51 protein-coding genes and 1 pseudogene (1 of these 52 running past the window's edge) are annotated in these 57671 nt (G+C 69.4%); 9 read left to right on the forward strand and 43 right to left on the reverse strand.

The features are described 5' to 3' along the window. Positions 1-160: 160 nt before the first annotated feature. From casA to cas6e, 5 genes are all read left to right on the forward strand, one after another. Positions 161-1771, forward strand: coding sequence for a type I-E CRISPR-associated protein Cse1/CasA (gene casA / locus ACZ56V_RS37050; RefSeq protein ID WP_468948008.1), 1611 nt, complete (start codon positions 161-163; stop codon positions 1769-1771). A 28-nt stretch (positions 1772-1799) separates the two neighbouring features. Next, on the forward strand, positions 1800-2474 hold the full coding sequence (casB, locus tag ACZ56V_RS37055) for a type I-E CRISPR-associated protein Cse2/CasB (RefSeq protein WP_468948010.1): 675 nt from the start codon (positions 1800-1802) through the stop codon (positions 2472-2474). A gap of 26 nt (positions 2475-2500) precedes the next feature. Next, positions 2501-3676, forward strand: coding sequence for a type I-E CRISPR-associated protein Cas7/Cse4/CasC (gene cas7e, locus ACZ56V_RS37060; protein ID WP_468948012.1), 1176 nt, complete (start codon positions 2501-2503; stop codon positions 3674-3676). Next, entirely contained in the window at positions 3673-4497 is an 825-nt protein-coding gene (cas5e, locus tag ACZ56V_RS37065) for a type I-E CRISPR-associated protein Cas5/CasD (protein WP_468948013.1), read from the forward strand. The genes cas7e and cas5e overlap by 4 nt, the downstream gene beginning before the upstream one ends. Positions 4498-5137: 640 nt before the next feature. Next, the gene (gene cas6e / locus ACZ56V_RS37070; RefSeq protein ID WP_468948015.1) at positions 5138-5785 is read left to right on the forward strand and encodes a type I-E CRISPR-associated protein Cas6/Cse3/CasE; all 648 of its coding nucleotides are present in this window, start codon (positions 5138-5140) and stop codon (positions 5783-5785) included. A 418-nt stretch (positions 5786-6203) separates the two neighbouring features. Here the strand turns inward: cas6e and fxlM are convergent, their stop codons facing one another. The 17 genes from fxlM to ACZ56V_RS37155 form a co-directional block, all read right to left on the reverse strand. Then, the gene (fxlM, locus tag ACZ56V_RS37075) at positions 6204-7400 is read right to left on the reverse strand and encodes a methyltransferase, FxLD system (RefSeq protein ID WP_468948016.1); all 1197 of its coding nucleotides are present in this window, start codon (positions 7398-7400) and stop codon (positions 6204-6206) included. 13 nt (positions 7401-7413) lie between these two features. Next, a complete protein-coding gene (locus ACZ56V_RS37080; RefSeq protein WP_468948018.1) occupies positions 7414-7551 on the reverse strand; it encodes a hypothetical protein in 138 nt (45 codons plus the stop codon). 156 nt (positions 7552-7707) lie between these two features. Continuing rightward, positions 7708-8220, reverse strand: a complete 513-nt coding sequence (locus ACZ56V_RS37085; protein WP_468948020.1) for a hypothetical protein — start codon at positions 8218-8220, stop codon at positions 7708-7710. Continuing rightward, positions 8220-8993, reverse strand: a complete 774-nt coding sequence (locus ACZ56V_RS37090; RefSeq protein WP_468948022.1) for an aldo/keto reductase — start codon at positions 8991-8993, stop codon at positions 8220-8222. The genes ACZ56V_RS37085 and ACZ56V_RS37090 overlap by 1 nt, the downstream gene beginning before the upstream one ends. Next, positions 8990-9586 (reverse strand): AAA family ATPase, encoded by a 597-nt coding sequence (locus ACZ56V_RS37095; protein ID WP_468948024.1) that lies wholly within the window; start codon positions 9584-9586, stop codon positions 8990-8992. The genes ACZ56V_RS37090 and ACZ56V_RS37095 overlap by 4 nt, the downstream gene beginning before the upstream one ends. Continuing rightward, positions 9583-10185, reverse strand: coding sequence for a 3'-5' exonuclease (locus ACZ56V_RS37100; RefSeq protein ID WP_468948025.1), 603 nt, complete (start codon positions 10183-10185; stop codon positions 9583-9585). Before ACZ56V_RS37100 ends, ACZ56V_RS37095 begins: the two co-directional genes overlap by 4 nt. After that, on the reverse strand, positions 10182-11375 hold the full coding sequence (locus ACZ56V_RS37105; protein WP_468948027.1) for a radical SAM protein: 1194 nt from the start codon (positions 11373-11375) through the stop codon (positions 10182-10184). The genes ACZ56V_RS37100 and ACZ56V_RS37105 overlap by 4 nt, the downstream gene beginning before the upstream one ends. Before the next feature lie 24 nt (positions 11376-11399). Continuing rightward, a complete protein-coding gene (locus ACZ56V_RS37110; RefSeq protein WP_468948029.1) occupies positions 11400-12452 on the reverse strand; it encodes a nucleoside-diphosphate kinase in 1053 nt (350 codons plus the stop codon). Next, positions 12449-13471 carry a thymidylate synthase gene (locus tag ACZ56V_RS37115; protein ID WP_468948031.1) on the reverse strand — a complete coding sequence of 341 codons (1023 nt, stop codon included), beginning with the start codon at positions 13469-13471 and terminating at the stop codon, positions 12449-12451. The genes ACZ56V_RS37110 and ACZ56V_RS37115 overlap by 4 nt, the downstream gene beginning before the upstream one ends. 89 nt (positions 13472-13560) lie before the next feature. After that, positions 13561-14025, reverse strand: a complete 465-nt coding sequence (locus ACZ56V_RS37120; RefSeq protein ID WP_468948033.1) for a DUF6082 family protein — start codon at positions 14023-14025, stop codon at positions 13561-13563. A 737-nt stretch (positions 14026-14762) separates the two neighbouring features. Beyond that, positions 14763-14957: a DUF5999 family protein gene (locus ACZ56V_RS37125; protein ID WP_468948035.1), complete on the reverse strand. Its 195-nt coding sequence runs from the start codon at positions 14955-14957 to the stop codon at positions 14763-14765. Positions 14958-15011: 54 nt separating this feature from the next. Further along, positions 15012-15440: a DUF6302 family protein gene (locus ACZ56V_RS37130; protein WP_468948036.1), complete on the reverse strand. Its 429-nt coding sequence runs from the start codon at positions 15438-15440 to the stop codon at positions 15012-15014. Next, complete coding sequence (locus ACZ56V_RS37135) at positions 15428-15898, reverse strand: DUF6415 family natural product biosynthesis protein (protein WP_468948038.1); 471 nt, start codon at positions 15896-15898, stop codon at positions 15428-15430. The genes ACZ56V_RS37130 and ACZ56V_RS37135 overlap by 13 nt, the downstream gene beginning before the upstream one ends. A 32-nt stretch (positions 15899-15930) precedes the next feature. After that, positions 15931-16458, reverse strand: coding sequence for a hypothetical protein (locus ACZ56V_RS37140; RefSeq protein WP_468948040.1), 528 nt, complete (start codon positions 16456-16458; stop codon positions 15931-15933). Then, complete coding sequence (locus tag ACZ56V_RS37145; protein ID WP_468948042.1) at positions 16455-16634, reverse strand: hypothetical protein; 180 nt, start codon at positions 16632-16634, stop codon at positions 16455-16457. The genes ACZ56V_RS37140 and ACZ56V_RS37145 overlap by 4 nt, the downstream gene beginning before the upstream one ends. Beyond that, the gene (locus tag ACZ56V_RS37150; RefSeq protein ID WP_468948043.1) at positions 16631-16771 is read right to left on the reverse strand and encodes a hypothetical protein; all 141 of its coding nucleotides are present in this window, start codon (positions 16769-16771) and stop codon (positions 16631-16633) included. Before ACZ56V_RS37150 ends, ACZ56V_RS37145 begins: the two co-directional genes overlap by 4 nt. A gap of 216 nt (positions 16772-16987) precedes the next feature. Beyond that, complete coding sequence (locus tag ACZ56V_RS37155; protein ID WP_468948045.1) at positions 16988-18193, reverse strand: XRE family transcriptional regulator; 1206 nt, start codon at positions 18191-18193, stop codon at positions 16988-16990. Positions 18194-18378: 185 nt separating this feature from the next. Between ACZ56V_RS37155 and ACZ56V_RS37160 the strand changes: the two genes are divergently transcribed. After that, positions 18379-19011, forward strand: a complete 633-nt coding sequence (locus ACZ56V_RS37160) for an HAD-IA family hydrolase (RefSeq protein WP_468948046.1) — start codon at positions 18379-18381, stop codon at positions 19009-19011. A gap of 598 nt (positions 19012-19609) precedes the next feature. Here ACZ56V_RS37160 and ACZ56V_RS37165 read toward each other — a convergent pair. The 8 genes from ACZ56V_RS37165 to ACZ56V_RS37200 all read right to left on the reverse strand — a co-directional run bounded on the left by ACZ56V_RS37165 (position 19610) and on the right by ACZ56V_RS37200 (position 25597). Beyond that, positions 19610-20518, reverse strand: coding sequence for a replication-relaxation family protein (locus ACZ56V_RS37165; RefSeq protein WP_468948048.1), 909 nt, complete (start codon positions 20516-20518; stop codon positions 19610-19612). 419 nt (positions 20519-20937) lie between these two features. Continuing rightward, positions 20938-21636 (reverse strand): hypothetical protein, encoded by a 699-nt coding sequence (locus ACZ56V_RS37170; RefSeq protein ID WP_468948050.1) that lies wholly within the window; start codon positions 21634-21636, stop codon positions 20938-20940. 122 nt (positions 21637-21758) lie between these two features. Then, positions 21759-22097 (reverse strand): hypothetical protein, encoded by a 339-nt coding sequence (locus ACZ56V_RS37175; RefSeq protein WP_468948052.1) that lies wholly within the window; start codon positions 22095-22097, stop codon positions 21759-21761. Between the two features lie 18 nt (positions 22098-22115). Beyond that, a complete protein-coding gene (locus tag ACZ56V_RS37180; RefSeq protein ID WP_468948054.1) occupies positions 22116-22535 on the reverse strand; it encodes a hypothetical protein in 420 nt (139 codons plus the stop codon). Positions 22536-22592: 57 nt separating this feature from the next. Then, a complete protein-coding gene (locus ACZ56V_RS37185) occupies positions 22593-23171 on the reverse strand; it encodes a hypothetical protein (RefSeq protein ID WP_468948056.1) in 579 nt (192 codons plus the stop codon). A gap of 53 nt (positions 23172-23224) precedes the next feature. Then, positions 23225-23542 (reverse strand): hypothetical protein, encoded by a 318-nt coding sequence (locus ACZ56V_RS37190; RefSeq protein WP_468948058.1) that lies wholly within the window; start codon positions 23540-23542, stop codon positions 23225-23227. Further along, the gene (locus ACZ56V_RS37195) at positions 23539-23904 is read right to left on the reverse strand and encodes a Mom family adenine methylcarbamoylation protein (RefSeq protein WP_468948060.1); all 366 of its coding nucleotides are present in this window, start codon (positions 23902-23904) and stop codon (positions 23539-23541) included. The genes ACZ56V_RS37190 and ACZ56V_RS37195 overlap by 4 nt, the downstream gene beginning before the upstream one ends. 937 nt (positions 23905-24841) lie before the next feature. Continuing rightward, positions 24842-25597: a transposase family protein gene (locus ACZ56V_RS37200; protein WP_468948125.1), complete on the reverse strand. Its 756-nt coding sequence runs from the start codon at positions 25595-25597 to the stop codon at positions 24842-24844. A 491-nt stretch (positions 25598-26088) separates the two neighbouring features. On the opposite strand from ACZ56V_RS37200, the gene ACZ56V_RS37205 reads away from it, so the two are divergent. Genes ACZ56V_RS37205 through ACZ56V_RS37215 form a run of 3 tightly spaced genes read left to right on the forward strand, consistent with a single transcriptional unit; the run spans position 26089 to position 44069 of the window. Further along, positions 26089-33822: a SpvB/TcaC N-terminal domain-containing protein gene (locus ACZ56V_RS37205; RefSeq protein WP_468948062.1), complete on the forward strand. Its 7734-nt coding sequence runs from the start codon at positions 26089-26091 to the stop codon at positions 33820-33822. An 18-nt stretch (positions 33823-33840) separates the two neighbouring features. Further along, on the forward strand, positions 33841-40608 hold the full coding sequence (locus ACZ56V_RS37210) for a neuraminidase-like domain-containing protein (protein WP_468948063.1): 6768 nt from the start codon (positions 33841-33843) through the stop codon (positions 40606-40608). Continuing rightward, entirely contained in the window at positions 40608-44069 is a 3462-nt protein-coding gene (locus ACZ56V_RS37215; protein WP_468948065.1) for a Tc toxin subunit A-related protein, read from the forward strand. The genes ACZ56V_RS37210 and ACZ56V_RS37215 overlap by 1 nt, the downstream gene beginning before the upstream one ends. A 148-nt stretch (positions 44070-44217) precedes the next feature. Here the strand turns inward: ACZ56V_RS37215 and ACZ56V_RS37220 are convergent. From ACZ56V_RS37220 to ACZ56V_RS37305, 18 genes and pseudogenes are all read right to left on the reverse strand, one after another. Beyond that, a pseudogene (locus tag ACZ56V_RS37220) lies at positions 44218-44505 on the reverse strand (transposase); the annotation flags it as partial. 75 nt (positions 44506-44580) lie between these two features. Continuing rightward, positions 44581-45165 carry a DUF6262 family protein gene (locus ACZ56V_RS37225; RefSeq protein WP_468948067.1) on the reverse strand — a complete coding sequence of 195 codons (585 nt, stop codon included), beginning with the start codon at positions 45163-45165 and terminating at the stop codon, positions 44581-44583. Next, complete coding sequence (locus ACZ56V_RS37230) at positions 45158-46924, reverse strand: tyrosine-type recombinase/integrase (protein ID WP_468948069.1); 1767 nt, start codon at positions 46922-46924, stop codon at positions 45158-45160. The genes ACZ56V_RS37225 and ACZ56V_RS37230 overlap by 8 nt, the downstream gene beginning before the upstream one ends. 111 nt (positions 46925-47035) lie before the next feature. Further along, complete coding sequence (locus tag ACZ56V_RS37235; RefSeq protein WP_468948071.1) at positions 47036-47695, reverse strand: hypothetical protein; 660 nt, start codon at positions 47693-47695, stop codon at positions 47036-47038. After that, positions 47692-48789 (reverse strand): tyrosine-type recombinase/integrase, encoded by a 1098-nt coding sequence (locus tag ACZ56V_RS37240; RefSeq protein ID WP_468948073.1) that lies wholly within the window; start codon positions 48787-48789, stop codon positions 47692-47694. The genes ACZ56V_RS37235 and ACZ56V_RS37240 overlap by 4 nt, the downstream gene beginning before the upstream one ends. Before the next feature lie 366 nt (positions 48790-49155). Beyond that, positions 49156-49959 carry a hypothetical protein gene (locus tag ACZ56V_RS37245; protein ID WP_468948075.1) on the reverse strand — a complete coding sequence of 268 codons (804 nt, stop codon included), beginning with the start codon at positions 49957-49959 and terminating at the stop codon, positions 49156-49158. A 42-nt stretch (positions 49960-50001) separates the two neighbouring features. Further along, the gene (locus ACZ56V_RS37250; protein WP_468948077.1) at positions 50002-50448 is read right to left on the reverse strand and encodes a hypothetical protein; all 447 of its coding nucleotides are present in this window, start codon (positions 50446-50448) and stop codon (positions 50002-50004) included. 8 nt (positions 50449-50456) lie between these two features. Next, positions 50457-50828 carry a hypothetical protein gene (locus ACZ56V_RS37255; protein ID WP_468948078.1) on the reverse strand — a complete coding sequence of 124 codons (372 nt, stop codon included), beginning with the start codon at positions 50826-50828 and terminating at the stop codon, positions 50457-50459. A 220-nt stretch (positions 50829-51048) separates the two neighbouring features. After that, positions 51049-51573 carry a single-stranded DNA-binding protein gene (locus tag ACZ56V_RS37260; RefSeq protein WP_468948080.1) on the reverse strand — a complete coding sequence of 175 codons (525 nt, stop codon included), beginning with the start codon at positions 51571-51573 and terminating at the stop codon, positions 51049-51051. Positions 51574-51619: 46 nt separating this feature from the next. Continuing rightward, entirely contained in the window at positions 51620-52270 is a 651-nt protein-coding gene (locus ACZ56V_RS37265) for a hypothetical protein (RefSeq protein ID WP_468948082.1), read from the reverse strand. Positions 52271-52318: 48 nt separating this feature from the next. Further along, the gene (locus ACZ56V_RS37270; protein ID WP_468948084.1) at positions 52319-52489 is read right to left on the reverse strand and encodes a hypothetical protein; all 171 of its coding nucleotides are present in this window, start codon (positions 52487-52489) and stop codon (positions 52319-52321) included. Next, positions 52486-52872: a hypothetical protein gene (locus ACZ56V_RS37275; RefSeq protein ID WP_468948086.1), complete on the reverse strand. Its 387-nt coding sequence runs from the start codon at positions 52870-52872 to the stop codon at positions 52486-52488. The genes ACZ56V_RS37270 and ACZ56V_RS37275 overlap by 4 nt, the downstream gene beginning before the upstream one ends. Positions 52873-52967: 95 nt before the next feature. Continuing rightward, positions 52968-53270, reverse strand: a complete 303-nt coding sequence (locus tag ACZ56V_RS37280; protein ID WP_468948088.1) for a hypothetical protein — start codon at positions 53268-53270, stop codon at positions 52968-52970. Between the two features lie 232 nt (positions 53271-53502). Then, a complete protein-coding gene (locus tag ACZ56V_RS37285) occupies positions 53503-54501 on the reverse strand; it encodes a hypothetical protein (RefSeq protein WP_468948090.1) in 999 nt (332 codons plus the stop codon). Between the two features lie 153 nt (positions 54502-54654). Further along, positions 54655-56124 carry a ParB/RepB/Spo0J family partition protein gene (locus ACZ56V_RS37290; protein WP_468948092.1) on the reverse strand — a complete coding sequence of 490 codons (1470 nt, stop codon included), beginning with the start codon at positions 56122-56124 and terminating at the stop codon, positions 54655-54657. A 268-nt stretch (positions 56125-56392) separates the two neighbouring features. Beyond that, positions 56393-56839 carry a hypothetical protein gene (locus ACZ56V_RS37295; RefSeq protein WP_468948094.1) on the reverse strand — a complete coding sequence of 149 codons (447 nt, stop codon included), beginning with the start codon at positions 56837-56839 and terminating at the stop codon, positions 56393-56395. Between the two features lie 335 nt (positions 56840-57174). Next, complete coding sequence (locus tag ACZ56V_RS37300) at positions 57175-57498, reverse strand: hypothetical protein (protein ID WP_468948096.1); 324 nt, start codon at positions 57496-57498, stop codon at positions 57175-57177. Positions 57499-57571: 73 nt separating this feature from the next. Then, positions 57572-57671 carry the final stretch of a hypothetical protein gene (locus ACZ56V_RS37305; RefSeq protein WP_468948098.1) on the reverse strand. Its footprint extends 236 nt past the window's final position, so the window shows 100 of its 336 coding nt (coding positions 237-336); its start codon lies beyond the right edge, outside the window; the stop codon is at positions 57572-57574.

The raw sequence follows: 57671 nt of genomic DNA on the forward strand, positions 1-57671 counted from the left end.
ATCCACGGCCGCGACTGACGGTTTCCCATACCCAGACATACGAGCAGAGAGGCCAACAGCCTCATGATCAGCAGCTTTTGTTAGAGCCAGTTAACCCCCCACACTCTCCCCGGGTGTCCTTTTAGTATTCGGTGACGCGCAACGATGGGGGGAGGGGCGCGTGACCACGTCTGCGTCCAATCTGGTCGACCAGCCATGGATCCCGGTCGCATGGGCGGAGGGGCGATCGGGCCCGCCCGTAGTGGGGCTCAGGGACCTGTTCGTACACGCCCGGCAGATCCGCACTCTGCTGGTTGCGGAAGCTCCGGCTCACTCGGCGCTGCTGCGCTTGCTGTATGCGCTGACCGCCCGGATCACCGCTCTGGACGAGGCAGGACCCGGAAGCTGGGGCGACCGGCGCGAACGAATCCTCGAACAGGGGCTTGTCGAGCAGAGCATCGACCTGCCTGACGGCCGCAAAGCCGGCATCGACGGCTACTTCGGTCAGTGGAGGCACCGCTTCGACCTGTTCGACAGCGATCGTCCGTGGCTGCAGGACCCCCGTCTCCCGGACCAGTGCGACCGGAATAACACGGCCGGCGTCCACAAGCTGGTCATGAGCCGGGCAGCGGGCAACAACCACTCCTGGTTCGAGCACTGGAGCCACGACAGTCCCGTGCCTCCCGATCTCTCGCAGACGGCATTATCGCTGCTCACCTGGCATTACTGGGGAGACCCCGGCGGCCTTTCCAGGCGTGCGGTCGGACAGGTGAAAAGTCACTACGCGAAAGCCTCGCCCCTGCGGGCCGCACTGTCGTACCACCCTCAGTGCGACAACCTGCTCCTGACGCTCCTGGCCGGCCTCACACCACCGGACAGCGACGTCAGCCGGCACACTGACCTGTGCCCGTGGGAACGCGACGACCTCCCGGACCCGCTCAAGCCGATGCCCGAGCCGCAGGGCCCCTGCTCACGGCTCACCGCCTGTTCACAGCACGCGCTCTGTCTCGTCCCCGCCCCAGACGCCGCGCACACCGCCGACGCGTACATCACCTGGGCTTATGACGCCGAGCGGATCCGGCCGGAAGACGACTACCTGATCTGGGACATCACCAAGGACGGGAAGACGTCCCCCCGGACCGCCAGCTCCTCCCGCTCCCTGTGGCGGGACATCGACGCCCTTCTGCTCAAGCAGCTCGACGACTCGAGCCCCGTCCAGCCGAAGGTTATGGACCATGCCTTCGACGTCAGCGAGTACTTGCGGGTCCGCGCGCTCGGCTTCGAGCAGGACGCCAGCCAGGCAGCCAACCACCAGTACGTCGACTCCGTCACCCCGGTGCTCCTGTCCCGAGTGGAAGAAGATGCGGCGCACACCGAGCGGCCCGTACGCCAGCTCCGTGAACTAGGCGAGCTCTTCGGGAACCGGTTGGAGCAGGCCACGAAGGAAGCCTGGCTGAAGTACACGGATGACAAGAAGAACGATCCCAGGGCCTGGCAGGATGCGGCCGCGGCCCGCTACTGGCCGTCGGCAGAGGACGAGTTCTGGTCGCGGTTCCGGAAGCTGACACGCTTCAGCGGCGCCATGGACACCGGATTCGACTTCGAGGCCGCCTGCCGGGCTTTCGGCCGGCACGCGCTCGACGCCTACGAGGCAGTCACCAACTCCGTGACGCGCACCCCGCGGGGCGCGAAAGCCGTCACCCGGGCGAAGGCCGTCATCCTCGCCGCCCTGAAAGACCCGCACAAGGCGATGGAACAACCGGTGACGAAAAGAGCGGCCAAGAAGTCGTGACCGTCGCCCGCCGACCCGAGGACAAGCTGTGACCTTCCACGCTCCCGAAGTAAGCAAGCGGCAGAACAATCGCGCCACGTATGCCGCATTCACCACGCACATCGAACGTCTGTGCCGCACAGACCCCGGTGCCCGTGCGGCGCTGCGCGCGGGCCTGCGCCGTGACCTGGACCACCCGCGCACACGCCCCATGCACCGCCTGCTGACACCGCGGCTGCCGGACGGGTGCGACGACACGACAGCCCAGGCCCATTACACGGTGGCCTCGCTGATCGCGGCCCAGCCCCGGCACGCCTTCGCGCCCGACCAGATAGACGACGAAGACACCGCAGACGAACACGCAACGGCAGAGAACCGGGCTCCGAACGAGGAGGGGGAACCCGCCGAGTTGGCTGCTCCGCCCGGGCCGACCCCGTATGGCACCTCCTTCGGAGCCACCCTGGGCAAAGCCGTCACCGCAAAGGGCAAGCCGATGCGGATGAGCGCCGCAGAAAGCCGCATCAACCTCCTGACGCGGCAGAGCCTGCGCGGTATCCACCTGCACCTGCCTGCCGCGGTGAATCAGGTACGCACCACCGACGTCGTTATCGACTGGGGACAACTGCTGGCAGACCTCGTCGACTGGCAGTACCAGTCGGGGCGTATCAGCCGCCGCTGGCTGCAGGACTTCTACCGGATCACGGCCGGCGCCGACCAGGACTGACCTTTCTCACCCACAGGAGATCCCCGATGACCCTCGAGCCACGCTTCATCGACATTCACGTCGTCCAGCCAGTTCCCTACGCGAACCTGAACCGGGACGACACCAACTCGGTGAAGAGCATGCTCTACGGCGACGTCCTGCGTACCCGCATCTCCAGCCAGTCCTGGAAACGGGCCGTCCGCGAGCACTTCCAGGACACACTCGGCCACAACGCGCTGCGCACACGCCGTATCGGCGAGCGGGTCACCGAGGTGCTGCGAGGGCGTGGATGGGAGCAAGCGCTTGCCGAACGTGCGGGTGCACACGTTGCGGCGGGCAGCAGCATCAAGTGGGAGGTGGCCAAGGGAAAGGACCGGCAGCCCATTACGAACAAGGTCCTGACCAACGCGCTCGTCTATCTTCCCGACGACGCTGTCGAGGAACTGGCCGACATCGCCGAAGCCCACAAGGAAGAGCTCACGACCGACTTCACCGGAAAAGGAAAAAGCAAGCCCGAAAGCGTCCTGAAAGGAAAGATCGACAAAATTCTCGTCAAAAAGAACGGGGTCATCAACCTCTTCGGCCGCATGCTCACCGAGGTCGACCAGGCCAACGTCGACGGTGCCGTCCAGGTAGCACACGCCTTCACCACGCACACCACCGAGGTCGAACTCGACTATTTCGCAGCCGTCGACGATGTCACCGCTGCGAAAGGCGACGAAACAGGCAGCGGCCACATGGGCACGGCCGAATTCAGCACCGGCACCTTCTACCGCTTCGCCACCGTCGACCTCAAGGAACTCATCAAGAACCTGAGCGACGACAGCGACATCGCACTCGACGCCGCCCGCGAACTCGCCGGCCAGTTCCTGCGCTCCTTCATCGAGTCTCTGCCCCAGGCGAAGAAGAACTCCACCGCCCCGCACACCATCCCGCACCTGGTCCACGTGGCCGTCCGCTCCGACCGGCCGCTGTCGTTCGCCGCAGCCTTCGAAGAACCCGTACGGTCAGCCGGACACGGCGGCTTCGTCGGGCGCTCTGTAGAAGGCATCGACGCCTACGCCAAGGCCGCGAACACCCTCCTGGGCCCCGACCGCGTGCTGCATGCGTCACACGCTTCCCTCCAGTTCGACAAACTCGAGCACCTCGGCGAGCGCCACGCCTCCTTCGACGCTCTCGTCACCGCCGCCGTCGACGTCGCTCTCCCCGAGGCCCCGCAGTGACCGACCGCCCCTCCCGAGGGCTGCTGTTGCGTCTGGCGGGCCCACTCCAGTCCTGGGGCACCCACAGCAAATACACGCGACGTGACACAGCCCGATTCCCCACCCGGTCCGGCATCGTGGGCATGCTCGCCGCAGCACTCGGACGAGCGCGCCAGGCGCCCGTGGACGACCTCACAGAGCTGTCGATGACCGTACGTGTCGACCGGCCCGGCATCGTGCTGTCCGACTTCCACACCGTCGGCGGTGGACGGCCCGCCGATGAAACAGTGATCACCGTCGACGGCAAACACCGCCCCGAAGGTAAAGGCACCCTGGTATCCAAACGCCAGTACCTGGCCGACGCCGCTTTCACCCTCGCGCTGACCTCTGACGACCAAGCGCTCCTGCACACATGCGCCGCTGCCCTGCGCGACCCGCACTGGCCCCTCTTCCTCGGCCGCCGGTCCTGCCCGCCGGAAGGCCCGATCCTGCTGGGAAGCGTCGAAGATCCGCTGCGCCACCTGGTCCAGCTGCCCTTGGCGGCCAAGAAGCCGCGCAGAGGCCCTCAGCCGATCGACTTCTACGGCGACAGACCGCTCGGTACGCTCCCCGTGCACTCTGATGCCCCGGATAGGGACGACGGAGACCATCACAGCGGCGAAGTCACCGACGAGCCGGTGTCGTTCGCACCACTGGCACGCCAGTACCGGCCCCGGCCGCTGTACCGGCGCGCCGTGCACCTGCCGGACGCCGCCTACGAAGGCTTCGGCACCCGCCACCTGAAGACGCTCCAGAGCTACATCGACAACCACTTCGAGACGGCTGAGAGGAGCGCCCGGTGACTCTGTGCCCGACCCTGCTCGCGCCCAGAGTCCGCGAGACTCGCCGAACCGAGTGGCCATATGTACGGCATCCGACGGTGCCACCGCATGATGCAGATGCTCCCCGACACGCTCGAAGCCGCGTACGACTACTCCTGCTGCACCCTCATCGACGCAGCCTGCTCCACCAAGACGCGGGCGTGAACATGCCCGCGCTCCGGCTGGCCGACCCGATGCCCTCCCGGGGCGCACACCCGGCGTTCACCCCCGACGGGGACACCGCCCCGGCCCCCACGCGCCACACACTGCTCGGCTTGCGTGCCGCGACGCAGGACCTCACCCGCCAGGACCCAGGCACTCTCAACCCCTACATAGCCTTGGAGGTCACCGTCCGAGTAGACCGGTCCGGCGGCCGCCTCGCCGACCACCACACTGCTGGGAGCGGCCAGCTCAACAATCAAAACGCCGCCACTCACGGCAGCCTGCGAAGCAGACGCGCTCGCCGCGTACGACATGCCCCTCTGCTCCGCCCTACACGGCCGCAACCACGGCCGACGTCACCTACACCGCACCCGGGAACGCTACTCCGTGCACCCGGTTACCGACGGCACCACACCCTGTCCACGAAATCGATCAACCACGCCAACAAGGAGGCCGCCGCATGAGCCCCCGCGCGGCCCTCGCCCGCATCCGCCTCAACCCCCACAGCCGCGCCGTCCAACGCGACCTACGCAACGCCACCGACATGCACCGCACCCTGATGCGACTGGTCCCCGACGGCCTGGGCGACAGCCCTCGACAGGCGGCCGGGCTCCTGTACCGCCTCGACGTAGCCGACACCTTCAACACGCTCCTGGTCCAAGCCGCCACCCTCGACCCCACACGCCTGCCCGACAACTACGGCCACACCGACGTCAAAGACCTCACCCCGGTGTTCAACGCCCTGCAAAAGGGCCTCGCCGTCCGCTACCGCATCGTCGTCAACCCCGTGAAAACCGAACGCCTGCCACTGGAGAACAAGGGCCAGCGCGGCAAACGCATCGCCCTCACCGGACCGGATGCCGACCGGTGGTGGGCACGCCGAGCCCACGAGGCCGGCCTGCACCTGACCACAGCGCAGCCCACCCCGGCCGCTGCCGTGCATGGCCGTGGCGACAACGCCGCCGCCGTGCGACATCACCTGGTGCGCTACGACGGAACCGCCACCGTCACCGACCCTGACGCCCTCGCCGAGGCCGTACTGGTCGGCGTCGGACGGGCTAAGTCTTACGGCGCCGGCCTGCTCAGCCTTGCCCGCGCAGCCACATGAGCCCGCCTTTCGACGGCGGCCAGGCCCACCAGCTCCTGGTCGCCGATGTGGAGTGCTCCGTACCGCAAGAACGTGGCCGATCGCCGACACGGGGATGCTCCGACGACCAGGCCCACGACGAATGCGGGCTACTCGTGCTCTCCGCCGACGCGGGGGTGCTCCGAGCGCGGTGTAGTCGTTCGTGACGAACTTCGTGCCCTTTCCGCCGATGCGGGGTGCTCCGCACTAAGCCCGCAAGCACGAGGTCCGCGCCAAGTTTTCCCCGCGGACGTCGGGTACTCCGGCGCAGAAGGAGCACTCCCGCGTCGGCTGGGGAGAAAGGCGTCGCTCGCCGTGTCTGTGGCGATTTGGCCGCATTACGGCCCATTCGGGCGTCGTCCCCACCCGTGCAGGTGGGGACGACGTCGGGAGGACGGGCTCAGTAGGTGAGGGTGATCCGGCTTTCCGGCTTGGTGATCATGTGGCCGGGCGCGGCCGCGGTCGTGGAGGGGGTGACGGTCATCTGGGGCACCGCCCAGCGGGCGGCGCCCCACGCGTCGATGTGGGCGATGAGATCGGAGGCGAGTTCCTCGCCGCGCGGCCCGTATGCGGCTGCACCGAGCCGGAACGGGCGTTCGGGGTTGATGCCTTCGCGAGTCACGGTCAGGTAGGCGAGCGAGTCGTCCTTGACCAGGGCGGGGCTGCGGCCCGGTGCGGCGGGCCTGGGGATCAGGACCTGCTCCACGGCCTCCGGGGTGACTTCGAGGCGGCACACGCGGTCGTCGCCGGCTGTGGCGCGGAGCCAGACTCCGTCGAAGGACTCCTCGCCGCCGATTCGCTGCGCGGACAGGAAGTGTCCGACCGGTTCGTCAGCCGCCAGGGTGCCAGCAAGAGCCTTGGTGCCGACGGCCTGGTCCTGGTCGAAGTGGACGCGGATGGTGTCGGCGCCGTTGAGGGACGCCGTCTTCTCGCCGTTCTGTCCGATGATCGGAACGAAGCCGCACAGTTCCATGCCGTCGGAGACCAGCTCGTCCCCGCGGAGGGTCAGGTCGACCGATCGAGTCTGTCCGCGCCAGCGCAGCGGCAGTACGAGGCGCCCGCCGTCCACCAGCTGGTCCCACCAGGTGGCCGGGATGTCCCAGACGCCCACCGTGGCGATGATCCGGTCGTACGGCGCGTTCTCGTGGACGCCGAGCAGGCCGTTGCGCTCGATGACCGTGACGCTCTCGTAGCCGGCCGTGTTGAGGGTCGTCCGGGCGTGCAGGGCGACGTCGGAGTCGATGTCGACCGTGGTGACCTTGTCGCCGCCGACGAGCTGCGCCAGGAGAGCGGCGTTGTACCCAGTGCCGGCCCCAACCTCGAGGACGTTGTCGCCGGGACGGGCGCCGAGTCGGTCGAGCATCATCGCCACGACGGACGGCACCGACGCGCACGACAGCGGGAGCGGCTTGCCGGGGTTGTCCTTGATGGTCACAGCCTGGTCCGTGTACGCGTTCTCCAGCTCGATGCCCGGCAGGAACACGTCCCGGGGCACGGTCCGCATGGCTCGCTCCACGTCGGAGGGCACAGCGCGTTCGCCGAGGATGGCGTCGACGAGCCGGTTGCGGAGCTGGTCAGCCGTGGGGGTCTGGCTCACAGTCGTTTCACTTTCAGTTGAGGAGGTGACACGTCTCCCACCCCAGGCCGAGGGGGCGGGAGACGTCGAGGGTGTGCTTGGAGAGGAGGACGCTGGCATGGCCGGTGAGCAGACCGGCGTCCTCGGACGTCGGCGTCTCTGCCCGCGCCATGGCGGAGGCGAGGCGGGCGTGCAGTGCCGGCAGTGCGCGGGTGAGGTGGGGGAGTACGGCGTCGGAGGCGATCCGGCCGGTGGCCTGGAGCAGCCCCGCCCATCCGTGCCCCCTGGGCCCGGCCGCCCCTGCTGAGGTTGGCCGCGCCTGGGAGCGTTACGCGGCGAGGGCCGGTGGGACCGTGGTGTGGACGATGCCGTCCTCGATGGAGGCTGTTCCTCCGGTCGCCAGGGCCTGCAGGCTGACGAGGAGCCTTTTCCTGCTTGACGGCCGCGCCTGGTCGAGGAACTGCAGGGTCGGTATGACGCGCATGGTCGCTCGGGGGTCGCGATACACCAGCCCTGTCACTGCCTCGCAGGTCGTGGGCGCGGAGGCTATGACGTGGGTGATCACCTTCCGGCGGCGCGTCTGCACGCAGTCGATGGTGACGCGTCGCAGGAGCCGTAGCTTGCCGGCCGGGCCGGTGAGCGTTCGGTAGCCGGCTTCCTCCGCTGTCTGCCCGTCGTACACGGCGCCGATAGGGAGCATCAGCATGCCGCGGAGGTCAGCGACGGTGATGCAGTCGGCCCCGACCGGGATCAGCAAGGACACACCGATCACTGGCGTTCGATAGTTCTCGTAGGGAGCGCGATGGCGAGGAGCGGACACGGTGACTGCTGCGGTGGGCATCAGGCCGTGCCGTCCTGCATGGCCGCCACGATCTCGTCCAGGTGCCGGGGCTGGCTGATGCTGGGGATGGGCGCGACGTGCGAGCCCTGGGAGAGGAGCCAGTGCAACGCGGCGGCGGGCCCGTGGGCCAGGGCCCCGGCGCCCAGCGGCCGGTAGACTACGTAGGGGATGTTGAGGTCACGGCACACTTCCACGGCTGGGTCGTCGCGGCAGGTGGTGTTCAGCGCGTTCTGCACCGCGGCGACGGGTCGGTACTTGAGGACGTACCGGATGTCCTCGGGCGTGACATTCGACAGACCGATGTGCCCGATCTTCCCCTCGTCCTGCAGGGCGTGCAGTACGGCGATCTGGTCGTCTCGGGAGACTTCGGGATCGATGCGGTGCAGGTAGCACAGCTCCAGCTGCTCCACCTTCAGCCGGCGGAGGCTCGCTTCGACACAGGCCCGCAGGTAGAACGGGTTGCCGAGCGGCTTCCACTGTCCGGGCGCGGGCCGGACCATGCCGACCTTCGTGGCGATCAGCACGTGGTCGGGGTACGGGTAGAGCGCGTCGCGGATGAGGTGTTCGACGGTGTGGGGGCCGTAGGCGTCGGCGGTGTCGATGTGGCTGATGCCGTGAGTGTGCACGGCCTGACGCAGCACGCTGAGTGCGGTGTCGCGGTCGTCCGGGTCGCCCCACGTGCCGGGGCTGGTCAGGCGCATGGTGCCGAAGCCGAGCCGGGAGACGACTTTCCCGGCGATGGTGATGGGGCCGGCGGGCGGAGCGGGGGTCATACGGGCTCCTCCTTCAGGCAAAGCTGGACGGCGATGTCGACAGCGTGGGCCTGGCTGTCGGGGTCGCTGGTGACCCGCTGGTGGGGGATGACGTCGTTGGCGAGGACGCGGTGAGCCCGTTCGTCGACGAGCCGCCGGAACTCGGCGTCGTAGTCGTGGCTGGTGTCGACGGGCACAGTCTCGTCGAGCACGGTCGCGAAGAGCAGGTCGTACTTGGGAAGTTGGGTGGAGGCGAGAAGGCGGAGGCGTTCGCGTTCGAGCCGGGTCGGGGTCTCGGCGCGGAACGCCATCGCGGCCTCGAAGTAGGCGACGGCGTCGAGAGCGGCGCGGTCGATGAGGACGACTTCGGCGCCCTGCGTGGCAGCGGTGATCTCGTCCAGGATGCCCTGCGCCATGATCCACTCGGTGGATTGGGCGGTGTGGTACTGCATCTTCGGCAGGCCGGCCGCGGCGGCACGCTTGCCGAGCCGGCCGGTGCGCGCGACGGTGAGGCCGTGGCCGCGCAGCTCCATCTCTACGCGCTTCAGGAGTGTCGTCTTGCCCGTGGAGTGGGTGCCGAGCACCGCGATCCGCAGGGGCTTGGAGGGGGTCACCACAGGGTGGGGTCCCTTTCTGGTTCGAGGGCTCCGGGCAGGCCGGGCGGCACGGCCGTGGCGACCAGCTGGTCCCAGGTGTCGTAGCGGGCGGCCATGGCGATCAGGAGCTGCGCCGTGGCGAAGGCGTCGAAGGTGGCCCGGTGCCGGGAGCCGGGCGCTTCACGCAGGTCGGGCTGTACGTGCTCGATGAGCTTGTCCAGGCTGTACTTGCCGAGGTCGGGGAAGGTCGCCTTGGCCAGGCGGAGGGTGTCCAGGACGCCGGCGGGCTCCCAGTCAGGCAGATGGGCGCTGAGGACGCGGTAGTCGGTGTGGGCGTTGTGCGCGCAGATCCACGTGCCGCTCAGGAACGAGTGCACCTGGTCGGCGATTTCGGACCACGCGGGCTTGTCGGTCAGGTCGGTATCGGTCAGGCCGTGCACGCGGGTGGCGAACGGGGTGACCGGACGTTGCGGACGGGTCAGCCACCAGCCCGCGGTGCCTTTGTCGGGCCGCCCGCTCCGGATGGGTAGCGCGGCGACTTCGACGAGGTCGGGCGGGTTGGTGCCGTTGCCTTCGACGTCGACGACGAGCAGCGCGGGCCAGGTGGCGAAGTTCATGCTGTTGTGGGTCCGTCCTCCGCCTCCCAGCCGATGGGGGCCCGGCCGTGTTGGCGGTAGTGGTGGGGTTTGCTCCGGTCGTGGCACTGGTAGCCGAAGCCGTGCTGCAGGTAGTAGCGAGGCGGCTCGTCCAGTCCCTCCACGACGATGGCACGGTCGCTGACCACGATGTCGCCAACGGCCCCGAGGGCACGCGCTTCATGAACGACGGCGTTCAGGGGCGGCCTCACCCACGCCTTCTTGCACAGGGTGATCTGTTCGGGCGGGCAGATGTCGCACAGCTCCCTGACGCCGTAGTGGCCGTTGTAGTCGGCCTCTCCCCAGGCGTAGGCCACGCCGCAGCTCGTCTTGCGGAACAGCCTTCCCCACTCGGTCCCGCCGGCCGCCTTGTGCAGGTCGAAGGCGTCCAGGATCCGCTGCTCTGCCTGCTCCGGCATGATCTTGCGCCGGGCGGTGTCCTCGTACGGCATCGGCATGCCGTGGTCGTCGTAGTACGCCTTGATCTCGTCGCGGAAGAACAGGCCCGTGAAGACGGTCGCGTGCGCGTGGAGGGACAGTTCGCGGGTCCGCTCGATGTGCTCGTCGGAGTCGTTGAGGCCGGGCACGATCGGACGCCAGTACAGGATGGTGCGGTAGTTCTCGGCGTGCTCGTGCAGCATGCGCAGACTGTCGGCCGCGTACGTGGAGTTGACGGGCTCGATGTCCGGATGGTCGATGCCGGAGTGGGTGACCAGGACCGTCAGGCGCAGGTTCTTGAAGGAGTTGAGGACGGTGCAGTCCTCCGCGTTCACCCGCCAGCGGGTGATGACGAGGACGTGGTTGGTCAGCCCCTGCTCGTCGAGCTGCCGCAGAACCTCGAACGTGTGAGGCTTGACCACCGGGAGCATGGGGTCGGTGGCCCGGTTGAGGATCTGGATGGGCGTCTTGTTCGGCCGGAAGTAGGGGTGGCCGAGCAGCTGGGCGACGGCGGCTTCGTCGCTCATTAGCGCCCGCGGCGTCTTCATCTCGAAGTTGCCGAACAGGTGCCGGACGCAGTAGCCGCAGTCCAGCGGGCAGCCGACGATGTGGTTGAGCGACAGGCCCGACTTGCGGTACTCGATCACGTCGGCGAGGCCGGGATTGAGGCCGCTGATCTGCTCGTCGTTCAGCAGAGGCAGCGGGCGGCGGCGCGGTATCGACGGAGCAGTCACGGAGGCCTCCGGAGGTAGAAGCGGTCAACGGTGGGTGGGCGCGGGCTGGACGGGCACGCCAGGCGACGGGGCGGCGAGCAGCCCGCGGCGGCCGGCGCCGTACCAGGTGCCGAAGTCGCGGCGGGCTGCGTCCGCGTCGTCGGAGGTGTGCACCAGGTTGTGCACGAGGCGCTTCTGGTCGAGCGCCGCCTGCAGGCTGTCGTTGCCGAGGTCGCCGCGGATGGTGCCGACGGCCGCGCGGGTGGGGTCGAAGTGCCCGAGGAGCTGGCGCAGCCGACCGTGGATGCCTGGCTCACCGTGCGCGAGGGCGATGGTGACCTGCTTGCCCGCGTAGGCGTCGTCCAGGCAAGCGGGGAAGTCCCGGTCGGGGAACCAGTCGGCATCCACCAGCAGGTCCCAGTAGTGCACGTGGGCCTGCCAGGGCTGCACCGTGACGTCGATGCGGTTGGCGATCGTGGCTCCGGCGGCGGCGATCCGGTCCAGCACCGCGTCGACCAGGTCGCGCGTCACGGCGTCTGGCTTGCACAGGACGACCGAGCAGCGGTCGAAATCGCTGATCTGCAGGCGGCGGCCCGGCCCGTACCAGGTGCCGTACTCGCGGCGGGCCCCTTCCGGGTCGTCCGAGGTGTGCACCAGGTTCCGCACGAGGCGCATCTCCCCGCGCGCGACGGCCAGGCTGTCGCCACCCAGGTCGCCGCGGATCGTCCCGGGCACGGCTCGGGACGGGTCGGTGTGGCCGATGAGCTGCCGCAGCCGGGGATGGATGCCGGGCTCACCGTGCGCCAGGGCTAGCGTGACGGGCTTGCCCACGTAGGCGGCGTCGATGTACGCGGGCAGGTCGCGCATGTCGCTGCGCCCGGTGTCGGCGAGCATGTCGCGGTAGGTGACGTGTGCCTGCCAGGGCTCGGCGATGACGTCCATGCGGTCGGTGACGGTGAACCCGGCTGACGAGATCATCTCCAGGATGCGCGAGGTCAGCCCACGCGTTACGGCGTCCGGCTTGCACAGGATGACGGCCCACCGGTCGAAGTCGACACCGTCCACGACGGCACCGCTCATCGGCTTGCCCGCGCTCACAGCGCACCGCCGTCGACCGCCGCGGCGCAGGCCGGCCACTTGCGGACCATCAGCCAGCGCAGGCCCGGCTCCAGAGCGTGCAGGAGCGTCGCATCGACGGCGTCGGTCTGGTCGTGCTGGATCTGCCGGTACAGCTCGAACAGCATCACGACCTGCTGCCAGTACGGATGCAGGTTGAGGCGGTCCCGGATGTGCGAGGCGTTGTAGCGCAGCTCGTTGGTGCGCAGCACCTCTTCGTGGACCAGGAGGTGTTCGAGCGTCGCCGCGGTGGTGTCGGCGGGCATGGCCGGGAACGCGAAGGTGACCGCGGGGCCGGCGGCGGCCTCCTCCAGCACGCGGCGGACTCGGTCAGCGTTGTGGTCGTTGACGTGGGCGGAGCCGATCGTGTGCGTGTAGCCGCCCAGTCGCAGGCCGAGTTGGATGGCCGCGTACTCCTGGATCATCGTGAAGGAGAACACGTCGGACAACAGGCCACAGTCGAGGTCGTTCGCCCGCATGTTGCAGACCATGTGCAGTTGGCCGTCGCGGGGCAGCAGGTGGAGGCCGGCGAGGCAGGCGACGTCTGGGTTGGCGCGGTCGGCGAGCTCGCCCGCAGAGAACACCGGGAGGTAGCCGCGCTTGCTGTCCGGCTCGGTCAGCAGCAGCTCACTGACGAGCTCGAACGGGGACTGGCCACCGTCGGCCGGATGGAACAGGGTGTAGCCGTACGCGGATCCACCGAGGTGGGTGCCGTTTGCGCTGCTGGCGCGCATGGACGGTGCGTAGTAGCCGATCATTTCCAGGTCACGGCGCCCGGCGAGGTACCAGAGGGCTTCGGCGAACTGGAAGACCGGGTTGGTCTTGCGTTGTGCCAGGTACGGCAGGCGCTGTCGGGGCTCGGGTAGGCGGAAGCTGACGCCGAGGACTTCGCGGGCCGCGTTGCCGCGCGCGTCAATTCGGTGTTCGGGTTCCTTCGTGGCCAGCTGCAGTAAGGCGACGTACGCGCCTTCCACGCTGGGAAAGGCCGGTGCGGTGAGCAAGACACCCTCCTGATCGGGGAACGGTGGTGCGGCGAGAAGTTGGAGCGCCGACGGTCCGGGCCGCGAGGGCGCCGGGCCGCCGACGGGTCTTAGGCGGCGACCGTGTCCGCGGGAGCCACAGCCATGTACTCGTCGGCCAGGACGCGGTTGAATGCCCGGTCGAGGCGGTCCTTTGCCTCGGACTCTCGAAAGGCGCCAAACTCGCGCCAGTACCTGCGGCCCAGCTCGCGTTCCATCAGCCATCGGGCCTGAACGCGCAGGGTGTGCCGGTCCAGCAGCCCGGTGCGGAACTTTGCCGCCAGCAAGGAGACCTGCCGGTTGCAGTGCACCAGCAGGGCGTACTCCTCGGAGGACAGCTCTTCGTCCGGCGGCGCCCAGGCGGAGCGCAGCGTCTCGTCCGATGCGACCTCCGACAGCCACGCCTGATGCATCTCGGCAGCGTGCAGGGTCAGCGTCCGCTGCTGGTGCCGCTCGGCCTGGACCACTCGTGCGATCGCGATCCCCACCGCGGCGGCGACGAGAACGGCGCACGAGATCTTCGAAGCTGTAAACAAGGCGTTCTCCTGGTTTGGAAGGGGCGGGTGGGAGGTCGGCGGTGCGGGCGTAGGGGGAGGCTCCGGGCCGCTGGCGGTCTATGCCGTGAGCGCCTGGAGAGCGTCTAGGTTCACGGACGCACAGCCGCGCAGAGAGACCACGTCCAGGTGAGCCACCGTCCACAGCAGCTTCGGAGACGTGTACGGCAGAAAGGTCAGCCCTCCCCGGAGGGCGGACGGGCGGGGCGCGAGGGTCACCGGATCGTGCGACATTCCGGCGACGCCCCACGGCTTGGGGCGTTCCACTCGGGCGGCGACCGCACCTTCGCGCAGCTGGGGGCACTCCCGCAGGGCCTCCACCGCACAGGTTTCGTGAATCGGCGGGGAGCCGTCTGCTCGCCCTCGGCGATGGGCCTGCCCTGCCGTTCGGCGAGGAGGTATAGGTGCGTTCCATCAGCGTGGCCGTACGTCGTAGCTCCGCAGCCTTGGCAGAGCTGCCGATCCATGGCCTGCCGTTGGCGTGGCGAGTTCACCCCGGCGAGCATCGGTGTGCCGACGCCTCGCACGGCGCCCATCCGCAGCCACAGGATTCCGGCATGGCGGTCGTGCAGCCGGTGCTCGTCGACGTAGGCGATGCCGCCGCTCCTGTTGAGCGGGGCGGCGCTCAAGCCGGGGCTGTTCGCGGATCTCACCGGTCCAGGGTGCGATGTACGGGACCGTCATACCGTTCCATATGAACCGGGCCGGGGCGGAGGTGCTCATGCGCTCACGCCCACGGGGACAGGCCGGTGCGGAGGGAGTGCACGACCGTCGGGCAGAACCTCGCCGGAGTCGTCGAACCGGACGATGCCGTTGCACAGGGGCGCCCAGCCCTGTTCGTCGTGGCGGGCCAGTATGGCGGCCGCATCACGATCGGCCGCGTTCGCGGTGAGACAGGGCGTTTGTGCCGACACATGAAGGTTTTCCTTCCGGGGCGAGCGAGACGGTTGGGGCCCTCTTCGGCCGCCCTACGGAGCTGCGGGGGAACAGCCGAGGGCGGCCGAAGAGGGGGCACAGGAGTGGCCCGGGACCAGGCCGTAGAAGGCCAGGCGCTCGCGCTCGTCCGGCCATGTGGCCAGCGGGCGGTCGCCCCATTCGACGACGTACGAACTCTGTGGTGAGCTGCGCCAGGTGACGCGCACGTCGGGGAACCCGCCGAAGGGCGCCAGGACGTCACGGACAGCGAGCGCGATGGCCAGGTTGTCAGCGCCGAACCATCCGCCGCGCCTGGTCCGGCCCGTCGGCATGGCGAGTAGAGGTATGCGGAACACGCGGATGGCGATGCTCTGCGACAGCAGCTCGGCGTCGACGCGGGCACGAAAGTAGTCGAAGTCGTAGGCCTCGGTCGGCGGCATGAGCGTGACGGCTGGCTCAGCCGCCCCCGTCACGAGAAACACGGGAGTGCCTCCCCCTCATCGTTGGGGAGCAGGATCTCCAGCAGGCCCTCTGCGGCCGAGGCCAAGCGGCGAAGATGGCCGAGCGGAGATCCCGTCGCCCCGGGCACCGGCTGCGCCCTGATCTGCCGCGCCCAGTAGATGAGGCGTTCTCGCTTCTCAGGGTCGTCACCGGGCTGCTTCCTCTCGACGGCGTCGACCAGGACGGTGAGATGCCCGGGAGAGGTGGCACTGCCGCGGAACCGTTCGATGAGCGCCGGAATCGTCTCCTCGTCGGGAGCGAAGCCGTCCCCGACCACCGTTGCGACGTCGTCGAAAGCCTCGTCGACGGGAAGTCCTGCGCGGAGCAGTTCGGCAATGCGTTCAAGAGCCTCGTTGCGCTGCGTCCAGGAGGGTCGGTGCCAGCCCGAACCGGGTTCCCGGATGGCGATGGGCTCTGTGGCAGTTGCGGCTGGTGGCACGGGGTCGATTCCTTCGGGGGGTGGTGGAGAGGTCATCGCGCTACCGCCGACGTGCAAGGGCGGTGCGTAGCGTGCGCGATGAAACTGAAATGGTCGGAGAGCCAGCGCAGGGTTTCTTCGTACGGCTCATCAGCCGGCGACACCGCGGATCGGTCGGCGGTCACCACGCCTTGCGCGAAGCCTCCGCGAAGCATGCGGAGGATCTTGAGCCACTCTGTGCGTTCCCACGGCTGTACGTTCGTGGTGACGTCGACGAAGCGGCCGACCACGTGCCATCCGTGGTCCCGCGCGTAGGTTTCTGCGGCCGTGATGGCGCGGGAGGGGTCCCCCGCCATCGTGTTGGCGTAGAGCAAGACCTTGTAGGGCGTCTTGGGGACAGTGATGGCCGTGTCGAGCGTTGAGCGGCAGAGCTGGGAGAGCCGGGCGTGTCGGTTCGCCGGGATCCACGGCTGCGGGGCGAAGTCCCACCACGAGTCGTTGAGGCTGTTGCCCGGGACGGCTGGCCAGCTGGGGGAGGGGACGGCGTCCAGGAAGGCGGCGATCTGCTCGGCGAGGCTCATCTGTGCGGCCTCCCGGTCTCCGGCTCGGCGAGGGAGGCGAAGAGCTGGGAGCGGCGACTGCGCTGCAGGGGGAGATGGTGCAGCGGCGGAGCTGCCGGAAGTCCGAAGGCTGCAGCCGCGTCGGCGAGGGCGAGACGCCGGAGGCGGTCGCCGGCGGTACGGCGCGGGCTGGTCATGACGCGGCCTCCGCCGCGGGGGCCGGGCCGGGGATACGGCGCGGGTAGAGGATCGCGCCGATCTCCTCGTAGAAGGCTTCCATCTGCTCGGCCGTGAGGACGAGCGCCAGGTCGTCGACTCGCTGCGTGCCACGCATCAGGGTGAGCGGGACGGCGATTCGGCCAGCCTGGGTGTGGTGGAGCGGAGTGCCCTCCGCGCGCTCTACCCGTAAGGCGGGTAAGGACGCGACGGAGGCCTCTTCCGCAGAGTTACCCTTCGTCATGGCTCAACAACGTAGGGCCATTTACGCAGGTCGACCCTGAATCCAATTCAGGGCTGATTGGGATTCAGGGTCGGCGCGGCTTGTTCAGGGTCAGGCCGCGATACCCATGTGGGTGGCCACCTTGCGCAGGTCGTCGCGGAACAAGGGGCGCTCCCGCTTAAGCAGGTCGGTCACAGCCTCCCTGACCAGCGGTGAAAAGACGATCTCCTCAGGCGACTGCTCCAGCAGCTTGGTGAGCACGTGCACGGTGGCGTAGTCGTCGCGCTGGATCCGGTTGCAGTTCATGACCTCGATCAGGTACCGCGTCCTCCGCTCCAGCGGCAGCTCGGGGTTGATCTCCACCGTGTCCGCCAAGCGGAGTGCCTCGCTCGCGTTGCCCTCCTCGGCGGTGAGGTGCACCTCGTGCATGGCCACGTTGGTGGGCCCGAAGCAGGTGTGCCAGTCGTTGCGGTCCGAGCCGACGCGCTCGGCCGCCGACTTCGCTCCCCGATAAAGGTCCCAGGCTGCAGGCCCCTTCGTGGCGCGCACCGCGGCGACGGCTGCCTGCAGGTGCAGCGCCCCGTAGGCGGACCAGTGCGCGGCGTGCGAGTCGTCGTCCGGTGCGCAGTTGGCGATCGTGGCGCGCGCGAGTTCGACGCTGTCGTGGACTTCGCCGGCGGAGGTCAGGACGCACGACAGGTTCCAGGCAGCGGCCGCGATGAGGGCGGGATCGCCGGAGTTGTCAGCGAGCGACAGGCCACGGTCGGCGGCGATACGGGCGAGGGTCGGTTCCCCGACGCGGCGAAGCCAGATCTGATGGAGCCCGTACAGGCTGACAAGCTGGCGCAGTGCCACGCGCTCGTCGGACCCTGACGCGTCGCGCAGTGCCGCGTGACCCTGACGCAGGAGTGCGGGGAGGCGGGCGCCGACGTCTTGATACCGGCCCTTGGACTGGGTTTCGTACACCTTCCACGCGTCGGAGACGTCCTTCTTAAAGTCGTCGACGGCGACCGAGCCGACAGCCGCGGGAAGTAGCGACGACGGCAGCGACAGGGCGCTGCGAATCTCCGGGACGTGTTCGTGCTCGGTGTCCAGGCCGGTCCCGACTCCAGACAGGAAGCCGCCTGTGAGGTCTTCGAGGGAGCAGCGCAGGACCCTTGCCAGGTCGAAGAGCAGGGACAACTTGTCGATCGGGATCTGCTCGTGCTCTACCTTGTAGACCCAGTTCTCGGAACGGCCGATCAGTTCCCCCAGCCCCTTTTGAGCCAGTCCGCGGCGCTCGCGGTAGTACTTGACTCGTTGGCCGATGGTGAACAAATCCCGTGCATTCAACATCATTTGACCTGTTCTCCGCAGGGGTAGGGAGCTCAAAACCAGCGTAGGCCGGTTGGCCGTCCAGAGGGGGATACTGGACGTCTCTCCCCCCGAGGGAGGGCCTCTAAAGGTCCCTGGCTGAAGTTGGCCGGGATCGCCCTTACGACGCGTCTCGCAAGGAGCCCCCTTTGTCCTCCTCCTACCGCGGCCTGATCCTCGACTTCGGCGGAGTCCTCACCACCCGTATGCGGCTGAACGGTCAGGCCTTCGAACGATCCGAGGGCCTTGAGCCTGGCGCCTACTTCCACGCCCTGAACGAAAACCCCGAGGGCGTAGCCGTGTACTCGAAGCTGGAAGTCGGTGAGGCTACGCAAGAGGACTGGAACCGGGTGATCGGCGGCATCCTCGGTATCGAACCCACCAACCTGATGCGCCGGGCGCTGGCCAACCTCCGTCCCGAGCCGGCTATCGTGGCGGCCGCGGACCGAGCCCGCGCTGCCGGGATCAAGGTGGCGATGCTCTCGAACAGCTTCGGCCTGGAGCCCTACAACCCGTACGAGGCCTTGGGCATGTGGGAGGACGCGTTCGACGCCGTGGTCCTATCCGAGCGGGAGGGAGTCCGGAAGCCGTCAGCGTTCATCTACCAGCGGGCACTCGACGCGCTGGAGCTGGAGGGACCGGAGTGCATCTTCGTCGACGACCATGCCGAGAACTTGCCGCCGGCCGAAGCTCTTGGTATCCGCACCATCCATCACACAACGGACCCCGAGGGGACGGCCGCACAGCTTGACGCGCTTTTGAAGCGTGCGGCAGCCGCTTGAGCTAGGGCCGCAGGGAGTGCAGCCGCTCGGCGATGGTGAAGGGGGTCGAGCGGCAGAGCACGAACATCAGCGATCAGCTCACGCCAGGCCGCGAACTTCGTGTTCACTCACTCCCCCGTGCATCCCCAGGTATGCCAGTCCCGTTCGGCTGACAGGTGTCCATCAGGGTGCCGATGTACTCGGAGATGTGCGCTGCGGTGGTGGAGGGCTGAGCAATCCGCCCATTGGCCTCGCGCCAGGTTTGGAAGCGGTTCATGCGTGCGACGGTCTCGGGCTGGGCCCGCCGGCCATCGCCCGCGCTCTGGTGTGCTCCGGCTCGCGCGGCGAGGTCCGCGTCCACAGCCCGGCGACCGAGGACTACCAGGTCTTCGGGCCGGCCGACCGATCGAGGTCCTGGTCGAAATCGGCAGGCAGCTCGCCCGGTCGGATGGGGGACGCCCGTTGTGGCCGGGGGCTGTGCCGCGTACGTCGGCTGATGGCCGCCGTCCGTCCTGTGGAGCACCCCGGCAATCCTGATTCAAACAAAGCCTGATGGCCGGAGCGGAGAGGTGGCTGCCTCTCCGCTCCGGCCATCGAACGGCGTGGGTGAAGGGGTTTGTCAAAGGTCGGTCCACGGGCGGGGTTCTCCGCCGGTCAGGGGGACCCATACCGCCTGCGTGGGCCCGTGGTCCTCAATGTCTTCGAGGACGGCCGCGCCGAGGCGAACCTCGCGGGCGAGGTGGGCGACGAGCGGGTGCTGGGCGACCATCGCCTGGAGGTCGCTGATCCGGTTGTCGAGCCTGGTGCGGGAGGCGCCGGTGAGAATGAAGAGGACGCGGGGAAAGACCGGATACCAACGGACCCAGGCCGGTCCTGCCGTGTTCGTCCTTCGGCGGCCGACGGGCTGGGCCTCGTACTGGAACAGCCGGGCGTATTCGATCAGTTTCACGGCCAGTCGTTCGCTGCTCATGGTGGTGCGATCGACTTCGATGAAGGCGCGCAGCTTCTGTCTCTGGTCGGGGCCGGCAACCGTGTAGTACATGACCGCGTCGGCCATGACCCGTTCTCCTTCGCCGATGGAGTGGGACACCTCCGGGGTCCAGTCCCACGGGCCGTGTTCGTGCCCGAGGCGACGGGCGTCGGCGGCGAAGGCCAGGTGAGCGCGTACGACGGTGAGCGTGTGGCTGGTCTTCAGTGAGGCAGCGGTGGCCGAGGTGATGGGGTAGGGCGGCCGGCCCCGCAGAGCGGGCAGATCGCGGGCCAGGCGGGCCCCTTCTGGTGTCAGATACCAGGCGTGGGTGCGTGAGCGGTTCATATTCGGCAGCACCGTGGAGTCGACGAAGCCGTCGGAGCGCAGCTTGTTCAAGACCCTGGACATCAGCTGGCGTGTCCCGTCGGGACGCAGCATGCTGCGCAGCTGGCTGGTGGTGGCAATGCGGTGCTGGGCCAAGGCGGCCAGCACCTGCAGGCGCAGGGGTTCGCTTGAGTGCAGGCTGGTGGGTGCAGTTTTCTGTGCCGGGCTGGTCATGCCGATCCTTTCCACGTGCGCGAGCCTGGGGCCGCTCCGCTGCTGATCAGCAGACCCTTCTGCCCCGACCAGACCCCCGACCATGGGACCCTGACCATGGTCACGAACGCGTAACGTCCCGGTCGTGGCGCTGTGGTCGGGGCTGCCCAGCTCCGGCCACGGGGCGGGCGCTTGGGCGAAAAGGTTGGCGGCCGCCCTGGCGCCTGGCTGTGTCAGAGCGGCAGGCGCCCGGCACGAAGGCCGGCCGGAGGGAAGGTGGGCGATGGCCGGTCCGCAGCAGCCGCAACTGCTGCGGGACGCGGTGGCGAGCCGCGTCATGCCGGCCATCGTGCGGCGCCCGGCCCGCAAGGGACCAACAATCCCGTAACCGGAGGCCGCGTCTGTGGGGCGGTGGGCGGATGAGCGCTCACCGCCGGTTGTCACCTTCGGGGGCTGCGCTGGGCGGCCTGCTCGAGGATCCGCCGGCGTGTCCACCGTCGGCGCCCGCCCTTCTCCGAGAGAGCGTCGGGGGTCTCCAGGAGGGGAAGGTTGCCCTGGGAGAGGCTGCTGGAGAAGGTGTTGACACTCTTGAACCCCAGCAGCGCGGCTGCCTGCGTGGCTCCCAGGAGCTCGTCCGGGTCGCCGTCGACGGGTACGTCGGGCAGTGGCGGCGCGGTGCGCTTGACGCCGGCGCGTCGGCCGCGGCCGGGCCGGGTGGCCATCCAGTCCAGCAGTGTCTGCACGCGCCACAGCTGCCGGCGGTAGGGGTTCGCGGAGGTACCCAGTTCTTCGACGACGTCGGGGTCGGGGAAGTAGCCGGGGTGGTCGCGGACGTAGGTGTTGACCTGGTTGGAGTTCCTGTATCCCAGGAACCTCGAGGCTTCGGCCGCGTTCAGCAGGTCCTCCGGGTTGCGGGAGGGCGGTGTGTGCTCGCGGAGTCTGGCTTGGCTGCGGTCCGCGAACCACTCGGTGACCTCCGCGTGGTTCCACAGACGGGCGCGGCCGCGCATGCCGGCGACCTCGGGGAATCCGTTCTCGGCGCGGTCGCCGTAGAGCATGCTGATCCGTGCGGGAGACAGGCCCTGTTCGGCCGCGATCTCGGCAGCGTCGGCCAGGCGAGGCTCACGGCGCGAGGTCATGGCACAACTCTCCTGTCTGCAGGACGAGCCGGCCTGTCCGACCCACAACCCACATAATGGCAGGAGTTTGGGGTGGGGGTCTAGTTCGCTGCCGACGTTTCCCGCGCGTCGGCCCCAGCGGATCAGTCCTCGGGGACCAGGCTCACGCCGCGGCGGGCCGCGTCCTTCGCCATCTGGGAGTAGGCCATGGCAGCCGGAGTGCTCTCCCATTCGGCCAGGGCCAGTATCAGGACCAGTTCGTCGCGGTCCTGGGACGCCTCGCACGGCAGGCCAGCTGCCGTCACGGCAGCCATCAGGTCCTCGGAGGACTTCCCCGCGCAGCGGGCTGCCACGGCGCGGCGCAGGCTTTCGAAGCCCTGCTGGTACAGCTCACTGGCTTCGTGCAGGAGCAGCATCAGGTCAGCGTCGTGGCTGTCCGGGGCGGCCGCGGCCAGGTCGAGGAGGCGCTGCGTGGTCGTCATCATCAGAAGTATGCCCCTTCAGAAGGGGGCGGCGGATCGGCGGACATGATCAGTGGGGGTGGTGCAGCCGTCACACAGTGCACGGCCGGGGCGCAGGGCCAGCTCCGGGTTCTTGCGGGGTTCGTGCTTCAGTGCCTGGCGGACCTGGTTCTGCAGGGCGGTGAACTCCGGGCCGTCGTCCGGGCAGACGATGCCGGGGTCGGGTGCCTCGTCGTGCGCCGCATGTCGGATCAGGTCGGTGATCCGCCAGTCCGGACGGAAGCTGTCGCCGCGCGCCTGCTCGACCTTGGCGTACAGGTCGGCCAGCCGCGGCCGCCGCCCGACGGCGAGCAGCAGGTCGCGGCGGGAGGCGAAGACGCACAGCGAGCAGGAGCATCGCGAGCTGCCCAGCCAGTCACCGGCGCCGGGTACGGAGTCGTAGGTCCAGCAGGAGGGCACCGGAGCATCGGCGTGCCACTCCTTGACCGCCTCGGTCGTCCAGTCCTTGACGGGCAGCTACTCGTCCACGATCCGCGCGCCGTTCGCCTGCACGGTGCGGAAGGCCGGGCGCTTCTTGCGATCGGCTCCCTCGTCGCTGCGCAGGCCCAGGACCTTCAAGATCCGAACCGGCCGGCCGAGCTCTCGGCTTCGGCGGCTGACCATCGGCGTCCAGGCGCTGGAGACCACACCTTCCTTGGCGGCCTTGCGGCAGTACGGGCTGCCCGTGCGGGGGAACCGTCCGTAGGCCGTGATCTCGGTGAGCAGGCTGTGCGGCATCCGTGTGCCGTCCGGGCCCGGCAGCGTGCGGGTGACCTCGACGTGTCGGTCGGCCGGCACCCCGAAAGCGGCGCTCTGCAGTGCGGCGAGCTCGGACACCCCCGGGTAGCGGATGCCGTTGAAGACGACCGGCGGCCACTCCAGCACTCCCAGGCTGGAGTGGTAGGAGATCACCCGGTCGTCGACGCCGGCGGCTCGGGCGGCGTCCATGAAGACGGCCATCATGACCGCGCTTTCCTTGCCGCCGGACAGCTGAGGGGCGAGGAGATCGTACGAGGTCAGGTCGGGCGTAGTGGGCGTAGCAGGGCGAGAAGGCATGGGAACTCCAGACGAGTGGGACGAGCTGGCGGGCATCGGTGTCGAAGAGCTGCTCACGCCGCCGTGTGCTCGAGGTCGGGGTGCTTGGGGTAGGGCTTGAGCGAGGGGACGCCGAGGCGGACGTCCTCCCGCTCGCGGCGGGACCGGCCGAGCCGGAAGACCCAGCGATGAGCACCGCGGCGGCGGACGTTGCGGGCGCCCACCGCCTCCAGGGCCTCGCTCAGCCACCGTGCCCGGTCGCACCCGGGCCGGGGCCGCGGTGCGCCGAGCGCGATGAGCTGAGCCGTGGCGTACTCGTGGCCCTGCTCCTGGCGGCGGATCTTCTGCGCCGTCCGGTCATGGAAGACGGTGCCGTCCGGCAGGAGCTTCACCGTGCGGACGGACGCCCGGTGTACACGGCGTTGGTCGCTGCATAGATCGTCCCGACATGGCCGGGCATGACCAGGAGCCCGGAGGCGGTCCGCCGCGGAACGGGGTCGGCGAACGAGACGACTCCGCGCACTCCCTCGGCGAGCAGTCGGTCGAAGCAGCGAGCGAGGAACCAGCTCTCGGCGTTGCCGGGACACTCGTCCAGCAGGACGAAGCGGGAACACTCCACGGACTCGGTGAAGGGGCGCAGCTCCGGCAGGGGCTTGGTGAGAACAGCCGTGTTCACCGGTACTCCGAACACGGCAACGCCCGTGAGTCGGCGCTCGCTGTCGACGGTGTCGTACAGGCCGAACTGCACCTTCACGGCGGGATTTATCTGCAGCTGTCAAGTAGCAGCCCAGGTCGAGAGCTTGCAGGGCGTGTAGGCACGTAAGGCACTTGCACCACGCCATTGCCGGAGATTCCGGGCGTCGACGTTTCCTCCTCACACGGCGGAGAGGAGTACCTGGTTCCACCGCAACCTGGGCGATGTTGGCCCCACAGGCAGCTCCGAGCGGCAGGCCCGGGCGTCGCCCTATCTGGCGCCGTGGCGGGTTGGGGTCAGTTGTGCCGGGCGGAATACAGGAGGTACTCCCGCTGCGGTCTAGACCCCTCGGCGATATCCCAAAGCGGGACCGGCACACCTTGGAGGCGACGTTGGACGGGGCTACCAGGGCGTGTATCAGGACGAACCTGCTCCAAGTCGCGTGAGGAAGCATCGGAGACCACGGCTTCGAGGACCACGGACGAGGCCCTGCGGCCATCAGACAAGTCTTTACCGTGGTAGGTGACGTCGGCGTACGCGGTCAGGGCGCGGTCACGCACGCCCTCTGGGTCGTCCTCGGTGAGCACATGGACCACACAGCGGCGCGAGATGCCGTCGCCTCTCAGCGGGCGGAAGATGGAAACGAACGTCCCATAGGTGGTGGTCCTGATGCCTGTGGTTTTCGTGCACGGGGTAGGTAACCATGATCAACAGAGCACTGCTGCTTCGTCTCACCTCCGTGACTTGCTCTTCGCGCGCTTTCTGCAACCAGCCATCGGTGCCGCCTCGGACCCTAACGCGATCGACAGCCCATGGTGGGGGGAGCCGCAGCTACCCCACGCTGGGGAACGGTGTGCCGCCGCAGCGGAGGGTTGACACGGCTGGGTGGCGGTCTGGCCCAGGATTCGTTGCTCAGGGCCACTCGTGGCCGTCGAGTCGCCCGATGGTGACCGTTCGGAAAATGTGGTGCTCAACACAGCAGGAGCCCTTTCCTATCTCAGGTTGAGGCGTGGTGAAGGACGACGACAGCCTTCACGATGTTGGTGATCCGGTTGGTGCTGCAGCGGAGCTTGCGTAGCAGGCGCCAACCCTTCAGGACGGCCATGGCCTGCTCGCCGAGGCGCCGGACTTTGGCGTGGGTGCTGTTGTGCCGCCGCTTCCAGCGCTTGAGCCGGCGGCCCCGGAAGGGTACGCGGACGTGGCGGCCGGCCCCTTGGTACACCTTGTCCGCCCAGCACTTCAGCCCTGCTGTTGCGAACGCGTCGATGATGCCGTGTTCGCGCGCGGCGGTCAGGTCGTGGGTGGAGCCGGGCAGGGCCGCGGAAGCCCACAGCAGTCGGCCGAAGGGATCCGCGATGACTTGGACGTTCATGCCGTGACGCTTGTGTTTTCCGGAGTGGTACGGGGTGTCGGCGGCGATCCGGTCGATGGGCAGGAGGGTGCCGTCCAGGATCACGTACGCCTTCGTCCGGGCGGTCGTCATTGCCTGGGCCAGGGTCTGTGCCTGGGCGGCCGGCACTTCGACGGCCTCGCGTATGTAGCGGTAGACGGTCGCGATGCCGATCCCGAACACTGCGGCGAGCTGGGCGTACGTGTCGCCGCATCGCAGGTGGGCCAGGGCGAGCAGGGCCTGACGGCCGACGGGCAGACGCCGCCATCGCGTTCCGATCTCCCGCCGGTGAGCCGCCAGTTGCCTCGTCAGGTGCCGCAGCGTGCGGCTGGACAGATCGATCGACGACGGGTAAACAAGCACGCGAAGCTCCTGGCGGACACGGGCGATCTTGGTCGAGAACCCGTCTACCAGGAGCTTCGTCGTTCTGTACAACCCATGCTCACCAACACCCTGACGTCACAGCCAGGTTGAAAAGGGCTCAGTGGATCTCCGTCGGCGAGGCAGCCAATGCCTTCTCGGCCCGTCCGAGGAACCGAGTCGGCGCAATGGCGGACCGCTGGGTGCGGATCACAGGAAAACACCAAGACGCCGCCCCAGCGCTCGGGGCCTGCGAGCTCCGCGATTCATCGAACAGCCACGGGCGACCGGCAGACAGGACCGGTCCGCGGCTCGTGCGGGTCGCGGTGACCTGCTCGAGCAGGCGGCGTTCACCTGTCTACCGCAGCCGTCGCACAGTGTCGTGGCTGGTGGTGCGGTCGTACGGGTGATCTTTCGTGGCGTGCGTAGGCCAGGGGCATGTGCGTTGCTCTAATGGTTCTGCGAATGCCCTGTCGACGCTGCGAGGAGGCACGATGGCGCCGTCGGAGCAGGGCGCACCGGAGCGTGGAGCCCTCGCGGACAAGCGGATTGCGGCACCGTCCGTTTCCCTGCCCAAGGGCGGCGGGGCGCTGCGCGGGATTGGGGAGACGTTTGCGGTCGCCGGGGCCACCGGGACGGCCGGGCTACGGATCCCTCTTCCGCTGGCACCGGGCCGTTCGGGATGGGGGCCGACACTGGCCCTCGGCTACGACTCCGGCGCCGGAAACGGCCCCTTCGGGCTCGGGTGGAGCCTCGAACTGCCTGCCGTCAGCCGCAAGACCGACACCGGGCTGCCGCGTTACCTGGACGGCGACGAGTCGGACGTGTTCCTCCTGTCCGGGGCGGAGGACCTCGTCCCGGCGCTCGCGGAGGACGCCAGGGGCGAATGGGCGCCTGTCCGGGTGCCAGAGCGCACGGTGGACGGCCGCCGCTACGGCATCACGCGCTATCGCCCGCGAGTCGAGGACGACTTCGCGCGCATCGAGCGGTGGACGGACCTGGGCGACGGCACCACGCACTGGCGGACGATTTCCGGCGACAACATCACCACGCTGTACGGCGTCGACGACGACTCCCGGATCCAGGACCCGGACCCGCCTCGCGGCACGCCCCCGCGGGTGCTGACCTGGCTCATCAGCGAGTCACGCGACGACAAGGGCAACCTCGTCCGTTACCAATACCGGCGTGAGGACGACGCGGACATCGACGCGGATGCCGCGCACGAGCAGAGCCGCCCCCCGGCCGCCCGCACTGCGCAGCGCTATCTCAAGCGCGTTCTGTACGGCAACCGCACCAGCACGCTCGCCACGGGGGAATCCGTCCCGGACGAGTGGATGTTCGAGGTAGTTTTCGATTACGGCGAGCACGATGAGGCCGACCCCCGGCCCACTGGCGGACGCGTCTGGCCGGCCCGCAAGGACCCCTTCTCGTCCTGCCGCGCCGGGTTCGAGGTGCGCACGTACCGGCTGTGCCGGCGAGTTTTGATGTTTCACCATTTCCCGGGCGAGCCGACCGCTGGCCGCGACTGCCTGGTGCGCTCGCTGGACCTGGCGTACGACGAGACCCCCGTCGCCTCGCTCCTGGTCTCGGTCACGCAGCGCGGCTACCGCCGTACGCCGCAGGGCCTGTTCAGCCGTGCCCTCCCGCCGCTCGAACTCGCCTACAGCCCAGTCTCGTTGGGCGAGTCGGCGGATGTGCGCCGCCTGGACGGCGAAGGCCACGTTCCTCCCGTCGGCGCTGACGACACCGCCTGTGAGTGGGTCGATCTGGACGGCGAGGGCATCCCCGGCGTCCTGGCGGCGATGGACGGGGGCAGTTACTACGCCCCGAACCGCGGTTGCGGCCGCCTCGCCGCACCCGTGCCGCTGGCCGCGGTCCCGTCGGCCGCGACCGCGGGGGAGCGTGGGCAACTCCTCGACCTGGCGGGCGACGGCCTCCTGGACCTGGTCGAGCTGGGCGGGCCGACCCCTGGATTCTTCAAGCGGATTCCGCGCGTCGGCTGGGCGCCGTTCCGGACGTTCGCCCACCTGCCGGCCGTGGACTGGGCGGATGGCACCATCCGTTTCACCGACCTGAACGGTGACGGCCACGCCGACGTGCTGGTCGCCCAGGGCGACGCGCTCACCTGGTACCCGTCCGCGGGCGAGGCCGGATTCGGCCCGGCGGTACGCCTTCCCACCGGTACGGCAGACGACCCCGGACCCGCGCTGGTGTTCGCCGACGCCGAGAACGCTGTCTTCCTCGCCGACATGACCGGTGACGGCCTCGCCGACCTGGTCCGGGTGCGCCACGACGAGGTGCGGTACTGGCCCAACCACGGGTACGGCCGCTTCGGCCGCCCCGTCGCGATGGACGACCCGCCCCTGCTCGACCGGCCCGACCTGTTCGACCCGCGCCGCGTCCTGCTGGCGGACCTCGACGGCGCAGGGCCGCACGACCTCCTGTACGTAGGGACCTCCGGCACACGCGCCTACGCGAACGAGTCCGGCAACCGCTGGGCGGGCCATGTGAACCTCCCGGCGGCCCCCGCCGCCGAGCGCCCGGAGGCCGTCGACCTGCTCGGCACCGGCACCCCCTGCCTGGTGTGGTCCCCGCCGGGGCCGGCCGGGGAGCGGTCCCCGGTCCGCTACCTGGAGCTGATGCCGCGCGGCAAGCCGCACCTGCTTACGGGCATCCGCAACAACCTCGGCGCCGAAACGGTGATCGGCTACGCCGCCTCCACCGCGTTCCATCTCGCCGACCAGGCGGAGGGCCGGCCCTGGGCAACGCAACTCCCCTTCCCCGTCCACGTGGTGTCGCGCGTGGACACCGTGGACTACGTCAGCCGCAACCGCTTCACCACCCGCTACGCCTACCACCACGGCCACTTCGATGGCGCCGAACGCGAGTTCCGCGGCTTCGCCCGCGTCGACCAGTGGGACACCGAGCAGTTCGCCGCGCTGTCGGACAGCGACGCCGTCCCCGCGGCCTGGCCCGAATCGGTCAACCTCGACGCCGCCTCGCACACCCCGCCGGCCCGCACAACGACCTGGTACCACACCGGCGCCTTCGCCGGCGCCGACGAACTCTCGGCCGTCCTCGCCGACGAGTACTACCGCGAAGGCGACGTCGACCGGCAGCTTCCCGGCCTCACCGACACCGAACTGGTCGCGATCCTGCGCCCGGACCGGCCGCCGCCACCGCAACTGCTGCGCCCTGATGGGAGCCGGACGCCGCGGCCGCTGTCGGCCGACGAAGCCCGCGAGGCATGCCGTGCGATGCGCGGGGCCATTCTGCGCCGCGAGGTGTACGCGGAGGACGGTACCGACGCGGCCGACCGGCCCTACACCGTCGAGGAGTTCGGCTACGCGGTGGACCTGCTACAGCCGCGAGGGGAGAACCGCCACGCATCCTTTTTGCGCCACCCCCGGGAAGCGGTGACACTGCACTACGAGCGCATGCTACGCAAGGTCGGCGGGAAGGTTGTCGCCGACCCGCGCATCAGGCACGAAATGGTGTTGTCCGTCGACGGGTTCGGCAACGTCGTGCAGTCCGCTTCGATCGCCTACGGACGCCGCCACCGCGATGCCGACCCCCGACTGACCGAAGCGGACCACGCCGTCCAGCGGCGCCCCCGCATCCAACTGACCGAACGGACCCACACCACACCGGTGGACCAGGCCGACGCCTGGCGGACACCGCTGCCGTGCGACACCCGCACCTACGAGCTCCACGGCTGCCCGCTGCCCGCACCGGACTCCGCTGCCCCTCTCGTGGAACCGGAGGCACTGGCCGAGCAGTTGGCGGCACTCGGCGACGTCGACCTGCCGTACCACGACGTGGCCGGGACGAGCGGCGGACCCGGACCGCACCGACGGCTGATCGCACACGAGCGCACTCTGTTCCGCCGCGACGACCTGAGGGGACCCGAACCGCTGGGAGTCAGCGGAACCCGTGCGCTGCCCCATGAGGACTACCGGCTGGCGTTCACTCCCGAGTTGCTCGCAGCTGTATACCATCGCGACGCCGAGCCGCTCCTGCCCGACCCCGCTGCGGTACTGGCGGCTGCGGGATACCGTGAGAGTGCCGCGTTGCGCGGCGCTAGGGGCTTCCCGGACTCGGACCCACCCGGCCTGTGGTGGGCGCCCTCCGGCACGCTGGCCTACCGCTCCGCGCCGGGAGACAGTGAACTCGCCGAGGCGCAAAGGCACTTCTTCGTCCCGCGGCACTACACCGACCCGTTCGGTGCCGTCACCTCAGTTGTCTATGACGAGGATGATCTGCTGGTCCGCGAGACCTCCGACGCCCGCGGCAACCGGATCACGGTCGGCGAGCGGCGGCCTGGGGGCACAGTCTGGCGGAACGACTACCGGGTCCTGGCGCCGGCGGTGGTCACCGATCCGAACGGCAACCGCGGCGCGGCCGCATTCGACACGCTTGGCATGGTTGCTGGCACCGCAGTCCTGGGGAAGATCGGCGCGGCCGGTGCCGACGAGGACATCGGCGACACGCTCGAAGGCTTCGAGCCGGACCTGTCGGAGAACGTTGTCCGCGAGCACCTGCGGAACCCCGCCGGGGCACCGCTGGACATCCTGTGCGGGGCGACCACCCGGCTGGTGTACGACCTCCACGCATTCCAGCGCTGGTGGCGGGACACCGACGACCACACGGTCGGCGGACCGCCGTCCGCCGTGCTCGCGCTCGCCCGGGAGCGGCATCTGCTCGGCCCCGACGGCACGCCAACTCCCCGGGTGCGTGCCACGCTGACCTATGCCGACGGCCTGGGCCGCGAGATCACCCGCATGGCCCGCGCCGACGCCGGGCCTCTGACGGACGGCGGACCCGACGTACCGGAGCGCTGGGTGGGCACCGGCTGGACGGTGTTCGACAACAAGGGCCGTGCGGTGCGGCAGTACGAGCCGTTCTTCAGCGACACGGCCGCCTTCGAGTTCGGCAACGTCCGCGGAGTCAGCCCCGTGCTGTTCCGGGACCCGCGCGGCCGGGTCGTCGCGACCTTGCACCCCGACCACACGTGGGCGAAGACGGTGTTCGACCCGTGGCGGCAGACCGCCCACGACGTCGGGGACACCGTCGACGTGGACGACCCCGGTGCGGACCCCGATGTGGGGGCGCGCTTTTCGCGGGTGCAGCGCGAGAGGTATCTGCCCACCTGGCTGAACCTGCGCTTGGCCGGGCCGCCGGGCCCCGAGAGCGAAGCGGCGAAGCAGGCGCGCGTGTATGCCGACACTCCGGCGTCCGCGTTCACCGACTGCCTCGGCGCCACCTTCCTCACCCTCGCCGTCAACCGCCATGTCCGCGACGGCGCCACCACGACCGAGCAGCACGCCTCCCGCGTCGACCGCGACATCCAGGGCAACCAACGCGAAGTCCGCGACGCGCGTGGGCAACTTGTGATGCGCTACGAGTACGACATGCTCGGCAACCGGATCCACGGCGCGGGCATGGACAGCGGCTCCCGCTGGTCGCTCGACGACTGCGAGGGCAAATCCGTCCGTACCTGGAACACCCTGCGCAATGATTTGCGTATCACCTACGACGAACTTCGGCGGCCCACAGGGGTGTTCCTCCGCCGTGCGGGGGCCGCGGCAGAGGTGATGGCCGAGCTAACGACCTACGGCGACGAGCCGGGACACCCCGGAGGAGCCGCCGCGGCGGAGGCGGCAAACCTGCGCGGGCAGGTGCACCAGGCGTTCGACGGCGCCGGGGCCGTCACGTACGCGCAGTACGACTTCACCGGCAACCTCGTACGCAGTGAGCGGCGACTCGCCGCCGACTACCGCGGCACGCCGGACTGGTCGCGCCCACCGAAGTGGGACGGCCCGGCGTTCGGTACCGAGATGCGCCACGACGCTCTCGGACGCCCGATCGCGATCACGCTCCCGGACGGAACCCGGCTCACGCCCAGGTACAACGAAGCGGGTCAGCTGGAGTCTGTGGGCGCACAGGTGCGCGGCGCCCCCGCCGAGACGTGGTTCGTGAAGAAGATCGCCTATGACGCGAAGGGGCGACGCACCCGCATTGCCTACGGCAACGGGGTTCGGACCGAATACCGCTACGACCCCCTGACGTTCCGGCTGACCCGCCTGAACACCGTCCGCGAGGGATTCCCCGACGACTGCCCCGCGCCGGGCGGAACGCCGTGCGGCGTGCAGTACCTGTCGTACACCTACGACGCGGCCGGGAACATCACCCACATCCGCGACGACGCGCAGCAAACGGTGTTCTTCCGGAACCAGCGCATCGAGCCCGGCATGCGGTATGTCTACGACGCGGTGTACCGGCTCATCGAGGCGACCGGACGCGAGCACCTCGGCCAGACCGCCGATCCGGTGCCCAGCAGCTGGACGGACGCGCCCCGCACCGGTCAGATCCACCCTGGCGACGGCAAGGCGATGGGCAGCTACCGGGAGCGGTACACCTACGACGCGGTCGGCAACCTGCGCGGCCTGGAGCACCAGTCGACCGACGTCCACGGCGGGCACCGGGGATGGACCCGCACCTACGAGTACCGGGAACGCAGCGCACTGGAACCGGCCGCGGTCGGCAACCGGCTGTCGACGACCGACATCGGCGGCGTGCGGGAGAGATTCGCGTACGACGCGCACGGCAACACGACGGCAATGCCGCACACGACGCTGATGCGGTGGGACCACCGCGACCGGCTCGCGGCGACCTCGACGCAAGCCGTGAACTCCGGGACCCCGGAGACCACGTACTACGTCTACGACGCCTCCGGGCAACGAGTCCGCAAGGTGACCGAACGGTTCGCGGCCGAGGGGGGCACGCCGACACGGCTGCGCGAACGGATCTACCTTGGCGCGGTCGAGGTGTACCGCGAATACGGCCCGGACGGCACCACGGTCACCCTCGAACGCGAAACGCTCAACGTGATGGACGACGCAGCGCGGGTCGCCCTGGTCGAGACCCGCACCAAGGGCACGGACAACGGCCCCGAGAGGCTGACCCGCTACCAACTTGCGGACCATCTGGGCTCGGCGGCGGTGGAACTGGACGACCGCGCACGAGTGATCTCCTACGAGGAGTACCACCCCTACGGAAGCAGCGCCTATCAAGCGGGCGCCGCGGCGGTCCAGGCCCCCAAGCGCTACCGGTTCACGGGGAAGGAACGCGACGAGGAGTCCGGCCTGTCCTATCACGGCGCCCGCTACTACGCCCCCTGGCTGGGCAGATGGACCAGTTGTGAGCCGCTGTTCGACGCCCGACGGCGTATCAGCTCCTACGCCTATTGCAGCGGAAGTCCCACCAGCCGGGTCGACCCGGACGGGGGCTTGGACGTCCCGGCGTGGGTCCCGGGCGCAGCCAAGATCAACAAGGCGCGTGACCAATTTGTCGAAGACCACGAATACGGAATCGAATTCACGAAGGCGTTCGTGCGTGACAATTCCTTTGGCTTCATCGGGACCTTGGAAAGCATGGGAAAGCTGGATGCGCCGAACCAGTCGTTCGCCGCAAAACGCGCTCAGCGGGACGCGGAGGCCGTCACCGTGCTGCTGAACGCTGTGTCCATGGCTGCTGCGTCCGAGGGCAAGGGCGGCCCTGGAGCAGGTGGGGGTCTCGCGCCGGTCGGCGGCGGGCCGGTCGTGGCGCCCCACGCGCCGGCAATCCCCGCGGGCGGAGTGCCGGTCTTGGAAGCCTCTAAACTCAAGGAGAAACCGAAGGCGACTGAGGAGGAACCTGAGCAGGCAGCCGCGACCGGGGGCACAAAGCCAGCCAAGCCTGAACCATCGGCGGCCCAGGGGGGACCGAACCAGTCGCGCATGCCGAAGGCCGGACAGTCCTCGACGCCTGCTGACTGGCCAGTCGGCGGGCGCTGGATCGAAGTTGCGCGCAGGTGGACCGGAAACGCCAAGAAGCCCGGCTCGATGACGTCGCTTGAGATTCAGTCCGCCTACTCCGGAAAGTCGATCAGGTTCCGCGAAGGCAAAGCCTATATCGAGGAGTTTGAGCTCGACGGACGCAAGTTCGACAAATTCGACCCGGAGAGCCGGACGCTGGGAGACGTCAAGGACGAGTACCAGTTCCTCATCGAAATCGGATCCGAGAACGCAGCGAAAGCGCTCCTCGATGAGGCCGGCGCGCAGTCGGCGATTGCCAAGCAGCATGGTCTCACCCTTGAGTGGATGGTGCGTGAGGAGAACGCCGGGGCCTTTGAGAACTTGCTGCATGAAAAGTATCCGGACATTCAGATCAAGACATTCAAAAAGTGAGCAGGGAGAGGGCGGGCCATGCCTGAACCACTGGAACTCCGCGGGCGAATCTACTTCCAGGACGGTGTTCCCGCCGATGGGTTGGCCCTTCGGCTGTTCCGGCGCGGCTTTGCCGGGGTGTTGATGGAGGTGGCCGACGTCACCACCGACGGCGTCGGAGACTACGCGTTCCCGCTGGACGCCATCGCACCCGGAGTGCTCTACGAGGTCCATGCCGTCCCCGACGACGGTGCGGCCACCGTCAGGCTCGCCGACTCGCTGGACGGACACACGCGTGAACCGGTGAACCTCGTTGCCCCGCGGGATCTGAGGCCGCTCGTACCCGAGTATGACCGCTTGGTCGCCGCCTTGACCGAGCGCGCGGACCTGGCCGTCACGGAGCTGGCGAACGCGCGGGAGCGGGGCGGCCGCCAGGACCTCGGCGTCCTGCACCAGGCGACCGGTTGGGACAGCCGGCTGCTCGCACTGGCCGCCAAGGCCGAGCGTGTGGCGGTCGAGTCCAATCAGCAGGCCGCGCAGGTCAGTTCCGAAGGCTCGACCAAGCAGGCCACCCAGGTCAGGACCGGGGGCTCGGCCGGACTCTCGGCCAAGGCTCTGTACGCGATGTTCCGCGCTGGGTTGCCCACCGACCCCGCCCTGCTTGCCCGACGCCCGCCCGCCGAGGCCACCGAGGCGTTGAAGCGCGCTTGCGATGCCGGGATCGTCGCCTTCGACGACGGGGAACTCGAGGCGTCCGCCGCGGCGTTCGCGTCGCTTGCCGACTCGGTGCGGATGACCTCCCGGGTCCCCGGCACCGTCTCGACGCCCGCAGAACTGCTTGACCTCGCGGACCTGCCCGGCGACGAGCGCGCCGGATTCGAGCGGGCGCTGCTCGACCGCGACGGCGGGAGCCTGTGGGACGCGGCAGCGGCCAACGGGGTCTCGGAGCAGGTGATCCGTAAACTGCGGACCCAGGGCAAGCTCGCCGCCCTGACCCTCAACAACGCGCCGCTCGTGGTCAGCCTCCATGCCGACCTGGGCGACGCTGACGACCTCGGCACCCTGGTCAGCGAGCACGACCTGCATATTGCGGAGAACTGGACCGAACGACTCGCCGACGCCGGAGTCCCCGAGGCCGCCCGCCCGCAGCTGGCACAGGAGGCGGCGCGGCGCCTGCGGATCGCGTACCCGACCGAGGTGGCGACCCGCCTGCTGGAGACCGGGGCTGTGCCGCTGCGCCACGGTGAGCGGGACGTCGCCGCACCGGTCGCCGCGTTCCTGCGGTCCGCCGCGGACAAGGGCTTCATGCTCGGCGCCACACCCGTGCACGCGTTCCTCCGCGACAACCCCGAGGTGAGCGGGCAACTGCCGGACGACGACCGGAGCACCCTTGAGGGCCTGCGAAAGCTCGTCCGACTGCACCAGATCACCCCGTCCGATGCCGCGCTGGCCGCGGTGACCGAGGCGGGCTTCACCTCGGCGCGTGATATTGCGGCCCTCCCACAAGAGGAGTTCCTCGCCCGCCACGCCGACGCGTTCCCGTCGGAACTGGAAGCCCGGCTGGTGTACAGCAAGGCGCAGCAAGTACACGCGGTCACCCTCAATTTCCTCACCGGGGTGCACCAACTCGACGCCACGCCGGCGACCCTGGCTACCGCGCGGCCCGGCGAATCGGCTGCGGATGCGCTGGACGCGGCCAGGCAGGGCATCAAGAAAGCCCTCCCCACCCTGGAGAAGCTGTTCGGCTCGGCGGACTTCTGTGCCTGCGTGGAGTGCCGGTCGGTGCTCAGCCCGGCGGCATACCTCGTCGACCTGCTTGAGTTCCTCGACGTCGACGCCGACAACTGGGCCGCCACCCTCGCGCGCTACAACAGCACCCACCCCGGCGTGCCGTACCCGGGCGGCACCGACACGCCGTACGATGTGCTGACCCAGCGCCGCCCGGACCTTCCCAACCTGGCACTCAGCTGCGAGAACACCCATACCGCGCTGCCCTACATCGACATCGTCAACGAGGTCCTCGAGTTCTGGATCGCCGGCGGCGGCCGCCTCGGGCCCGACGACGTCCGCAACACCACGACCGAGACAACCGAGGAACTGCTCGCCGAGCCCCGCTTCGTCATCGAATCCGCCTACGACGACCTGGCCCTCGCGATGTACCCGCGGCCGCTTCCGTTCGACCTGTGGACGGAAACCGTGCGTGCCCACCTGGAGGCTGTGGGTGTCTCCTTCTGGCGGCTCCTAGACACGCTGCGCGTCCACGACAACGCCCCAGCTGACGGGTCCGGGTACGGCGCCTTCGAAGTGGCCGTCGAACACCTTGGACTTTCGCCCGCCGAGACCGAGCTGTACACCAACCCCGAGAAACTCACCGCGTGGTACATGCTTTATGGCCATCTGGACGATGCGAGCGCGCGCTCCGGGCTCGCGACCGCCAAATCCCTGGCCCGCCGACTCGGGGTCGACTACGAGGACTTCGTCGACCTGATCCGCACCGGATTCGTCAACCCCCGTCTGCCTGCAGTCGAACTGCTGCGCCGGATCGGGCTGGACGTCGCGGCCATCGTCACCCTCGCCGCGCACGAGGATTTGCTCACCGGCGACTTGGCGACGGTGACCGGCGACGAGCGCGACATGGCTCTCGCCGTGCGCGCCACCGCCGCGGCACTGGTCAAGGCGTCCGCCGCGACCGGAATCGACCTCCGGGACAAGGTCCGGGACTGGGCGGTCGACGGCACCCTCACCGGCATCCTGCTCCTGTGGTCGGCCGGCTCCGCCTCCGACTTCGACGCCGTGACCCTGCGCTACGCCGACCGCGCCGACCTGCCCATCGCCGCGGCCGACTTGACGCGGCTCAACCTGTTCGTCCGGCTGCGCACAAGCCTCGGATGGTCGACCGCCGAGACCGACCGGGCGCTGTGCGCGTTCTTCCACCAGCCGACCGGCGAGGCCACTCCCGAGAAGTGGGCGGCCGCATGGCGCCTCGCGCTGACCTGCCTGGCGCATGTGGAGACCCTACGGGAACGGGCCGGCGGCACGATCGACCGGGAGCGTCTGGTCACGCTGTGGACCGACATCCCCACCACCGGAGTGGCCCCGCTGTACGCACGACTGTTCCTCACCCGCGACGTCCTCGGCCAGGACGACGTGTTCGACCACCCGCTCGGTGCGTTCCTGACCGCCTCGGGTGAGACGGTCGGCGGACACCTCCCCGCACTGCAGAGCGCGCTGGGCCTGTCGACGGCCGAGATGCACGCCGTGCTGGCCGACGCCGGGCTCGCTGAGTCGACGGCCCTCACGATCCGGGCCGTGTCCGTGCTCCACCGCTACGCGGTTCTTGCCGAGGCGCTGGCCATGCCGGTGCGCGACCTGATCGCTCTCAAAACAATGTCGGGCGGGAGTCCATTCACCACCTTCACCGGCACCGACGACAAACCGCTGCTGGCCACCCTGCGGTTCCAGCACGACGCCGCACTTCTGGACGGCAGCGGGTGCACCGTCGCCGACATGCGCTACCTGGTGCTCCACGACATCGATCCCGACGGGCCGCACGCGACCGCGCCCACCGACCCGGCGTCGGCCGGGACGATCGGCGCGGCCTTCGCCAAGACCGTTCCGCAACTGCGCGCGGAGCACGCCGCACCGGTGGACCCCGCCGCGTACACCGACGATCGCATCGCGGCGCAACTCGCGCTGCTGCTGCCGCCGTCCGCGGTCGAGGCCTTCTTCCGGCTCTGGAACGCGCACCCTCATGCCCCGGAACGCGACGCCTTCCGCGCCGACCACCTCGTCCCCGCCGCGGCGCAGAACCCCGAAGCCCTGTTCCTTGCCGAAGAGGACCTGCCCATCGTCTTCCCGGACACGGGACCGGACGGTGCCGCGGCGGTGCCGCGCCTGGACCCCGCTGCCCGCAAGCGGCTCGCGGCAACCCTGGCACCGGCCGTGCAGCACAGCGTCGTCACCGCCTTCGCGATCGGGGCGATCGCCACCGCCTTCGGCGTGGAACCCGATACGGCCGCCGCACTGCTGACCGAACGGGAACTGATCAGCGCTCCCGACGCGCCGCCCGACGCGCCGCCCGGCACGCGCCTGCTCGACGCCTACCTCGATACAGAGGCGCCCGACCGGCTGCCGCGGGCTCACGCCCGACTGCGCAAGATCGTCTTCCTGGCCTCCGCCCTCGGCCTGTCCGTCGACGAACTGCGGTACGCGTCCGCCCATCCCGAGGACTTCGGCGGCTTCGACGCCGACGCGCTGCCCCTCGCCCCGGTCGACCCGACGGCGCCGGAAGCGGCCACGGCGCTGCGGCAGGCGTACGACGGCATTCTCGCGCTGATCCGCTACACCCGGCTGCGCACCGACGTGGGGGCCGGGCCCGGCCGCCTGACCGAACTGTTCGCCGCGGCGGAACGCGCCACCAGGCCCCTGGACGCTGGCGCGCGGAACGTCCTGGCCGGGGAACTAGTCAAGGACTGCTGCGCGCTTCTGGCCCGGCTGACCGGGACCGAGCCGGACTCGGTTGCCGCCCTGGCCGCGCACCTCCGCCTGACCACACCCGTGAGCAGCGTCGACGCCGGCGTCGAGACCACCGCTATCCCCGCCCTGCGCCGGCCAACGGACCTCGCCCGGCTCGTCGACGCGGTGCGCATCACGACGCGGGTCGGTGCCCCGGTCGACGCGCTGCTCGGCACCGCCCTGCCCGGCGCAGCGGCCCCTGCCCCGCGGGCCTGGGCGGCACCCGGGCCCGACGCGAAGGCGGCCCGGGGCTTGCGCGACGCCGCACGCTGGCGGGTCGGTCCCGAGACCTGGCCGCGAGCCGCGGGGCCCATCTCCGACCGGCTGCGCCGGCTGCGCCGCGACGCGCTGGTCGCCCGGGTCAGTCACCTCGGCAAATTCCCGCACACGGAGGCGCTGTTCGAGCACTTCCTGCTCGACCCGGGCACCGAGCCGGTCGTTCAGACCTCGCGGTTGCGGCTCGCGATCTCATCCGTGCAGACCTTCGTACAGCGCTGCCTGCTCGGCCAGGAAGAACGTGTCGACCCGTCGGTGATCGACGGGAGAGTGTGGGCGTGGATGAAGCGCTACCGGGTGTGGGAGGCGAACCGCAAGGTCTTCCTGTGGCCGGAGAACTACCTCTGGCCCGAATTCCGGGACGACAAGACCCATCTGTTCCGGCAGTTGGAAGGAGCGCTGTTGCAGAGCGACCTCGGCGACGACGCCGTCGAGGACTCCTTCGTGGCCTACCTGCACGGCCTGCACGCCATCGCGAGACTCGACATCGTGGCGATGGCTGAGGAAAGGCGTCCGCCGAGCGCCGGCACCAGCGTGTTGCACGTCGTCGGCCGCACGTACAGCGCGCCGCACAGGTACTTCGTCCGGCGCTATGCAAACCACATGTGGACACCCTGGGAGCCCATTCCCCTGGACATCCAGGCCGGGAGCGACCATTTGGCGGCGATCGTGTGGCGCGGGCGCCTGAACCTCTTCTGGATGACGTTCACTTTGGAGGGGGACCCGTCCACAGCCAGCTTGCCGGTGGGGTCGGGCGACCCGCGGCTCGCTGAGGCTCACATGTCGCAGCTGGCAAGTGGTGCCCAGGGAAAACGCTATCTGCGGATGAATCTGCACTGGAGCGAGTACGTTCGCGGCACCTGGACGAAGGTGGCGAACAGCGGCTTCGCGGCAGACCACCGGATCATGGTGTCGGATGGCCTCGACCCTGCGGCGATCCAGATCGTGCCGTTCATCAACGGCGAGCAGCTCGACATCGTTCTGACGGGCGCGGTGTCATTTTGGGGCCTGCGCGTTGTCAGCCGTCATGCGCCCCCGAGATTGGTCGAGCTGGAGTACCTCATCGAGTCGCCCTACGACGCCGATCCGGACAGGCGGTACGGAACGCGCTACGCCGCTGGCAGCGAGCCCCTGACGGCCAGCTTCCCCGAACAGATCGAGGAGCTTTTCGAAATGGAGGGCAGGACCACATCCACCACCACCACGGTGAATAGGGTCGTCCTCGCCGCTCCGCCGCGCGAATACAGCCTCCGGACCATGCCACAGGGGTACTGGGCCGGCGCCGCCGCGACCGAGACCGAGCTGCCGTTCTTTTACTCCGATGACATGAACACCTTCCATGTGGAGCCCATGGCGACGGACGTGAGCCTCCGGGAATGGCGCCTTTGGACGATCGAATCGGAGCCGCTTGGCCCGTGGGAGGAGCCGCCGCTGCGCCCTCACCACAGGAAGTCGTTGAAGATCCGGCCGTTCCTGCACGACCTCTTTCTACCGCCCGAGGAGGAGCTGCCTGATCCCGGGCCGCGACCCGACTGGCGGGAGGGGATCGACCCGCGCGCCACGGTTGCGGCACAGCATGGGCAGGACTGGCTGGTGAACCCGGTGACCGTCCTCACCTACGACGACCGGATGGTGGGGGAGCGCGGTGGCATCGAGGTGGTGATGCCGCCGTCTGTCGGTATCGGCTCGGAAGGTTCCGGAAGTTGGGGGTCCGAGCGGCAGCGGGCGCGGCCCGACACGGTCGGCAAGGTCATGGCCGGTGGGGCCGGCCGGATCGTCGGCGGAGACGACGGGAAGAACCCGGTGGGCGCCGGGCGCCCCGTGAGACTCCTGGCCGGCGCACGGGTGCGTTTCCATCCCGCGGACACGGACACTGTCGCCGGGGCCGAGCTGCGGGTGGTGGGCGGCGCCGGATTCCCTGCGTTCGACGGGATCGTCGGCGACCCGGGGGACGGGCCCGTTCCGGCGGTCGCCGTGCGGTCCCTCCAGGCGATGCGAATCGAGGAACGCAACTAGTGAACGACGACCTCCGCCTCGGCGGCTTCCACAGCCTGATCGACACCCGTGTTGACGGGGCTATCCGGGGCCCTCTCATCGGGATCGACGTGCCCGCTCCTCCCAGCGGGGGCGCGCCCGTGGAGGACCGGCCGGAGTTTAGGGACGTCCTCGGCTATTGGGTGACCGTCAACACGCGAAGCATGTCGTACAGCTTCGGCACGCACTTCCACCCGTATGCGTCCGAGCTCGTCGACCGCCTCATCGAGAAGTCGGTGGCTGGTCTCCAGGCCGCGGACACCGACTACGAGGAGGATGCGCCGGGCGTCCCCGCGCTGCTGCCGGACGGCAGACCGCGTCCGGTGCTGTTCGAGGAACTCTTCGACGAGGACGGGTACGCCCCAACGGGGATCGTCAAAAAGCCGTATCCAGTCGCGGAGTTGGAGTTCGGATCGGCGGGCGCCTACAGCGTCTACAACTGGGAGCTCTTCTACCACGTGCCCCTGGCCATTGCCATCCACCTCAGCCGCAACCGGCGGTACGAAGAGTCCCAGCGGTGGTTCCACCACATCTTCGACCCGACAACCGGGCGCCTCGGCCCGGCGCCGCAGCGCTTCTGGCAGGTCAAGCCGTTCCAGACCGAACCGGTGCGCCTCGTCGAGCAGGTGCTGACCAATCTGGTCACCGGCGCCGACCCCGCACTGCAGCGGGAAACCATCGACAGCATCCACGCCTGGGCCCAGAACCCGTTCAGCCCGCACCTGGTGGCCCGCTACAGGCCGACGGCGTACATGTTCAAAGCCGTCATGGCCTACCTCCAGAACCTTGTCGACTGGGGCGACGCGCTGTTCGCCGAGGACACCGGCGAGAGCGTCAACGAGGCACTGCAGCTGTATGTCCTAGCCGCGAACCTCCTCGGTCCCCGCCCGCAGGCAGTGCCGCAGATCGGCGGCGGTACACCGCAGACGTACCGCTCACTTCGCGGGCACCTGCGCGAGTTCGGCAGCGCGCTGGTGTCCTTGGAGACGGAGATCCCGTTCGCCCACGCGCCGCTGCCGCAGGCCACGGACGGCGCGGCGCTCGCCCCGCTGCGCAGCTTGGGGTCGTCGCTATACTTCTGCGTGCCGCCCAACCCCACACTGCTGGGCTTCTGGGACACCGTCGCCGACCGTCTCTTCAAGATCCGCAACAGCCTCAACCTGCAGGGCACGTTCCGCCAACTGCCCCTTTTCGAACCGCCGATCGACCCAGCGCTGCTGGTGCGCGCGACAGCGGCGGGCGTCGACCTCGCCGCGGCGGTCAGCGGCGTCCACCAGCCACTTCCACAGGTGCGGTACAGCGTCCTCGCGCAACAGGCGACCGGACTGTGCCAGGAAGTCAAGGCACTCGGCACGAACCTGCTCTCACTGATCGAGAAGGAAGATGCCGAAGCCCTCGCGGTGCTGCGCGCACGGCACGAGCACAGCACCCTCGCCCTCGCCGCGAGCGTGAAGTACGCCCAATGGCAGGAGGCGGTCAAGAACCGAGAGGCCGTCGAACGCACCATCACCGCCGCGGCCCGACGCTTCGCCTACTACGAGCGGCTGCTCGGCGTCGCGCCCAGCGACATCAAGGTGCCGGGACTGAATGCCCTGTCACGCGAGGACCTCGACGGGCTGCTGGCGAACGCCTCCAAAAACGACGCCCCGTCCGGCCGCGCCGATCACAGGGAACCGGAGATGGCTCCGCGGGACGTCCCGGTGGACATCAGCCCTGGCGGGCTCGGCGAAACCGGCGGCATGCACATCTCGTCCCGCGAGTTCGACGAGCTCACCAACCTACGGCTGGCCCAAAACTGGCAGAACGCCGCAGGCATTACCGACGCAGTGGGCGCGGCACTGGCAGCGATCCCCGACTTCACCGGTCACGGCCATTTCTGGGGGCTGGGCATCTCATTCAAGTACGGCGGCACCAACCTGCACCACGGGGCGTCGGCGCTTGCCAGCGCCGGACGCACGGTGGCCGGCGAACTGGGCTACCAGGCGGCCCGCGCCGCCAAGGTTGGCGGGTTCGCGCGGCGAGAGCAGGAGTGGGCCTTCCACAGTGCCACCATCGCTGGTGAGATCGTCCAGTCGTTCAAGCAGCTCCGCGCCGCGCAACTGCGCGAAGCCGCAGCGCAATGGGAGCACACGAACCACCTGCGCGCGGTCGAACTGTCCGCTGACGTCGAACTGTTCCTCACAGGTCAGCGCACCAAGGCCGGGCCCGTCAACGTCGACGGCAAGCACACCGACCGCGACTACTACGTGCACCTGCGGCGGGAGGTGCGCGGCCTGTACACGCAGTGCTTCCAGATGGCCCTGGAAGCGGCGCGCAAGGCGGAACGCGCCCTGCAGGCCGAACTCGGCGACCGAGACCTCACGTTCCTGCGCTACGACTACCAAAGCGGACCCGACCAGCTCCACGCGGGCGAGAAGCTGTTCCAGGACCTCAAGCGCATGGACGCCGCGCACCTGGAACTGAACCGCCGCGAGTACGAGCTCTCCAAGTCGGTGAGCCTGCTGCAACTGGACCCGGCCCAGCTGGTCGAGCTCCGGCAGAACGGCTCGTGCACAATCGCCGTGCCCGAGGAGGCATTCGACATGGACACGCCCGGGCACTACTTTCGGCGGATCAAGAGCGTCGCGGTGAGCCTGCCGTGCGTGACCGGCCCGTATACCAGCGTGCCAGCCACGCTGACGCTCCGGCACAGCTCGCTGCGCACCACTCCCGCGCTGCGCGAATCGCGGTACGCGCGGGACGGCGACAGCGACGACCGGTTCAACGACGACTACGGCAGCACGCAGTCCATCGTGACCAGTGTCGGGCAGCACGACAGCGGCATGTTCGACACCAACCTGCGCGACGACCGGCGGCTCCCGTTCGAGGGGGCGGGGGCGGTCTCCACGTGGCTCCTGGAACTTCCCTCGCAGTTCCGCCCGTTCGACTACGACACCATCGCGGACGTGGTTCTGCACGTGCGCTTCACTGCCCGCGAGGGCGGCCAGGGGCTGCGCAAGGCGGCCGAGAAGCACCTGCGCGAGTTCACCAAGCTTCCCGCCGAAGCCGGGGTCGCCCCCTTCGTACGCCTCTTCTCGGTGCGCCATGAATTCCCCTCCGCGTGGGCCGCGTTCAAGAACACCCCGCAGACCGACGCCACCCCGGGGACCCCGCTCAAGCTGCTGGTGGTCCCGGCGCACTTCCCCTTCTGGACCACCCGGGGAGCGCTGGACACTGGCGGCATCACGGTCTACGGCTCGGAAGCCGTCACCGTCACCCCACCCGCCGGCCAGGGGAACCCCGGTTCGCTCGAAGCCCCCGTCGGCGCTTTGCGCTCCCGCGACTTCCCTGAGGTGCGCATTCCCCTGGACGGCGACGAGTTCGTCTTGAAACTCGACAATCGCACGATCAAGGACCTGTACGTCGCCGTCCGCTGGGGCTGCACCATGCCGACCCCTGAGTAGGACTCCGTTAGGTCTTCCTGTCGGTTTTGATCAAGAGCATGGTGGGTGTGTGGACGCACATGAAGTGAACCGCTTCCGAGAGAGTCTGGCGTCTACGTCGCTGATGTGTTCGCGTCGGTGCCGCGGAAGGACCAGCGGGTCAAGGGCGGCGGCTGCCCGGCGCAGGATCTCGCGCTCCAGCCGCCACTCCTTCTCCGCCTTCAGCAGCCGGGCGTTCTCCGCGCGCAGCCGGGCCAGCTCCTCCGCCTCGCTCCCGCCCGCGTTACGGCGTCCGGGCGCGGCCTGTGAGTCGTCCTTGCGAACCCACGTCCGCAGCGACTCCGCGGTGACGCCGAGATACCGCGGCCACCGCCGCATACGTACGCTTGCCAGCCGCGGCGTGGTGGAGCGCGACGGCATCCTTCCACTCATCCGGATACGGAGACTTGCGTCCCACCTGGACATCCCTCCCTGGACCATCAAGATCCATTGTCAGGGTGTCCACTCCAAAGGATCAGCCTCAACCTGACCCTCACGTCCTCTCCGAGGCACTGACAGCGTGGTTCTCGGTACGGATCATCCGGCGCAGGCTGAGCCTGGCGCTGGCCAGGTCGTCCTGGACTTCGTTGAGCTGCTCGGTCAGATCCCTTACGCGGGCCAAAGCCTCGTCACGCTCCCCCTGCAGGTGCTGGTTCTCCGCCGTGAGCTCGTCGACGCGGGTGCCGAGGTCAGCGGCACCGATCTGGTCGAGTTGCTGGCCGAGACTGCGACGGACGGCGCCCTTGAGTCGCTCGACTTCTTGCCGTAGGCGCCGGTTGTCCTCTTGGAGGAGCTGCTTCTCGACCTTCCACCCGACGGGTTCCTTGGCGCCGGCGCGGGCGTTGGTGGACGCGGTGCGTCCCTGGCGGCGCCGGGCGGCCTCGATGTGCTCGCGCACGCCCTCGGCGTAGACGAGCCAGTGAGACACATTCGCGGCGCGGGCGACCCCGGTGAAGGTGACCGGTTCGTTCTCCGCGACCAGTTGGTCGACAACGGACAGGACGCGGGCGCGCTTGTCGCGCGAGTCCTTCTGTCGCGCATCGCGTAGGACCTGAGCCGGGGTGCGGGACTCACTCATCGGTACTTCTCCGGGCGGGAACGGTGGGGACGGGCAGGACTGGCAGGGCGGGCGGGGCTGCCGCTGCGCGGACCTTGCGCAGGACGGCGGAAGCCTCTTCGAGGTGGCGCCGATCTTCCTCCGGCATCACCTCGATCTGGCGGCGAAGGCTGGTGACGACGTTCTGGAAGGAGTCGATCTGGTCGCTGAAGTTGCGGACGACGAACTCCGCGGTCCCCAGGGCCCTGGCCATCTCGCGGTCGGCCTTGAGCGCACGGATATGATCCTCGACCGCAGGGAGGAAGGAAGGATCGGGGCGGTAGAAGGCGCACCCGGAGCACTGGAAACGAATCGAGCAACTGCCGCCGCCGGCCTTTACGTTAGAGGGTTCCTTGCAGTTGCCGAACGGCACGGCGACCGAGCGGGCCTCGCAAGCGGTCGCGGACGTCGTCGGTGCCGGATTGCCGTACCGGTCGACGACGTGCTGGCGCATCGTCGCGACGGCCTTGCGACGCTTCTCCATTGACACTTTGAAGTACCCCATGGTGGTATCTGCCGATTTGTGATCCATGAGGTCACGCAGGGTATTCAGCTCGGTGCCGGCGTCCGCGTGCCGCTGGGCGTAGGTGTGCCGGAAGGCGTAGGCGAAGATGCGGCTGCGGTCGAACGGCAGGAGGTTGCCGTCCTTGTCCGCGGTATCGGTGAGCAGCTCCGGCAGGCCGTCGACCCAGCGCCGGAGCATCTTGGCGACGGTGTCCGCGTCGATGCACGCGTCGTAGCCGTGGCGCGCGGTCGGGAACAGGAAGGTTCTGGAGCGGGCGGGGACCTTCAGGGTCCGACGGATCGCGAGCCACTCCTGGATGGCAAAGGCGGTCTCCCTGCCGATCTCCAGGCGGCGCCGGTTGCGGCGGGCCTTGTGGTTGTCCCAGATCAGGATGTATTCGCTGTCCTGGGCTTCGAGGCAGTCCATCCGGAGCCAGCGCACTTCCCACGGGCGACGTCCGGTATCGCGCAGCAGGATGTAGGCGGTGCGCAGCATGGCCTTCACCGCGTCGGGTGCCATGTCCCCGTAGGCGAAGTCGTCGCCGATCAGGTGGATGTGGGCATCGAGCTGAGCGGCTACGTACTCCGGGATGGCCCTGCCGGCCATGTCCTCGGCGGGGTCCTCATACGGGATCTTGTGGTGCGGATGGCGGGCGAAGGCGGAGGCGACATGGTCGAGGATCTGAAGGCGCCGACCGAAGTCGAGCAGCTGGCAGAAGTGCGCGAGGAGTTCGGCGCGCGATCCGTAGGAGAGAGTGGCGGTGCCGTCCTGGCGCTTGCGGTCGCGGATCGCGGCGACGACCGCGTCCACGTCCGTGACCTTCAGGGCCCCGGGGTCGTGTCCGCCGCCGGGCCGCGCGGACAGGGCCCGCGATGCCGACAAGCAGCCCTCGAAGGTGCGCCGGAAGTCGTTGTTGTCGGGGGTGGTCTCCCTGACCCAGTCCGCCAGCAGGCGGCGCAGCCACTCCTGTCGGATCTGTGTGACGTCCAGCCGGCGTGAGGACACGCGGACACCGGATTGCGTGCGTGAGCGCAGGCCGAGGTCGCCGAGCTCCCAGATCGGCCGGTCCAGCGGGTCGACGCCCCGGAAGCGGTCGAAAGCACCGCGCACGAGACGTACGACGTCGTTCCAGTGGGCCTCGCAGTTGCGGTCGAGGTATCCGAGGTCGCCGAGCTTCTTGTCCGTGAGCTCGGCGATCGACGACACGTCCGCGAGTCCCCGGACCATCAGCCGCATTGCGACGGGGCTGAGGGTGGGGCGCTGCTTGTCGCGTTCCGCCAGCGCGTAGCGGAGCTCGTGGCGGAGCAGTTCGGGCAGGGTGACGAGTGAGAACTGGAAGCCGGTCAGTCACGGTGGCTGTACGGCGGCCCACTCCATCATGCCCTCATGGATCGTGCCCTTCATGCCGGCTTCCTTCCGGTGACGGCGCCAGCGATCGCGGTGGTACGCGCACAGCGGCACCCGGCCAGGGGCGCTGCCGGCGCAGGCCCCGACCAGGCATGGTGTGCCCGGCGGGAGCGGCTCGGCCTCGGCCTGGAGCCACTCATCCAGTGTCAGCGCCGTCTTTCCGCCCTTCAGGTGATAGCGCCATTTCACGTAGTGCGGGCTGCAGGCGCCGCGCGACTGGGCCTCCAAGGCGCAGCGCACGCCGTCACGCTCGGCCGAGCACAACGGCCGTTCTCCCGGCAGGGAGCGAATCATCGCCCGGCGGCCGACCTCGGCGAACTCCTCGCGGCTCAGACCGCTTTCGAGGAACTGCTCGTAGCAGGACCGGCACAGGTGCCGTGTGGCGCGGACCGCGACGTGGCAGCCGGCGCTGTTGCACCGCCATATCGCGGTCTCGTCCCTATCGGGATCGCCGGTGAAGAGCCAGTTCGCCGCGTCCCATTCGTCCGGACGCCAATCTGGTTCGGTGTTCTCGATCAGCCACGCCATCCACCCCGCGCGGTCGACGGGCAGGATGACGACGGGGGACTCAATCGTGGCGGCTGTCAGCTCGACGGTCATCGCGCCATCTCCCGGCGTCGGGCGTCCGCGCGCTCGACCGCGGCCCGGCGACTCCCTTCGTCGACGTGGACGTACGGGGCCATGGACGACTCGGACATGTGCCCGAGGAGGTCGGAGACCACCGACCGGTCGGTGCCCTGGCGGATCCACTCGGTGCCGGCGCTGTGACGGATCATGTGCGGCCGGGCGATCAGGTCAGCCCGCCGGGCGAGCCGGTCGAACAATCCCTTGACCCCGGAGTACGTCATCGCCTGTCCGAGCGGTTCCCGGAAGAGATTGACCAAGACCTGCTGGGTGAAGTCTGCCTGAGGGACCTCGGAACGCTCGTGGAGGTAGTCGGCGTAGCAGATGCTGAGGTCGGCGGTCACCGGGATGGCACGTGGCTTCCGCGACTTCGCCCATGCGCCGTTGCTGTTCAAGCGGCGCCGTACGTGCACATGTGGGCCCTTGACCTGGCAGCCGAATGCCTGCGAGTCGGCCAGGAGGTGCATGTCCTCGCGCCGCAGTCCGAGCGCCTCGCCGATCCTCATGCCGGTGCACCACAGCAGGAGCACCAGGAAGCGGTCCCGCGCGTGCCGGGTCACGTCGATCAGGCGGGCTATCTGCTCGACCGTCAGCCACTCGATCCCCGAGTCGACGCCCCGGAGCTTGAGCAGCCGCGAGCGGACCGTACGGTGCTGGCCGTTCTCGCCAGGGTTGAAGCCTTTCGGCAGATACCGCAGGTAGCGGGGCTCGGTGAGCTGCCCGGCGAGTTCGGGATCGACCCAGTTCATGCGTATGCCGAAGTTCAGGAGCTCGCAGACCGTACCCACGATCGCGTTGGCGGTGTTCTCGTCGCGGAATCGTTCCGGCCCGCCTCCGCCGCGGGCACGCGATGGCAGTGGCTCCTCCACCAGCCAGTGCATGAAGCGAGCGAGCTGCCACACGGTGATCTGCGCCCACTCCAGGCGGTGGAAGGTGCTGTACGACAGGTACAGTGCCGCCCGCCCGGCGTACGTCCTCTCCGTGTTGTAGGCCCGGCCGGCGTCCCTCAGACCTGCGAGGAACAGCGAGCCTTCACGGTGGAGAGCGTAGTCGTCGGCTCCGACGATCACCCACCCGGACTTGTCCTTAGCCAGCGTCGCCCGCTCTGCACGGAACGACGTCACAAACGTGCCTGTGATGTCGAACACCCCTTGGATACCGATGATCCGGCCAGTTCAGCATGCATGTGGCTGACGTGGCTGTTGGAAAGATCACCGTGAAGATAACGGGATAGGAACGGGAGTAGTGGTGGGCGAGCACGAACGCCTTGCCGGGCTGTTCGTCGGGGATGACGTCCACGTGGTAGCGCCGGGCGTCGGAGCCACCGTCCCGGACATGCCGCCAGGAGTGCTTCCTCTCGCGCCACCGCTGGCACCAGGGGGACGTCGTCGGCATCTCTGGCAGGTTCTCGAACGGAAGCGGCTCCTGGACCGGCATCACGGCGCCTCCGTGTGTCGGGGCTCTTCGGCCAGGTCGTTATGTCTCGTCTCCAACAGGGAAAGGGGGTTCAGGTGAGGGGGAGCTGTGCGGTGGAACCGGAAGTCAGGGCGTGCCATTGCGGCTCGAAGTTCATGTCCTGCTTGTCGATCACGCGGGCGGGGGGCGGTGGCGAACAGTTCCTCGGCCATCGGCCACGCGGTGCCGCGGGGACGGAGCCAGGCTCGGGCGCGCCCGTACAGCGCGTCGTGCTCGACGGTGACGCCGTACCGCTCTGAGACGGAGATCAGCCGCCCGGCCAGCTGGCGCGGGCGGCCGATGTCGACACGCTCGGTGGAGCGCATCACCGGGCGCCGCCCGCCGTCGGCCGACGCGAGGAACAGCCGGCGCACGTGGTAGAGCGCCCACGGCATGTCCAGCTCCCGCTCGAAGGCCTCCAGGCATGCCCGGTCCCGCGGCCGCGCGCGGTCGAAGAACTCCAGCAGGCTCCTGCGGCCGTACAGCTTCGCGTTGGGGTTGAGGCTCATCGCCGTGTACTCCAGGCGCAGCACATCACCGGCGATGTCCGGGTGCGTGCGCATGCGCTCCAGGTGGGCAGGCAGGGCGCCCATGGAGACGGGGAAGCAGCAGAACGTGCAGTAGCTCTTGGGCCAGTGCACGCCGAACCGCTCCAGGAGGTAGTCCTCGACCTGCCGGCGCCCCCAGCCCCAGTCGAGGAGCGGGTAGCGGCCGGTGCGTCCCGGGGGTCTGGAAGCGGTCTCGTCCCGCAGGCAGCGCCCCTGCTCGTCGGCGTTGAAGCCCATGACCTGCCGGAAGGGGCGGCTGCCGAAGACCTGGGCGAGCCACTAGTCACCGACCGCGCCCTTGGCCCACAGGCTGCACTTGCGGGTTCCGGCCTGCTGAGGGACGGTGCCGACGGACTCCAGGTCGTCCCACAGCGTCCACGGCCGGCGGACGATGAGCCGCTCGGGGCGGCTTGAGTCGTCCAGGACCGTGAACCCGTCCTCCTTGCGGTGCCCGTTGCGCGCCAGCTGGACCAGGCGCACGCCGTGTTCGCGCAGCAGCGGCAGCATGAACTCCTCGACCAGGAGCCGGGTCTCGGGCCATTCGCTGCCGGTGGCCATGTAGAGGACGGCGGTGCGGTCCAGGTCGATGCCGTGCGCGGCGGGGGCGGTGAGCATCCGCGCGAGGTAGGCGGTGGAGTCGGAGCCAAGCCCCCAGTTGATGACGGTGTCCAGGTCGTCGGTGGTGGTGAGGCCGGGCAGCGGCGGCGCGTACATGGTGCGGGCCATGGCGGTGTTCACTCCTTCGCGGTCCGGTCGGGCAGACGGATGGCGGGGACGATGAGGACCAGGTCGTCGCCGCGCCATGGGTCGCAGGTGCTCCAGGGATGGCCGTTGGAGAGCACGACCACGCGGCCGTTCTCGTGGGTGAGGTGGCAGCACACTCCGCACTGGCAGGCCGGGTCGTAGGGCTGGGGGTGCGCGGTGTACTGGTCGTTGAAGTAGTCGGCGCCGCGTAGTGAGACGGCGGCCAGGATCAGGTCGCCGTCGACGACGTCGTCGGCTCGGGCCACGCGTGCGTGAACGGGGTCGTGGAGCAACGGGGCATGGTCGGCGTCCTGGGGATAGCAGGTGACGACGGCTTCGAAGAATTCGACGTTCTCAGCCACGGGGGTGTCCTCTGGTTCTGGTCAGGGGTGGCATGGGTTTCCGGGCGTGGAAGGCGGCAGGGCCTGGAGCAGGGCGAAGGGTCGCCCTGAGGCCGGGCGGCGTGCTGCTGGCCGGGCAGGCAGGGCGCGGCCAGCGGAAGGGGGATGTGCCGCTGGTGCGGCGGTGGGATTGCGCAGAGCGCGGCACCGGCAGGCGAACCGGTGCCGCGCCGGGTGGCGGTCAGCGGGCGACGTGAAGGGGAGTGCCGTCGGCTGCTGCGGGGGAAGGAGTGTCGCCGGACCAGCCGGAGGACCTTCGCTCATCCCACCAGGCGGGCGGGTTGCCCGGTCGTCTCGTGGCAGGGCGGGAGGAGGACGGCGGTGCCGGGGAGGGCGGTGCGGTGACCGGCGCGGCGGCGGCCGGGCTGGGCAGGCTGGTCTCGGTGTAGGCGATGCGCTGGCGCAGGCTGATGCCGATGTCGTCGGCGCTCAGGTAGACGGCGTTGTCCCGGATTTCGGTGATCCGTCCCCTGACCTGGATGCTGACCCTGTTGACGAGGGACTCGGCGGCGTTCTGGGCCAGGGTGCGCCAGGCGGTGCAGACGTAGCGGATCGGAGTGCCGTCACGCCACTTCTGTGCGGCGGCGTCCCACTGGGCGGGTGTGTCGGTGAGGCGGAAGCGGCAGACGGCGACGCCGGATTCGGTGAAGCGGACTTCTACGTCACCGGTGACGGTGCCGCTGACGTGGGTGACGGAAGGGGTCATGCGGATCACCTCCTGAACACAAATAATAGTGAGTATTGCCTGTGGGTCAACCCTCCTGTCGCCGCTCGCCGCCCTCGTGCTTGGCGGTTCGGCCCACCAGCCGCCTGAGGAGGGCCCGCCAGCCGGTCGGCGCCGGCGGGACTGGGGGATGGGTGGACACCGTGCTGTCCTCGACGTCCACCTGCACGGGGACGTCGCCGTCGGCCTGGAGCAGTTGCTCGTCCGCTGCGTCCAGATGGACGGAGACCCGCAAGGCCCTGGTGTCGGCGCGGAGGACGTCGTAGGCGCGCAGCGTGTAGTCCTCGTCGCACCGTTCGTCTTCCGGGCCGTAGTAGGCGTCGACAGCTGTCCGGTTGTCGGCGGGAGGGCGGCGGGGGACACCGTCGGTGCCTGCCACGTTGTCCCAGTGGGTGCGCACGTGCTGCGCCGGTGAGCCCAGCGCGGATGCCTCGTCGGACCAGAGTGTCACCTCCTCGCAGCGCCGGTCCCACCGGCGCAGTACCCACGCTCGGCCGGCCCTCTGTGTCGTGTGGGCGGTGGGGGCGGCGAAGCTGAAGCGGCGCAGCCAGTCGCTGAGGATGTCGGCGGTCTGGGCGCCCGGCCATTCACCGGTGCGGGCCTGGAGGGCGTCCATCGGTGCGGCCAGATCGATGATGGCCGCGCCTTCGGGCGTGGCTGGGTCCGGTGTGATCAGCACGGCAGTCTCCTTCATGAGCGGTGGGCGGTGTGCGGGAGAAGGGAGTGGTCACCCGTCCATGAGGGCGTTCCACAGGTCCATCAGCTGTTGCTGCTCGGGGGTGAGTGCCGCCGTGCGCAGCAGGCGTGTGCGCAGGATGGGCACGTCGACGCTGATGCCGGTGGTCACTTCGGGCCTGCCGGGTGGGTGGACGAGACGGTAGGTCCGCGTGTGGATCATCCAGGCCTCGTACCGTCGGCGGGGCTGCCGCTGCGCGCGGTGTGGCCTTCGTCGGGGGAGGGGGAGGGACACGGGCAGGACGGGTCGGTGCACGGGTGTCCGGCTGGGTGGCCGGCCAGGACCGGGCGGCGGCGGTAGTGCGTCGCGGTGCCGTTGAGCATGGGGCAGTGCGCGGCGGTGTACGGCAGGCACTCGGGGTGCAGCGCCGGTTCGGGGGAACAGCCCTGGCCGACGTCGGCCGGCCGGACGATCAGGTAGCACCGCTCGTCCAGGGGCTGGCCGCAGATCTGACACAGGCGCCGCAGGAAGGCGGCCAGTGCCCGCTCGGCGTGCAGGCTGCCGAAGGCGGCATGGCCGCCGTGGACCATTGGCACCCACGGCACGACCAGCCCTCCTGCCAGAGGCCGGCGCGCACAGCGTTGGGGTATCGAGGGCATCAGCCTTCTTCTTCCGGTTCGAGGGGCGGGGCGAGTGGGCGTCAGTTGCCGGGGGGTGGGGGAGGGCCGGTCAGGAGGTCGTCCCAGTTGGCGTAGCGGCAGCCGGTCGCCTCGTGCAGGCGAAGGTGCAGCCAGGACAGGTGCCGTCCGGTGCGGACGACGGCTTCGGCGCCGATGGCCGCGGCCCGTGGGTAGACCGTGTCGTCGTCTGTGCCGACGAGTGCGAGGACCAGGCCGGGGCGCTGGGGCATGTGGCGCAGCCGGAACGCGGTGTAGCTGCGCTCGTCCAGGATCACGAGCGGGGCAAGCCGGTACTCCTCGGCGCTGAACAGAGGCGAAGGCATGCGTCGCAGGGGAACCGTGCAGGCAGCAGGCCGACCGGGTCGGCTTCCGGGCTGTCGCTGATGACGAGCACCGGCGTTCGCGCCCGGTACCCGGGCGCTGGCGCTGAGTTGGGCATGGGTGCGGAGCGTCGCTTTCGTCGTCGGGGAGGAATGCCGGGCCGGGCAGGCGGGGCGGGGCGAACCGCGTGGGCAGCCCCGCCTGCCCGTGCCCACGGGTCAGAAGCGGGGGCGGTCAGTCGTGTGGCGTGTTCGCGGCGGGGTCGTCGGTTGCCGGGTGGGGCCATCGCCAGCTGCCGTGGTGGAGGTCGGTCCAGCGGCAGGCGCCGTCCGGGTTCCACTGCACGCGCACGGGACCCCAGCCGCCGGTGGGGTCGGTGCGGCGGATTGCCGCCGGGTGCCCGAGGAGGTGGGCACGGCGCAGGTTGCTGCCGTCCAGCTGGGGGGCCTGCCCGTGCTGGTCCAGGGCCTGGAGTACGTCGGCGAGCAGTGCCCAGAGCTGGTCGGGGCCTTGGGGCAGCGTGCGGATGCGGCGGTCGGAGGTGACGATCCGGCGGGCGGCCTCGTCGCCGCGGCGGTACCAGAGGCCGCTGCCTGGCACCGCCCGCACGGCGGTGCTCAGCTCGTTCACGTCCGGGCTGGCCGGTTCTCCGGGATGGGTGAGGATGCGGAACGTCTCACCCATCCCCAGGTAGTAGGCGGCCTCGTGGGCCGGCTTCAGCGGGCCGTCGTCGTCGGCGGGTGACGGCTCGGGCAGGGGCGCTGTGCTCATGTCGCTGGCGTACGTTCGGGCGGCTGCCACGGTGCTGAGGGAGATGACCATGGTCGTTTCTGCTTTCTCGGGCGGTGGGGGGAAGCGGCCGTTCTGCGATGGCCGCCGGGACCGCCGGGCAGGAAGGCGAGCGCTCCCTGCCCGGCGATCCGAGGGGCGGTCAGTCCTCGATGAGCTCAAGGCAGGAGAGCGGACGCCGTTGCCGGGCAGTCGGTACCGCTTGGTGCCCTCGGGGACGCGGTAGCGGCTGCGGGGGCCGGTGCGCAGCAGTCGGGTGGAGTCCTCGTCCAGCAGGAAGCCCGCGCGCGTGCCGCTGCGGTTGCGTTCCTGGTCGGTGCCGGTGAGCCTGCGCAGGCAGGCCGGGCGCAGCGAGTCGGTGATCCGGGCCCGGGAGCCCGCCGTGATGCTGTGGTAGGCGGCGGAGTCCAGTTCACGCAGCCGCGTCGCGCATGCTTCCTGCACGGCCTGCGTTGGCGGCGGTGTCGGGCAGCTGGCTGATTTAGGCGCGGACCTCGCTGATGCCGGTGGGCATGGCGCTTCACCTTTCGGTTGAAGGGGAGGGGGTGGCCGGCCGGGCACCGGGCGGTGCCCGGCCGGAGCGTGAGGTGTGGATGCTCAGGCGTCGGTGTCGGGGCGGTGGCTGGCCACGGCCTGCTGCTCGACTTCGGAGAGCTGGTAGCTGCCGTTGTCGGCCTGGCCGAGGGATTCGAGCAGTAGCAGGTAGCGGGCCTGCGGCGGCGTGAGGTTCGACCACGTTCGGGGTTCGCGGATGTTGTACTCGCAGGCGGCGGCGACGTGCGCGAACAGGGCGTTCACGACACGGGCCTTGGGAAGCTGCGCCGCTGTCTCCGTCAGGTCGGCCTTGTCGGGGTCCTTGAGTCCCAGGAAACGCGCGACGGCCTCCGAGTCGTGCTTGTCGACCCACGAGCTGTAGTAGTGGGGAACGGTCAGCAGGACTTTCTGCGCGAAGACGCGGGCCGCGTCCGGCAGGGCCTTCATGCGGACCAGCCGGGTGACGAAGTCCTGGCGCGGCCCCGCAGCGGCCTTCCATGCCCGGTTGCAGGCGATGACCCTGCGGCGCTCCTCCGCAGCCTTCTCGTCCTGCTCCGTGGGCGGCTTCTTCGGCTTGGGCCGGACCTTGTGGCCGTGCTCGGCCGGGTCGGCGCAGTACCAGACGGGCTTGTGCTCGTCGTCGAGCCGGGCGCTGTGGCCGGGACAGCCTCGGTGGCTGTCCAAGGTCAGCGGGTTGCCCAGGCCGGTGGTGAGTTCCGTCAGGGGCTGGGCGGGGTCCTTGTGCCACGAGGACACCGGGGCCAGCAGGGGGATGCCTGCCGACTTCAGCTCCTGCTCGGCCTCGGCGCGGGCTTTGGCGTCGCTCTGCTGGGCGCGCAGCAGGGCGATCTCCTGGTCCCAGTGGCCGCGTCCGCCGCTGCCCTCCTCGTGGTCGCGCTGAAGGGCACGCAGCAGCCGGTTCTCCGCACCCTGCACGTCCTCGACCTCGGCGAGCTGGGCGGTCTGCTCCAGGTCCATGCCTCCGGCCGCTGCCCGGCGCAGCGTGGCGTCGTTGAGCTTCTGCGCCGTCTTGGCGTGCTTGGCGGCGTGGCGTCCCACCCCGAGCGCCTTGGCGGCCGAGCGCCGGTCGACTTCGTTCATGTCGATCAGGGCGAGTTCCTGCGCGCGCAGGGTGTCCCGTTCGCTCATGCTCTCGCGGTGGTCGTTTTCGACCAGGGACAGGAGCCGGGTCCAGCCGTCGCGGTCGACAAGGTCCTCGCGTAGGTACGCGTTGACCATGCGCACGGGGCGGCCGTCCTGCTCGGCGGAGGCGTTGGCTGCCTGTGCTGCCTGGGCGCGCCTCCAGCCCTTGAAGACGCCGAAGGTGCCGTCGGGCAGGGGCCGGACGCTGATGGGTTCCTCGACACCGATTTCCTTGACGGAGGTGATGAGCTTTTCGTCCGGGTCGGTGTCGTGCTCGCGTGCGTTGCACGTGTCGCGCACCAGGAGTGCCGGGGCGAGCTGGACGATCTGCGGCACGGCGTCCTCGTGCGCGGCGGGAGCGTCGGTCTGGGGTGAGACGGCGGTGGCCATGTGGCTCTCCTTCTCCTTGCCTCGGCGGCGAATGAGCGGGGCCCGACCCCGCACAACAAAAATAATAGTGCCTTTTTCTGTAGTGGCTAGATACCCTTTGACCTGCGTAAATGCTGAGCGCGACTCCGGTCGCACCGCTCGCTCATCACCGGGTGAGAGGGCGGGCCGGTGGCCGGCTTCGCCACGGTCCGCGCGGGCAACTCGGTGCCCGCGCAGACCGGCGGTCAGCAGCTGAAGCGGGTGACCTCGCGGGTGGGGAGGTGGATGCTCAGGACGTCCCCGTGTCCGGGCGGGTCCAGCGCCGCGAGCCGGTTGAGCGCTGCGGCCAGTTCCGGGTCGGCGAAGACCTGTTCCGCCAGCGCGGCTTCTCCACAGGCGCGGCGGTCGCCGTGGTCCGGGTGGGTCGGAGATCAGGAACGGCCTCGGTGCCCGCGAGGGCGGCGACGAAAGGGCTCCAGCCCAGGTGCATGCCGTCGGCTGCGCGCTGTTCCGTGGTGGTGAAGTAGGCGGCCACTGCCGGGCGTCCGTCGCCGGGCTGCCCGGCCGCGAAAGCCTTGACCCGGTTCACCAGCACCTGTCGCCACGCCTCCTCTGTGGCCGCCAGTGCCTCGATGACCAGCGTGTCCAACTCCCTGGGGGCGAGTTCACGCAACGCCTCCCGGACCGGAGGCTGGGTCGGGGCAGTCAGCAGTTCGGCAAGTTCCAGGGGATTCACGGGCGGTCTCCTTGGTCCGAAGGGAGGGCTGGGCTGTGTCCGGCCCGTGCCGTGTAGGGGTGGAAGACGAAGTGGCCGAGTGTGCGCAGCGCGCCGGCGGTGCGGTCCACGTCCTCAGGGCTGTGGCCGGTCGGGCGGGTGTATGCCGCGATGTCGCTGTTCCAGGCGAACCCCTGGGTGGTGAGTGCCTCTTCGGTACCGGGCGTGAGGTCCTCGGCGGCGCGGGGGGGGGGGGCACCAGGCCGTGAGAGTGGTCGGGCGTGACCAGGAACACCAGGGCTCCTTCCGCTGCGGACCGCCCGGAGGCGGGCGGCCCGCAGGACGGTGCGGGCAGGTCAGTGGGCGACGGTGACGGTGTAGTCCGCCTCCAGGACGGCGAGTGCGGCGCGGACGGCGGCGCGGGTCTCCGGGCTCGGGGCCGAGTACGGGAAGTCCAGGTGGTCGTTGGGCATCGGCAGCAGATGTCCGCTGCGGTAGAGGGCGACGGCGGTCGCGGTCGCGACACGGCTGCGGTTGTAGGCGATGGCCTCCTGGGTCGTGGCGTCGTCGCCGAACGCTTCGCGGGCGGTGGGCGGCAGGGCCGCGATACCGGCCGTGAAGCGGCGGGCGGGGATACGCAGGCGGGCCGGTCGCAGGGCACGGCGCAGCGTTCGCGGCATGGCAACTCCTGAGAAGTGGAAGCGGGGGAAGGCGGGCCGCCCGGCCGGATGCCAGCGGGTGGCACCCTGGAAGTCACTGCAAATAATAGTGGGTTAAGTGATTACGTGAACTCACCCCTGACCTGCGGGTTCGCTGACTGGCATTCCGGCCGGTGGAGAGATCGCGACGGATC

The sequence above is a fragment of the Streptomyces sp. NPDC034099 genome (assembly GCF_055575415.1).

What these genes read in the sequence shown, in the direction of transcription:
- cas7e (WP_468948012.1), top strand. Translation starts at nt 2,501, where the DNA reads ATGACCCTCGAGCCACGCTTCATCGACATTCACGTCGTCCAGCCAGTT.
- cas6e (WP_468948015.1), top strand. Translation starts at nt 5,138, where the DNA reads ATGAGCCCCCGCGCGGCCCTCGCCCGCATCCGCCTCAACCCCCACAGC.
- ACZ56V_RS37080 (WP_468948018.1), bottom strand. Translation starts at nt 7,551, where the DNA reads ATGGCGCGGGCAGAGACGCCGACGTCCGAGGACGCCGGTCTGCTCACC.
- ACZ56V_RS37085 (WP_468948020.1), bottom strand. Translation starts at nt 8,220, where the DNA reads ATGCCCACCGCAGCAGTCACCGTGTCCGCTCCTCGCCATCGCGCTCCC.
- ACZ56V_RS37090 (WP_468948022.1), bottom strand. Translation starts at nt 8,993, where the DNA reads ATGACCCCCGCTCCGCCCGCCGGCCCCATCACCATCGCCGGGAAAGTC.
- ACZ56V_RS37100 (WP_468948025.1), bottom strand. Translation starts at nt 10,185, where the DNA reads ATGAACTTCGCCACCTGGCCCGCGCTGCTCGTCGTCGACGTCGAAGGC.
- ACZ56V_RS37140 (WP_468948040.1), bottom strand. Translation starts at nt 16,458, where the DNA reads ATGAGCCTCGCCGAGCAGATCGCCGCCTTCCTGGACGCCGTCCCCTCC.
- ACZ56V_RS37145 (WP_468948042.1), bottom strand. Translation starts at nt 16,634, where the DNA reads ATGACCAGCCCGCGCCGTACCGCCGGCGACCGCCTCCGGCGTCTCGCC.
- ACZ56V_RS37150 (WP_468948043.1), bottom strand. Translation starts at nt 16,771, where the DNA reads ATGCGTGGCACGCAGCGAGTCGACGACCTGGCGCTCGTCCTCACGGCC.
- ACZ56V_RS37165 (WP_468948048.1), bottom strand. Translation starts at nt 20,518, where the DNA reads ATGACCAGCCCGGCACAGAAAACTGCACCCACCAGCCTGCACTCAAGC.
- ACZ56V_RS37170 (WP_468948050.1), bottom strand. Translation starts at nt 21,636, where the DNA reads ATGACCTCGCGCCGTGAGCCTCGCCTGGCCGACGCTGCCGAGATCGCG.
- ACZ56V_RS37175 (WP_468948052.1), bottom strand. Translation starts at nt 22,097, where the DNA reads ATGACGACCACGCAGCGCCTCCTCGACCTGGCCGCGGCCGCCCCGGAC.
- ACZ56V_RS37185 (WP_468948056.1), bottom strand. Translation starts at nt 23,171, where the DNA reads ATGCCTTCTCGCCCTGCTACGCCCACTACGCCCGACCTGACCTCGTAC.
- ACZ56V_RS37205 (WP_468948062.1), top strand. Translation starts at nt 26,089, where the DNA reads ATGGCGCCGTCGGAGCAGGGCGCACCGGAGCGTGGAGCCCTCGCGGAC.
- ACZ56V_RS37210 (WP_468948063.1), top strand. Translation starts at nt 33,841, where the DNA reads ATGCCTGAACCACTGGAACTCCGCGGGCGAATCTACTTCCAGGACGGT.
- ACZ56V_RS37225 (WP_468948067.1), bottom strand. Translation starts at nt 45,165, where the DNA reads ATGAGTGAGTCCCGCACCCCGGCTCAGGTCCTACGCGATGCGCGACAG.
- ACZ56V_RS37230 (WP_468948069.1), bottom strand. Translation starts at nt 46,924, where the DNA reads ATGCGGCTGATGGTCCGGGGACTCGCGGACGTGTCGTCGATCGCCGAG.
- ACZ56V_RS37235 (WP_468948071.1), bottom strand. Translation starts at nt 47,695, where the DNA reads ATGACCGTCGAGCTGACAGCCGCCACGATTGAGTCCCCCGTCGTCATC.
- ACZ56V_RS37245 (WP_468948075.1), bottom strand. Translation starts at nt 49,959, where the DNA reads ATGGGCTTCAACGCCGACGAGCAGGGGCGCTGCCTGCGGGACGAGACC.
- ACZ56V_RS37250 (WP_468948077.1), bottom strand. Translation starts at nt 50,448, where the DNA reads ATGGCCCGCACCATGTACGCGCCGCCGCTGCCCGGCCTCACCACCACC.
- ACZ56V_RS37260 (WP_468948080.1), bottom strand. Translation starts at nt 51,573, where the DNA reads ATGACCCCTTCCGTCACCCACGTCAGCGGCACCGTCACCGGTGACGTA.
- ACZ56V_RS37270 (WP_468948084.1), bottom strand. Translation starts at nt 52,489, where the DNA reads ATGATCCACACGCGGACCTACCGTCTCGTCCACCCACCCGGCAGGCCC.
- ACZ56V_RS37280 (WP_468948088.1), bottom strand. Translation starts at nt 53,270, where the DNA reads ATGCCTTCGCCTCTGTTCAGCGCCGAGGAGTACCGGCTTGCCCCGCTC.
- ACZ56V_RS37290 (WP_468948092.1), bottom strand. Translation starts at nt 56,124, where the DNA reads ATGGCCACCGCCGTCTCACCCCAGACCGACGCTCCCGCCGCGCACGAG.
- ACZ56V_RS37300 (WP_468948096.1), bottom strand. Translation starts at nt 57,498, where the DNA reads ATGCCGCGAACGCTGCGCCGTGCCCTGCGACCGGCCCGCCTGCGTATC.